Below are 54,926 nucleotides of genomic sequence, written 5' to 3'. Positions count from 1 at the left end.
AACACGGGTACTGACAGGTTGTCGCATGGTGCTCGTATCCCTGGCCGGCGAACCCGGCAACGCGGCCGGTGTCGTATGCTTGAACGGATGAAGACCAAGGATTCTCGCATGAAGCCCCGCCACTGGCTGCGCCCCGCGCTGCTGCTGTTGCTGCTCGCCTTCGGCCTGTTGCTGGGGGGCTGTCAGCACGACCAGCCGCCGTTCCGGCTGACCAACATCAGCGGCCACATGCCCGATCTCGACTTCAGGCTCACCGACGACAACGGCAAGGCGGTCACCGGCGCCGACTATCGCGGCAAGGTGGTGCTGCTGTACTTCGGCTACACCCATTGCCCCGACGTCTGCCCGCTGACCCTGGCCCAGTTGCACGTGGTGATGCAACGGCTGGGACCATTGGCCGGCGACGCGCGCATCCTGTTCGTCAGCGTCGATCCGGCACGCGACACGCCGACGATCATGCACGCCTACGTCAACGCGTTCGACCCGCGCGCGGTGGGCCTGGTCGGCAGCGCCCGCGCCGTCGAAACGCTGAGCAAGCGCTATCGCTCGGCCTTCACCCGCGAACCGGGCGATGCCGACGGCAATTACGAGGTCAGCCACAGTTCGGCGATCTACGTGTTCGACCGCGAGGGCCATGCCCGCGTGCTGGCCACTCCTTCCGCCTCGCACGACGACCTCGTCCACGACCTGCACCTGCTGCTCGACAACGGAGCCGACCGATGAAACTTTCCCGACTGTCGCTGCTGTGCGCCGGCCTGCTGCTGGCCGGCGTCGCCCACGCGGCCGATGCCGACCACATCCATGCCAGCCATGCGTGGATTCGCGTGCTGCCCGGCGCCCTGCCCGCCGGCGCCTATGTCACGCTGGAAAACGACAGCGGCGCGCCGATCGCGTTGCGCGGCGCCAGCAGCACGATCTACGCCGAGGCGATGCTGCACCAGAGTTCGACCGCCGGCGGCGTCAGTCGCATGAGCATGGTCGACTCGCTCGACGTGCCCGCGCACGGCAAGGCCGCGCTGGCGCCGGCGGGCTACCACCTCATGCTGATGCAACCGAGCCAGCCGGTGAAACCGGGCGACACCGTGACGCTGACCCTGAAGTTCGCCGACGGCAGCACCTTGGCCACCGACTTCATCGCACGACCGGCCAATGCGCTGGACGTCGGCGACGCTCATGCCGACCCCGCCATGCCCGGCATGGACCACGGCGCGATATCACACGATCACTGAGCGTCCGTAACCGTTGCCTTGCCGGCCAATGCCCGGGCCGTCCTGCGCGGCGGCTTGCGCGGCAACCGACCGTTGCGTGACAGGCGCAGCCACAGGCGCAGCGCCATCAGCCCGCCGATCGACTCCACCAGAGCCGACGGCACCCAGATGATCACGCCGCCGATCAGCTGGCCGGTGAGCACGTTGAAGGTGAACGCGCGTCCGCAGATCTCGAAGATCGGATAGAGGTCGGTCTTCGAGAACGTGACGATCGCTCCGGCGACGATCTGCGGCGTCATGGTGATCGCCGGCGACAGCACGCGCAGCCCGGCGGTCATCCGTCCCGGCGGATGCGGCCGGTGATCGAGCACCAGCGACCAGTAGGCGAAACCGCTGACCAGCATGCTCCAGTTCATGAAGCGGTAGATGCGCCAGTCCAGCATCGCCAGCGTCTGCAAATCGGGAACCAGCCAGATCAGGATGAAGGCGATGAACAGCAGAGTGGCGACGGTCGGATTCCACAGCACGCCGAATACCAGCCGCCACGGCCACGAGCGCTGCAACGGACGCAGCACGCGTACCCGCCAGGCCAGCGGCAGGCCGGCGCGCAATACGGCGGCCGGATACGCCGCGACGATCAGCAGCGGTGCGATGTGATGCAGCAGCAACTGCTGGATGCGGTGCATGAAGAACTCATGCTCGGCGTAGTAGTCCAGATACGTGTGCAGCGACAAATAGATGATCGCCATGCCCGACCAGAACGCCAGCTTGCTGGCGAATCGCACCGGCCGTCGGCGGCAACCGCGCAGGTACAGCACGCTGGCCACCACGAAGCACGTGAGCAAGACCCACGAAAACTCCCACGGCACGATCCATTTCAACAGGCTTGCAGTCACTGCACCGGTACTTCTGTCTGCACCGGCGGCGGCCGGCGACCGCCCAGCTTAACGCCGCACCGCCATCGCGTCAGCTTTCAAGGGTCCGCGTGCTTGCGGCAGATTGCCGCCGTCACCGGCGGCGGCGGCCGTAGCGCCCCCTGCGCCAGCCGTACAACAGGCCGAACAGCACCACCAGGGCGGGGATCGCCACGATATTGGTGACCTTCACCCGCAGCCCCAGCGCATCGATCTCCGCATTGAGCTGGTGCTGCACGTCGCGCAGTTCCTTGTTGATCGCCAGCTGGCGCTGGCGGAACTGCTCGATCTCGCGCCGCTGCTCGGCCGTGGCGGTGCTGCCGTGGCCGCCCTTGACGGGTTGCAGCTCGTCCAGCCGCCGCCGGGTGTCGGCAAGCTCCTGCTCCAGCTCCTGCTCCTTCTGCAGGAATTTCTGGTCGGCCACGTTGCGCAATGCCTGCACCCGGGTGAAGGGGCGCTGCGAAGTGGAGCGGCCGCGGATCGACAGCAGCGCCGACGAGCCGCTGAGGTTGTCCACCAGATTGGTCACCAGGTCGCCGTTGTTGGCGAAGATCCGCATCATGGTCTGGCCAAGAATGGTCTGCGGCTCGACCCACAGGCGATCGCTGAGCAGGTCGGTGTCGGCAACCAGGATCACCTCGGCATTCGCGGCCGAGCGCGCACGATGGCCCGCGACGCCGGCGCGCTCCGGGAACGCGCTGTCAAAGGTGCCGTGCAGGCGCGCCGCGAGCAGGTAGTGGGCGCCGTCGGGATGGTAGTTCTGCAGCAGCGTAGTGGGATCGTTGCTCGCGTCCAGCACGCGCTGGGTGGACACCACCTCGGCCTCGGCACTGCTCTGCAACAACGGGATCAGCCGGGTGTGCGCATTCGCGGCCAGGTCGAAGAAGCCTGCGGTGGAGACGTTGATGCGCTGCAGGCTGGCGGTCACCGCATCGTTGCGGTTCAGTTCCTGCGCGCCCAGGTCCAGCATCGCCGGATGGTTGAGACTGCTGCCGGCCAGCTCGATCTGCAACGCGCGGGTACGATCGAGCACCACCTTGTGCGGGTCGTAGACCACGCCCCACGCCTTGAATAGCCGCGGCAGGTCCGACGCACGATCGGGAAAGGTGATGCTCTCCGGCCCGTAGGGCGAGGTGTCCAGCTCGGCGTCCGGATCGACGAATACCACCAGGTGCCCGCCGCCCAGCACGTACTGGTCGATCGCATATTGCGCATCGGGAGTCAGGCGCCTGGGCTGGATCAGCAACAGCACACGGATCTTGTCGTCCACTTTTTGCAGCGTGGCCGGATCGATCGTCTTGAGGTCGAACAGCTGGCCCAGTTGCTGCAGGACCGTCCACGGCTGTTCGCTGAGCACCGGGTTGCCCTCGACCGGCAGCGAGCTGATCACGCCGACCTGCGGCTTGCTGGTCTGGTTCAGTTCGTACACCAGCTTGGCGATGTCGTACTCGAGGAACGCCTCGCGCGAGGGATCGAAGAACGCGATCGACAGCGTCTTCTCCGGCACGCGGTCATCGTTGCTGTCGCCGTCGACGCTGCCGGACATGGCACTGCCGGCGAGGCCGAAGAACACCCGCTCGCCGTTGCTGCCGCCATTGGCCGCGGTGAGGCCGCTGCCTTCGGCGCTGGCCTCGTCATCGGAATACGGCACCGGGTCGATGGTCTGCAGGCGGATGCGCCCGTGCGAACGCGCCACCATCTCCTGCAACATCTCGCGCACGCGCTGCTCGTAACTGCGCAGTTGCGGCAGGTCGCGGGTGGCGTGCTCGGAGAAGTACAAGGTCAGCCGCAGCGGCCGCTGCAATGTATCGACGATGTGCAGCGTGCCCGGCGTCAGCGTGTACAGCTGGTCGGTGGTGAGGTCGACCCGCGACGCGTGCAGCCAGCGACTGCTGGCCACGATCAGTGGCACGAACACCAGCACCAGCAGCACCAGCGCCAGGTAGAGCAGACCCCGTCGGGTCAGTCGCAACGGGGTGGAGAACAGGCGACGGATGCGCGACATGGACATGGCTTCAGCGCGTCCGCTTCAGGTCGAGCAGCAGCACGCCGGCGATCAGCCAACCCAGCGTGCTCAGCAGGAAATACAACAGGTCGCGGACGTCCAGCACGCCCCGCGCGATCGCCTCGAAGTGGCGCAGCATCGACAGGTGCGCCACCGCGTTGATCAGCTTGCGCGGCAAGGTACCGGAGAAGAAATCGAGCACCTGCGGCTGGCCGATCAGGATCAGCAACACGCAGACCAGCGCGGTGAGGATGAAGGCCACCACCTGGCTGCGGGTCAGTGCGGACAGGCAGGCACCGATCGCCACGAAGCTGCCGGCCATCAGCCAGCTGCCCAGGTATCCCGCCAGGATGATGCCGTTGTCCGGCGAACCCAGGTAGTTGACGGTGATCCAGATCGGGAAGGTCAGCGCCAGCGCCAGACCGATGAACAGCCAGGCTGCCAGGAATTTGCCCAGCATCGCCTGCCACAGCGTCAGCGGCAGGGTCAGCAGCAACTCCAGCGTGCCGCCCTTGGCCTCCTCCGCCCACATGCGCATGGTGATCGCCGGCACCAGGATCAGGTACAGCCAGGGATGCATCGCGAAGAACGGCTGCAGGTCGGCCTGGCCACGCTCGTAATAATCGCCCGCATAGAACGTGAGGATGCCGGTCAGGACCAGGAAGATCACCAGGAAGACGTAGGCCACCGGGGTCACGAAATAACTGCGCAACTCGCGCCGCAGCACCGCGTTGACCGGGCTCATGCGCGAACCTCGGCGGCGCGATCGTCACTGGTGGTGATCTGGCGGAACACCTCGTCGAGCCGGCCACGCTCGAGCTGGATTTCCGAAACCTCCAGGCCCTGCTCGCGCAGCAGCGTTTCCACCGCTTCCAGAATGCGTTCGCCGGGCTTCGGGAACACCGTGATGCGCCCGTCCAGCGGGTCCACCTCGATCGACGCCACCTGCGGCAGGCGCCCCAGCATCTCCTGCGACATGCCGCTGCCCGGCGCGCTGAACGACACCGCGCCATGATAGCGCGAGCGCGCTTCCAGTTCGGCCGGCGTGGCATCCGCCAGCAGCTTGCCACGGGCGATGATCACCACCCGGTTGCACAGCGCGTGGACCTCTTCCAGCAGGTGGGTGGAGATCAGGATGGTGCGGTCGCGCGCCATCACGTCGATCAGCTGGCGCACCGCGTGCTTCTGGTTCGGATCGAGGCCATCGGTGGGTTCATCCAGCATCAGTACCGGCGGATCGTGCAGGATCGCCTGGGCCAGTCCGACGCGTCGGCGCAAGCCCTTCGACAGCGTGTCGATGCATACCTCCAGCACTTCCTCCAGCTGCAGTTGCTGCACCACCGCGTCGAAACGCCGATAGCCCGTCTCCGCCTTGAGCCCGCGCATGCGCACGATGAAATGGAGGAACTCGCGCACGGTCATTTCGCCGTAACTGGGCGCGCCTTCCGGCAGGTAGCCCAGTGCACGCTTCGCCTTCAACGGCTCGCGGCTGACGTCGTGGCCGCATACCCGTGCCGTGCCCGAGGTGGGCACCAGAAACCCGGCGATCATGCGCATCGCGGTGGACTTGCCGGCACCGTTCGGGCCAAGCAGGCCCAGCACCTGGCCCGGTTCGACACGGATGCTCAGCGCGTCCACGGCGGTGAGGTGGCCATAGCATCGGGTGAGCTGGTCGGTTTCGATCATGTCCGGTGACGGGCTGTGGAGTTCGGCGCGACCAGCTGGCGGAAGAGCTGGCCGGGCGCTGTCGCGGCGCGTCCCGCAATGTACCGCAAGAAGCGCGGGGGGATCCGAAAGAAAAAGGCCCTTCCGGTGGAAGGGCCTTTTTGTACTTCGGCAAGACCGTTCGCGGAGGGTTTACTCGCCCGCGCTGGCGGCCTCTGCCGGAGCCGCGGCCGTGCCGGCCGGGGCGGGAGCGGAACTGGCCGCTGCCGGTGCCTCTTCCAGGCTGGGCGGCTGCAGACCGGCTTCCTGCTCCGGAGTCTTTTCCGGGGCGTCGGTGATCGGCAGGTACACGTTGTACTTGGCATAGGACGTGATGTTGCCACCGGCGTCCTTCACTTCCGGCGTGGCAATCACGTCGTAGGGGCGGTTGACCACTTCGTCGTACTTGTAGCCATGGGTCTGCGCGTAAGCCTTGAGCATGTCGCGGGTCTGCGGCACACCGGCAAACGTGCCGTTCCACACGCCCTTGAGCGCCGCGCCACCGAACGCCAGCGAGGCGCGAACGTTGCCATCCAACACCAGGCGACCGAAGCGGTCGCGACTGCCGACGGCCACGCTGCTGTCGGCTGCGCCAGCGGCGCTGCTCGCCTCGGCGGGAGCCGCATTGTCGATCGACGGCGGGGTGGCGGCGGTGAGCTGCTCGCTCTGGCCATTCACGGTCAGCGTGCTGCTGTCGATCGGGAACGCCACGTCGAAGCTGTAGGTCTGGTCACCGTAGTTGGTGGTGATCAGGATGCGCGAGCCGGTGATGTTCACGCCGAGCTTCTTGGCGGCCGCCTGGATTTCCGTGGTCGCCTTGGCCACCGCGTCGTCCAGACCTTCCAGGCCGTCCTTGCGCTGGATCGAGCTCGACACCAGCAGCACCGGAGTGGGCTGGGTCTGTTCGATGTAGGGGATCAGCTGGCTGTAGTCGATGTTCGGCACGCCGGCCAGCACGTTCTGCAGGTTGTTCAGGCTGAACTGGATGAAGGAGTCCGGATCGCCGTGGATGTAGAGATTGGCAAAGCGGTTGATCAGGTTCCAGCCGTAGGACACGTCATACGACCAGGTCACCTGGGTCAGCTGGCCGCGGTTGCCCTGGCGCTCCAGATCCAGCGTGAAGTGCTTGTCCAGGCCGCGCCAGTCGTTGTCCAGGTTCCAGATGATGCTGGCGCTCTTGGTGTTGCCGTCGATCTGGTCGAACTCGGGCGTGGCGCTGGCGATGGTCAGGCCACCATTGCCCAGCTTGGCATCCGTCGTGGTCCAGCTGATCTCGGCGCCCGGGCCGTAGGCCTTGCCGGAGAACGCGAACTGCACCTTGGGGTCGAGCGAGCGCAGCACCGAGTAGTCCGGCAGCCGGCGGTAGTTGTCGAGCACGTCATAGACCTGACGCATGTCCTTGCCGATGACCAGCTGGCGTTCCACATGACCGCTGCCGGGCATGACCACAGCCGCCAGGACACCGAGCACCGCAACGATGACCAGGGCAACAAGAAATTCAAAGACACGCATCATTCCAGAGTTCTCCGAAGCGTCTTTACGCCATACCTAGATAGTGTTGCCCCGGCCTTCCGCGCGAACCCGCCCTTCGGTGGGGTCCGAGGGCCATGGCAGGGGGTCGGCAAACGCCGAAGCTACGGATGTTACTTGCTCACGGGCTGGAACGCTATCCGCCCGGACGGCCTCCGCGCAGGGTCGAAAAACGCCCGGCCAAAGCCCGTTGAAACGGCGCATCCGGGCGCCCTGCACCCGGGCGGGCATCAGACGATGCCCATTTCCAGCGCCTTCAGCACGGCCCGCGTGCGGTCGCGCACGCCCAGCTTGGAAAGGATGTTGGAAACGTGGTTCTTCACCGTGCCCTCGGCCACCTTCAGCGAATTGGCGATCTCCTTGTTGCTGTAGCCGCCGGACAGCAACCGCAGGATCTCGGTCTCGCGCTCGGTCAGCGGGTCGGGCTGCTCGAGGCTGGTGAAGTTGTTCTGCATACGCGACACCCCGGCCATCAGCCGCTGGGTCACCATCGGCGCCACCAGCGAGCCGCCGGCGGCCACCGTGCGCACGGCCTCGACCAGTTGCTCCAGCGAGACGTCCTTCAACAGGTAACCGCGGGCGCCGGCCTTGAGGCCCTGCAGCACCAGCTGGTCGTCATCGAAGGTGGTCAGGATGATCGTGGGCGGCAGTTCGTTGCGGGCGGACAGCGCCTGCAGCACTTCCAGCCCGCTCATGTTCGGCATGCGCAGGTCCAGCAGCACCACGTCGGGCTTGATCCGCGGAATATCCTGCACGGCCTGGGCGCCGTCGGCGCACTCGGCCACCACACGGATGTCCTCGGCCAGGTCCAGCAGCGAACGGACGCCCTGGCGAACCAGATTCTGGTCGTCGACGAGACAAACGGAAATCATCGCGGATCCTCGGGAAAACTGTGGCTTGACGATGGGATGCTGGCAGCTGGCGCAGGGCCCCGCTGCCAACACCGACGCACTTTCGCACCCCGGCGCAGACGGCAGAGATTACGACACATTGAGCGCTGGTGGCTCAAGCCGGGTCGGCGCATGCGCCAGCGCGGCATGTTCCCCCAGCGGCAGCCGCACGGTCAGCGCAAATCCCTGGCTCGGCGCGCTGTCCAGGGTCAGGCTGCCGCCGAACTCGGCCAGCCGCTCGCGCATGCCGGACAGGCCGTTGCCCGGCGCGACGTTCTCGGCGCCGCGGCCGTCGTCGCGCGCATGCAGGCCGATCAGGTTTTCCCCGGCATAGGCGAAATTCAGCCACAGGTTGCGGGCGCCGGCGTGGCGCGCGGCATTGGTGATGATCTCCTGGGCGCAGCGCAGCAGCACCTGGGCACGGCGCGGGTCCTCCACGCTGAAACGTGGCGGCATCACCACGTGCACGTCGAGGCCGGGCACGCCCTCGGCCAGTCCCCGCAAGGCCTGGGTCAGGTCGATCGCGTCGTCCTGGCGCAGTTCGCTGACCACCTCGCGCACGTCGGCCAGCAGCACCTTGGCGGTGCTCTGCGCCTTGCGCACGTGGGCGCCGGCCGCTTCGTTGGTGAGGTGGCTGGCCACCTCGAGGTTCAGGCTCAACGCGGTCAGGTGGTGGCCGATCAGGTCATGCAGGTCACGCGCGATGCGCATGCGTTCGGCGATGCGGCTGGATTCGGCCAGCAGGGCGCGGGTGGCGCGCAGCTCGGAATTCAGCCGCCGTTGCACGTCGCGCTGCTCGGCCTGCTGGCTGGCGACCGTCGAGGTCACGAACACCAGCACCGAGATGCCCAGGTAGATGCTGGCCTGGAGAAACCCCAAGGCGACGCTGTGATCGTATTCGGGGAAGGTGGCGAAGATCGCCACCAGGCTCAGGTGCTGCAGCACCAGCCAGAACACCGCCAGCGAGAACGGCAGCAGCCACGGCAGCACCAGCGAGGCGACCACCATCAGCATCGCCGACAGGCCGCTGTGGCTGTACCAGCCCACCGCCACGGCGGCGGCTGTCATCAGCGTCAGCCCGAGCAGTTTCAGCACCGGGTAGCGGCGCGAACCGAGGTTGCTGGTCAGCAGCCAGTACATCAAGCCGAAGATCAGGTAACACAGCGTCCACAGCAGCAGCGAAAAATTCGGCCGCTGCAGTTGGGTCAGCCGTTCGGTGGCCCAGTTCGTGACCAGCGGCGTCCCCACCGACAGATAGGTGAAGAAGCCCGCATAGCGAAGCAGGCGGATATGGTTGAAGAAGGGCCAGCGCATCCCCGCATCATTGGCTGCGCGGGGAATTCGCGCAATGCGCGAGAAGTCATGCCCGGCCAGGTCACGGCTGTCGCCGCACAACGGCTTTACAAAGCTTTTACATGTGCCCTTGCGAGATGTAAGGGCCTGCCGCGCATGTCATAATGCGGCATTGCGCGAGGCAGCGGTCGCCTCTCGTCCCCGAATCCACCCTTGCGGAGCAACGAATGGCCCTTGCCATCCGCGACGTGCGCGAGCACGACCTGGATGCCGTACTGGCGCTCAACAACGCTGCCGGTCGCTCCATCCTCGCACTGGATCCTGCCCAGCTGCGCTATTTCCACGAGCACGCCGAATATTTCCGCGTGGCCGAAATCGACGGCCAGCTGGCCGGCTTCCTGATCGCGCTGCGCGAAGGCGGCGATTACGACAGCCCGAACTATCGCTGGTTCGCCGAGCACTATCCGCAGTTCCTGTACATCGACCGCATCGTGATCGCCAACGCCTACCGCCGCCACGGGCTGGGCCGCATCTTCTATTGCGACGTGCACAGCTACGCCGAGGTGCGCGTGCCGCTGCTCACCTGCGAAGTGTTCCTGGAGCCGCGCGACGACGTGGTCGTGCTGTTCCACGGCACCTACGGTTTCCAGGAAGTCGGCCAGCAGCGCATGGGCGAGCACGGCCCGCAGGTCAGCCTGCTGGCCCGCGACCTGCCCAGCTACGCTTATGTGCGCGACACCTGGCTCGAGAAAGGTGGCCTGCCCGACGTGCCGTGGCTGGCCGAACGCGAACGCCCGGACACCGCCCGGCCGCATCCGCTCCGCCTGGCCGGGGAGCGGCACGCATGAACGCAAGCATGGATGCCACCGACGCCTGTGACCTGCGCTTCGGCCAGGTCGGCCTTGCCTGCGTGCGGGTGCGCCGGGTCGATGCCGCCGCCCTGTGCGACGAACTGGAACGCCGCGTGCGCGCCGCGCCGCAGATGTTCGCCCGCGCCGCCGTGGTGCTGGACCTCAGCCACCTGCTCGACCTGCCCGACGACGGCACCGTCGACGCACTGCTCGAAGCGGTGCGCAGCGCCGGCATGTTGCCGGTGGGGCTGGCCTACGGCACCAGCGAGACCGAGGCGCTGGCCAAACGGATGGGGCTGCCGCTGATCGCCAAGTTCCGTGCGGCCTACGAACCGGCCGCGGGGGCGCCGGCCGCCACCGCGCCCCCCAGCGAGCCCACCCCGGCGGCGGCGCGCGAACCGATTCTTTCGGCACCGGCCTCCGGCAACGTGGGCGCCCAGCATCACGCCGGCTCGATCCGTTCCGGCCAGCAGATCTACGCCCGCGACCGCGACCTGATCGTCACCGGCGCGGTGGCCAACGGCGCCGAGGTGATCGCCGACGGCAACATCCACATCTACGGCGGCCTGCGCGGCCGCGCCATGGCCGGTGCGCAGGGCGACGAGAAGGCTCGCATCTACGTTTCCGACTTCCGCGCCGAACTGGTGGCGATCGCCGGCCAGTACCGCGTGTTCGAACAGATTCCCGGCGACCTCGAGGGCCAGTCCGTGCAATGCTGGCTCGACGGCGAAAAACTGATGATCGCCAGGCTGTGATCACCCACAACAAAAACAAACCTGCGGAGATGGGCCCTTGACTGCTGAGATTATCGTTGTCACCTCCGGCAAAGGCGGCGTCGGCAAGACGACGACCAGCGCCTCCCTCGCCACCGGCCTGGCCATGGCCGGCAAGAAAGTCGCCGTGATCGACTTCGACGTCGGCCTGCGCAACCTCGACCTGATCATGGGTTGCGAGCGGCGCGTGGTGTACGACTTCGTCAACGTCGTGCACGGCGAAGCCACGCTGAAACAGTCGCTGATCAAGGACAAGCGCTACGACAACCTGTACGTGCTGGCCGCCAGCCAGACCCGCGACAAGGACGCGCTGACCATGGAAGGCGTCGAGAAGGTGCTCGACGGCCTGTCCGAGGACGGCTTCGACTACGTGGTCTGCGACTCGCCCGCCGGCATCGAGAAAGGCGCCCACCTGGCGATGTACTTCGCCGACCATGCGGTGGTGGTGGTCAACCCGGAAGTCTCCTCGGTGCGCGACTCGGATCGCATCCTGGGCCTGCTGGCCAGCAAGACCCGGCGCGCCGAGAAGGGTGAGCCACCGATCATCCAGCACCTGTTGCTGACCCGCTACAACCCGGCCCGCGTCGCCATCGGCGAAATGCTCAGCGTGAAGGACGTCGAGGAAATCCTCGGCATCCAGGTGGTGGGCGTGATCCCCGAGTCGGAGAACGTGCTGACCGCCTCCAACAACGGCATCCCGGTCATCGTCGACGCCAACTCGCTGGCCGGCCAGGCATACAGCGACACCGTGGCCCGCATCCTCGGCGAAGAGCGCCCGCTGCGCTTCATCGACGTGCCCAAGAAGGGCTTTCTCCAGCGCGTGTTCGGAGGTTGATCACGATGGGCATTCTCGATTTCCTCAAGCGCAAGCCCGAGGCCACCGCCAGCGTGGCGCGCGAGCGCCTGCGCATCATCGTGGCGCAGGAGCGCTCCACCCGTGGTGCGCCGGACTACCTGCCGATGATGCGCAACGAGTTGCTCGAAGTGATCAAGAAGTACGTCCACGTCGATCTCGATGCGATCAACATCAACTTCGAGCGCGACAGCGGCCACGAGATCCTCGAACTCTCGGTGACCCTGCCCGACGGCAAGCTGCCGGCCGGCAGCGAAGCCCAGAGCGGCTGAGCACCCACGCCAAATCCATGCCGGGCCGCCACGCGCGGCCCGGCGCTCTTCATTCCGGATCGTCCGCGCGTCGCGCCCCATGCACCCCGACACCCATTCCACCGCCAGCGATCCGGCCGACAGCGTGCTCTGCGTCGGCCAGATCGGTTTCGCCGATCCGGCCGCGCTGCTCGCGCAGTTCGGATTGACGCTCGAACGGGTGGCCCACGACACGCCGATTCCCGGCAGTTTCTGGGGTGAGCGCGAGGCCGGCATCATCGGCACCACGGTCTACGCGCGCGATGACACGCCGGTGCATTCGCTGTTGCACGAGGCAGGCCACCTGATCGTGCTTCCCGAGGAAAAACGCGCAACGGTGCATACCGACGCGACCGACTCGGTCGAGGAAGAGGACGCCACCTGCTACCTGCAGATCGTGCTGGCCGACCGGCTCCCCGGTGTCGGCCGCGAACGCCTGATGACCGACATGGACGCCTGGGGCTACTCGTTCCGGCTGGGCTCGACCCGCGCCTGGTTCGAAGGCGATGCCACGGAGGCGCGCGAGTTCCTCAGGGCGCGTGACCTGCCCCACGCCTGATGCGCCACGGCCGGCAGGCTACTTCGCATGCCAGTCGCCGTCGCTGCCCTTGTCGTACTTCTTCTTCACCGCCGACCACGCCACCTTGTGCGCCACCTCCTCGCGTGATTCGTCGCCGCGACGCTCGTCGCTGTCGGCGTATTCGTCCCAGGCGCTGTTGAACGCTTCCTTGTAGATCTCCTGGGCGTGCTTCGGCACGTGGTCGCGCACGGACTCGGGCAATTCGCTGACGGTCTTGTAGGGCATGACATGCTCCGGCTGGGAACCGCGGCCAGCCTGGACCCGGCCAGGTCCAGCGCGCGTCAAATGGATGTCCATATCGCGCTAAGCGCCAGCAGCCGCCACGCACGCGCGGCACCATCCCCGGCAACCTCCCCGCGGCACTGGCCACCCGCAGCCATTGCCCTAGAATCGGCCCAGGCATTCCCTTGCGCAGCGCGCCGGAGGACATCATGGCCACGCGCCAGCTGGTGCTGCTGTTCGACGGCACCTGGAACAAGCCCGAATCCAACACCAATGTGGAACGCCTGCGCCAGCTGATCGCACCGCTCGACGCCCACGGCCACCCGCAACTGGTCAACTACATTCCCGGCGTGGGCGTGACGCGCGGCATCAGCCACCTGCTCGGCGGCGCGTTCGGCTACGGCCTGTCCGGCAACGTGCTGGATGGCTACCGCTGGCTGTGCGAGCAATGGCAGCCGGGCGACCGCATCTTCCTGTTCGGCTTCAGTCGCGGCGCCTACACCGCGCGCAGCCTCGCCGGGCTGATCCGCAAATGCGGCCTGCTCCGCTGCGGCAACGACGACAAGGTGGCGAAGTCCGACGTGTCCGCCGCCTACGACCTCTATCGCGACGCCTCCAGCAAACCCGACGGCGACGTCGCGGCCGCCTATCGCGCCGAGCATTCGATCGAGGTGGACATCCACTTCATCGGCGTGTGGGACACGGTCGGCTCGCTGGGCATTCCCGACACCGCCTCATGGTTTCCGTATGCCCGGGCGCGCTACCGGTTCCACGACACCGAGCTGAGCCGTATCGTGAAATACGCCTACCAGGCCCTGGCGCTGGACGAGCATCGGGCCGACTTCGCGCCCGCGGTGTGGACGCGCAATCCGTACACGGTGAAGCCGGGCGAATCGCTTACCTCCAAGAAGAACGAGCAGATCGAGATCGAGCAGCGCTGGTTCATCGGCTCGCATTCGGACGTCGGCGGCGGCAACGACTGCGACGGCGCCGGCCGCAAGCCCGACCCCCTGCCCGACCTGCCGCTGGCCTGGCTGCAGCGCAAGGCCATCGACGCCGGCCTGGCGTGCGGCAGGCTGCTGCTGCCCGCCGCCGACGCGTACACCGGCGTGCCGCGCAATTCGTACCGGGAATTCATGAGCGGCCTGTACAAGGAGTTCAAGCCGCCGATCGATCGCCTGCTCGGCACCGGCGTCAACGAGAAGGTCGACGAGTCGGTGTGGCAGCGATGGCTTGCCGACAGCAGCTATCGTTCGCCGTCGCTGGTTCGCGCGCTGGCCAGCGCCACGGTGCTGATGTCGGTCGAGGCGGTGGTGCCGATCGCGCATGCGCCTGCCGCAAGCCTGCCCGCGGCCTGAGCCTCTTCGTTCAGCGCGGCTCGGCGATCTCCGCGGCCATCACCGCCGCCGCATCGGCACCGCTGACCGGCAACACGGCCTCGCGGGTCACGCCGTGGTACCAGCCCCAGGCCAGCACGCCCAGCACGGTCAGCAGCGACGCACCCAGCGCCAGCTGCAGCATGCTGGCCGACAGCAGCGGCGACACCACGCCGGCCACGAAGCCGCACAACAGCAGGCTGGCAAACGCCTGCACCGAGGAGATGCCGCCGCGATGGTGCGGAAAGCGATCCAGCAACAGCAGGGTCAGCGTGGGGAACGCCAGCTGCACGCCGATGCCGTGCAGGATCAGCGGCAGCATCGACCACGGCAGGCGCGGCTGCGGAAACAGCAGCGCCATCAGCACGTGCAACGCGCAGGCCAGCAGCATCGACGCGTAGCCCAGGCTCACCGTGCGCTTGGCGCTGCAGCGTTCGGCCATCCGCCCGGACAGCCACGCGCCGCTGATCAAGCCGATCACCACCGGCACGAACAGCCATGGAAAACCCTGCGCCGAAAGATGCAGCAGCTCGCGCACGATGCGCGGCGCGGAGGAGATGTAGAGGAACAGCCCGGCGAAATTGACCGAACTGGAAACCAGCAGCGGCCAGAACGAGCGCTCCCGCGCGAACGCCAGGTAGCCGGCCAGCAACGGCCGCGGCGCGAAGCACGAACGCCGCTCCGGCGGATGCGTTTCGTCCAGCAAGGTCAGCAGGGCCACCGCCAGCAGCAGGGTGAAGCCGGCCAGCAGCCAGAAGATGCCGTGCCAGCCGCCCAGCGGCAGCAACAGGGCGCCGATCATCGGCGCGATCACCGGCGCCACGCCGAAGATCATCATCACCTGCGACATCAGCCGCTGCGCCGCCGGCCCTTCCAGGCTGTCGCGGATCACCGCCCGGCCAACCACCAGGCCGGCGCCCGCGCACATGCCCTGCAGGCTGCGACAGGCCAGCAGCATCGCGAACGAGGTGGACGAAGCCGCGCCCACCGACGCCAGCGCGTAGACCAGCATGCCGGTGACGATCACCGGCTTGCGCCCGATCGCATCGGAGATCGCGCCGTGGAACAGGCTCATCACCGCGTAGGTGAGCAGGTACGCACTGACCAGCTGCTGCAGCGCCGTGTCGTCGACCTGGAAACGCGCACCGATCAGCGGGAACGCCGGGAACACCGCGTCGATCGAGAACGGCCCGATCATCGACAGCCCGGCCAGCAGCCATGGCAGGCTGCGTCGCACGGTGCGCTGGGCTGGAGTCATGACGGCATGCTGGTCGCGGCGGGTCGCGCATTATAGGGCCACCCTTGACGTCGGGGCGGCCGGATCGACTAGGATGTTCGCCATGGGAGATGGCATGCCTCCCGTTCCGGAATGCTCGCTCCCCCCGGGACAAACCGCTTCTCGCGCTCCTTGTGTTGAAGTTGATGATGCCTGCTCCCCCGGCTTCCGGCGGTGCAGGCGTGCCTGCCACCGCGGAACCGGACACATTCCCGTCAGGAGGCGCGCTCGTGGGCTTTACCGGATTCGTGGCAATCGGCATCGGCGGCGCCATCGGCTGCTGGCTGCGCTGGGGACTGGGCATCCTGCTCAACCCGATGTTCCCCACCCTGCCGCTGGGCACCCTGGCGGCGAACCTCGCCGGCGGACTGCTGATGGGCTGCGTGATGGGCCTGTTCGATCACTTCCAGGCGCTGCCGCCCGCACTGCGGCTGTTCGTGTTCACCGGCTTCCTCGGCGGCCTCACCACCTTTTCCACCTTCTCCGCCGAATCCGCCACCCTGCTGCTGCGCCAGCAGTACCTGTGGTTCAGCGGCCATGTCGCGGTGCACGTGATCGGCTCGCTGGCGATGACCGTGCTCGGCATCGCGCTCACCCGCAGCCTGCTGCGCCACTGACCGGGCATCCGCATGAACCCGCAAAACCTGCAACGAGGCGTGCACCTGACCTTCTACTGCCACTCCCGCGCCAGACACGACGGCGTGCTGCTGTCCGAATGGCTGCTGGAGCAGGCGAAGCAGCGCGGCATCGGCGGCGGCTCGGTGTTCCGCGCCATCGCGGGCTTCGGCCGGCATGGCGTGCTGCACGAGGAGCAGTTCTTCGAACTGGCCGACGACCTGCCGGTGAAGATCGAGTTCCTGCTGCGCGACGAACAGGCCGCGACACTGCTGCAACTGGTGCGCGACGCGGGCGTCGACGCCACGTATGCGCGCTGGCCGGCAGACTTCGAAATGCTCGGCAAGCACTGATCACCGGAACCATTCGAACCATCCGCCGCGAGGCACTCCATGAGTCAGGACGATCTGAAAGACCGCGCCAGCCAGTTGCTCGAACAGGCCGGCATCCACATCGACGGCAACGCGCCGATCGACCTGCGCGTGCACGACGACCGCCTGTATCCGCGGGTGTTCGCGCATGGCTCGCTGGGTCTGGGCGAAGCCTACATGGACGGCTGGTGGGACGCGGACGACCTGCCCGGCCTGTGCACGCGCCTCCTCACCGCGGGGCTCGACCAGGAGCTGAAGACGCTGGACACCCTGCTCGCCCACCTCAAGGCGCGCTTCATCAACCTGCAGCGCGGCGAGCGCGCGTTCGAGATCGGCAAGGCCCACTACGACCTCGGCAACGACCTGTTCCAGGCCATGCTGGGCAAGCGACTGGTGTACTCCTGCGGCTACTGGGCCAGGGCCGACAACCTCGACGACGCGCAGGCGGCCAAGCTCGACCTGGTCTGCCGCAAGCTGCAGCTGAAAACCGGCCAGCGCGTGCTGGACATCGGCTGCGGCTGGGGCGAGGCGCTGAAATATGCCGCCGAGCGTTACGGCGTCGAAGGCGTCGGCATCACCGTCTCGCAGCAGCAAGCCGACTACGCGCGCGAACTGTGCGCCGGCCTGCCGATCGAAATCCGCCTGCAGGACTATCACGACATCAACGAGCAGTTCGACGCGGTGTTCTCCATCGGCATGTTCGAGCACGTCGGCGGCAAGAACTACCGCGCCTACTTCGAGACCGTGCGCCGCTGCCTCAAGGACGACGGACTGTCGCTGCTGCACTGCATCGGCAGCAACCGCGCGCCGGCACAGACCGACCCGTGGATCGAGAAATACATCTTCCCCAACTCGATGATCCCCGCCGCCAGCCAGGTCACCACAGCGCTGGAAGACCTGTTCGTGATCGAGGACTGGCACAACTTCGGCGCCGACTACGACCGCACCCTGACCGCGTGGCGCGCCAACATCGAAGCGGCGTGGCCGAGCCTGCCGGCCAGCTACGACGAACGCTTCCGCCGCATGTGGCGCTACTACCTCGCGGTCTCCTCCGCGGTGTTCCGCAGCCGCCGCGACCAGCTGTGGCAAATCACCCTGAGCCCGAACGGCGTGCCCGGCGGCTATCGCGTGCCGCGTTGATCGATAGCCGGCAGCCTCCGGGCAAAAGACGGCCCGATCGAGCCATCACCAGCGCAATATGCTAAACATCGGGGCTCATGGCGGGGATCCCTGACCGGCTTCACGCCATCAGGAAGCGAGCGGAGGGGGCATGCAGGATAATGCTGGCGTTTATCGATGCGGGATGCACACCATCGCGCCGGCCACGCGACGGCTGCATCGCAACGGCTGCAAGGTCGACATCGAAGCCAAGGTGTTCGACCTGATCCTGCTGCTGCTCGAAAACCGCGAGCGCGCGCTGGGCAAGCAGGAAGTCATCACCGCGTTGTGGGGCCACCGGCCGATCACCGACGCCGCGCTCAGCCAGTTGCTGCACAAGGCGCGCCGCGCGCTCGACGATGATGGCGAACGCCAGGCGGTGATCCGCACCGTGTACGGCCGCGGCCTGCAATGGGTGGCGCCGGTCGAGCTGACCACGGAAGAGACGCCCGCCGCGGAGGACGACATCGCGGACGAAGCGCCCGCGCTCGCACCATCATCGCCGCGGCGATATCGCCAGTGGCTAGGGTTCGCCGCGCTGGCCGTGCTGGGTGCGCTGTCGTTGTGGCTCATCCCGCGCGGCATGGCGCCGCCAGTGCCACCGCCACCACGCGTGGCCCTGCTGCCGATCGACAACGACACCGGCGACGCCACGCTGGACTGGACCGCGCGGGGCCTGCCCGGCCTGATGGCCAACCTGCTCGCCGCTGCGCCGGGGATCGACGTCGTCGACCCGCTGCAGGTCGGCCGGATCGTCGACTATGTTCCGCCGAAGGGCCGGTCGGAAACCGAGCACCTGCGTTTCGTCACCGGCGCCAGCATCCTGGTCAGCGGCGACTTGCACCGGCTTGCCGATCATCTCTACGAACTCTCCCTGCACGTCGACACCGGCGCCGGCCAGACCGGAACCACCCTCACCTTGCGCGGCAGCGATCCCGGAACGCTGGGCGTCAACGCAGTGCCGCGCATGCGCCGTGCGCTGAAGCTCGACGGCAGCACGCCAGCGGCACCGGCCGCCACGCCGCGCGATGCCTACCTGGCCCAGACCTACGCCCGCGGCATCGACCTTGCGATGCATGGCGACTGGGCGAACGCGAAACCCTATTTCCTGCTGGTGGCGAAAGGCGACCCCGACTTTCCGTCCGCGCGCCTGCGCCTGGGCCAGGCGCAGATCAACACGAATCAACTTAACGAGGGTGGCGCGACCTTGCGCGCGCTGCTGGCGCAGGCACGCGCCGGCAAGGACGCCTCGATGATCGCGCAGGCACTGCTGCAACTGGGCAACCTCGCATTCAACCAGCACCATCACGCCGAGGCCCTGGCTGATCTGCAGGAAGCCGCATCATTCGCCGCACAAGCCGGCACGCCCGATCTGCAAGCCGCGATCGCCCTGAAAACCGTCAACACCGCGGGCCGGCTGGAACGCACGCCGCTGGCGCAGAGCGAGCTGCAGCATGCGCGCGAGCTGGTCGCGCAGCATGGCCTGCATCGGCTGGAGGCCGACCTGCACAACAGCGAAGCGTTCCTCGCCGGCGCCCGCGGCGACCTCGCCGGCAGGGAGCGGGCTGACCGCGCCGCGCTCGCCGCCAGCGAAGCGATCGGCAACGAGCGCAACGCGCTGGGCGATACCTACAACGTCGCGCTCGACCTGATGCAGCAGGATCGCGCAATCGAAGCCCTGCCGCTGTTCACCTCGCTCTACCAGCGTGCGCAACAGCAAGGCGACAGCTTGCTGGCCTTCGCCAGCGGCGACCAGCAAGCCCGCATCCTGCTCGACGCCGGCCTTGTTGAACGCGTAGCGCCCATCGCCCAACAACTGCGCAACCTGGGCAGCAGCCAGCACAACGCCGTCTGGCAGTCGCTGGCGCTGATGCTGAGCGCCGGCCAGACGTGGTACGACGGCAATGCCGACGCCGCCCTCGACTATTGCCGCCAGGCCGCGGCGCTGGTCGATGGCAAGCAGGACCCCGCGTTGCTGCTCGCCATCTGGGAAAGCCAGGCCGCCGCGGCGCTGCAGGCGGACCCCAAATCGGTCGCCGCGCTGTCGACACAGGCCGATGCGCTGGCGGCCGCGCAGAAGAACCCGGCCACGTTCGACTACACCCGGCAACTCATCCGCGCCATCGCCGCAGCCGCGGTCAACCGATCCGAGGAAGCCGTGAACGCACTGCAGGCAGCCGCCGCCACGCCCACGGCGGATGATCCGCAGCACAACGACCTGCGCTTCGTGGGCCTGGTCGTCGCCGGACATCTGCATTCCGCCGCGGCGGCGGAGACCGCCCTGGCCGGCTTCGATCCCGCCCGCGACAACCACGCGGACCTGCTGCGCATGTATCGCGATTGGGCAGCGGGCCGCGACGCCGCCGGCCATGCCCGTGCCGCCGCGCGTCTCGAACAACTGCGCAGCGCCACACTCGCCGCCTTGGCCAACCCCGCCCGCTGAACACCCGCGCGACCTTTCCCCGCCCAAGCCACTGATTGTCCGGGCAGTAAGATTTCGTAAGCGGTTCGTCAGCTCGTCCTCAAGATTCGCTCCGGCCGATCGTCGTCAATGCAGACGGCGATTCCCGCCGACGTTCATCCGGAGCGAACCATGTCCAGCCGCAACCCGTTTCCTCCATCCCGCGCACGTCGGTCGTCGGCGGCGCTGTGCCTGCTGGCCCTCGTCGTCACCTTCGGCGCCAGCGCCGCCGACGTCGACCGCAAGGTTCCCGATGGCACGCTGACCTACCGCATCGTGCTGAGCGGACACGCCGAAACGAGCGCCGGCCAAGCCCACGGCCAGGTGACGATCGCGCGCCAGTTCGAGGCCACCGTGCGCATGCATGGCAGCGTCACCAATGACCCGAATGCAATGGCCGGCGGCGCACAGATGATGTCGCTGCAGAAAGCCGCCGAAGCCTGCGGCGAAGACCAGGCCTGCCTGATGCGCGCCGTCAGCGCGATGTCGCCCGACCAGCGGCAGGCATTGAATCGCGAAGCGCAAGACACGATTGCAGCCATCGGCGGCGACACCGCCTGGACCCATCGCTTCCAGACGCCTTGCCAGGGAAGCGCCAGCGTCGACGACAGTTCGGCACATACCGGCCGTGCCGACGACGGCGAAGGCGTTTCGGTCATGGTCAGCGGCCATGCCACGCGCATCGGCAAGCGCAAGGTCGACTGCAGCGACGAGGACGGCAACTTCACCCTGATCACCCACGACGGCGGGAAGACCTACGACGTGCAGATGCCTTCAGTCGAAGTCGAAGTGACCATCAACGAATTCAACCCGCACATCCCGCCCTACCAGCGGCGGGTGACCATTCCAGAGATCCACCTCAAGGATCTCGTGGCGGCCCGGCTCGATGGTCCCCAGGGCGGCCACAAGATCTTCCCGAAGCTGCAGACCGTGAGCGGCCCGGTCAGCTACATCAGCCTGCCCAACGTGCCGCTGAAAGCGGAAGTGAGCTGGACCTTCAACCCCGACGGCCAGCGACGCTGACCCGACCATTCACCACCGGGAATCCGCCCATGCGCCGACTGACCAGCGGCATCGCCTTTCTTCTCATCGGCATCGGCAGTGCCCAGGCAGCGCCCGGGAGCTGCGCAGCGCGGGCCGCCACCATGCTCGACGCGCTCGGCCGCAACGACTACGCCGCCGCCAAGGCCGAGATGGGCCCGTCACTGCAGGACGAGCAGCAACAGAAGATGCTGATCTCGATGTGGGAAGCACTGGTCCGCAACAACTGGGGCCCGTACCGCTCGCATGGCGATGCCACCACCCTCGTCGACGACGGCACCGTCACCCGGATCAGGCTGCCGCTGCAGTTCAACCACGGCGACACCAACGCGACGATCAGCTGCCACGCGAAGAATGGCGGCGCGATCGATGAACTCGTCCTGCTGTAGCTCGCCTCCGACAGCGGTCGGCTCGGAGCCGGTGAAGCAAAACACTTCCAGCGGGACCACGCGCCCGTTGCACGGCTGCACCTGCCAAAAGGACATGACCGTGATCAAGGCGAAATATCTGGACGGCTGAACGCGCCGGAAGACTTCCTCGGGCATCGGCCCCACGGTTGCCCCCGCGTCGGTGGCGTCGCATAGTGCGATCAGCCACCCAGGGGAAACAACGATGAAACGCTGCATCACCGTCCTGATGTCCGGGCTGCTGCTCGTCATGGCCGCCGCCGTCAACGCGGGCACGCCCGCCACCACACCGGGCTCCGCCTACTTCGACAACAGCGGTCGCGACGACGTGCTTGCCGGCGGCGTGAAGATGATCCCGATCACCACGCCCAGGGGCACGTTCCACGTCTGGACCAAGCGCGTGGGCAACAACCCGAAACTGAAAGTCCTGCTGCTGCACGGCGGCCCCGGCGCCACCCACGAATACTTCGAGGCGTTCGACAGCTATTTCCCGGGCGCCGGCATCGAGTATTACTACTACGACCAACTCGGCTCGGCCTACAGCGACCAGCCGAAAGACACATCCCTGTGGACCATTGACCGCTACGTCGACGAAGTCGAACAGGTACGCCAGGCGCTGCACCTGGACAAGGACAACTTCTGCCTGCTCGGCCAGTCCTGGGGCGGCATCCTGGCCATGGAGTACGCACTGAAATACCAGCAGCACCTGAAGTGCCTGGTGATCTCCAACATGGTCGACTCCATCCCGCGGTACAACGAATACGCGAACAACGTATTGATGCCGGCGATGGACCAGGAAAAGCTCGCCGTAGTGAAAAAGCTCGAAGCCGAACACCACACCAGCGACCCCCGTTACATGGCCATCCTCGGCCCGATGCACTACGAGCAGCACGTGTTGCGCATGCCACAGGCGCAATGGCCCGAACCCGTCACCCGTTCGTTCGGCCACATCAACGAGCAGATCTACACCCTGATGCAGGGCCCCAGCGAACTGGGCGCCAGCGGCCGCCTGCTGAACTGGGACCGCAGCAAGGACCTGCACCGCATCACCGTCCCCACCCTGGTGATCGGCGCGCAGTACGACACGATGGATCCGAAATACATGGCCAGCATGGCGAAGAAACTCCCGCACGGACAGTTTCTGCTATGCCCGAAGGGAAGCCACATGGCGATGTACGACGACCAGCAGGTTTACTTCGATGGGCTGATCGGATTCCTGAAGAAGGTGGAAGCCGAGTGACGCGAAGCAAGGCGTCCAAAACACTGCGGGATTAGGCTGCTGGATTAGGCTGTTCGGGACTGCCCAAGGTGTTGATTTGCAACACCACAGCCGAGAACTGTTGCATCAGGGACACGCGATAGGCTGCTGGATTAGACTTCAGTTTGAAATCTACTTAGCGTTAGGCTTCATATGGATGTTCTGTCGGTAAGCATAAGTTTTCTGATCGGCGCCGCCACTGGTGCTGCGGGCAACTATTTCGCGGACAAGTACACCGACGCACGTCGGGATAAGAAACTTGCCAAAGAACAAACGAAGCTCTGGCAAGACATTGAGGCGCGCTTCCCCGCAGTCATCGCAGACATGCGCGGGTCGTTCTGTAGCGCCGAAGGAAAGAATGTTAGAGCCTTCTTCGTCAAGCCAAGCAATACCACTATCGCGTTAATTTCCGAGCCATGTTTCGAGTTCCACACAGACGAGCTTCCGGATCTTCACCCAGCGGTTCTCCACTTGGCGCGGCACGAATTCATCACCGATATCACGCCGGGCAACTGCCCTATGTACCGCGTGCACGAGAAACTGATTGACTGGCTCGTGAAGCCTAACCCGTCGTCCAAGCAGACGCGCGAAAAGCCGCGCGCCGCTTAACTCCAGCGTTAGGATCAATCATGGAAGCTCCTCGCAAATGCGCTCTTCTAGTTCTTATTTTCCTCTTGAATGCGTGCGCCCCTGCGACAATGCAGGGAGTACGCGAGAAGCACAGTGGTGAATACACATTCAAGGCCTCCGAGCCATATCAAGCTGTTTACAGGACCGTCCTGCATCAAGCTAGAGAATGCTTCGCGACCGGCATGATTACGGCGCAAATGGTCGTTGATGGCGACTTATACACAGATATTAAATCCGGCAACGTTTCAGTTGCGCTTCATGGCGGGGCCGGGGTTGATACCTACCTAGTCATAGACATTAAGGAAAGCACTTCTACTTCATCGAGCGTAACGGTCTATAACTCATTGAGCACATGGGAGCGGCCTGCGAGGGCCGTAGAGAGCTGGGTTCTCCATGGCGCCACGGAATGTAAGGCCGCAAAATCCTAACAGTACCTTAGGAGACTTCCCGTCAACCCCGGGTGCATGATGCTTTTGCCCTGAGCTTGCCTCGGCCGCGCTTCATGGCTTGCAACTCGTTCGAGGCGGACGGCTACGCCGCCGCTCAATTCCAGAGATAGGCCTCATGCGACCCACGCACGAGCAATCCAATGCCTTTCTAGCTCACCAGCCTGTGGCGGGTGTGTCTTTTGGACACAACTCGTATGTTCGGGTAGTAGGTGGCGAACATGCCGGTGACTCGGGATCTCTCGTAAGTGTCGAGGAGCTAGGAGATGACCCCATCTACTTGGTCGAGTTGGAGTCCAATCAAGATGCTCTTGTCCCGCAATCGTGCTTGCGTATGGTTGCGGGACAATGCGGCTGACCCGCCGCTATCCACTTTTGCATATGAACTCTCCGGCTACGCCGCCGCCCAATTCAAACGTTGGACCTCAATGACTCAGCACAAGGCAAAAGGCTTCCTGGTCGCTCTCCTTTCGGCGGGATGGTTGTTTCCGTTGTGGCTCGCCGTACATGCGTACTCGTCATTCTGGCAGGCCGAGGCATGGCCGCTTCTGCAAGGCGGGCACCCTATGAATTCCTTTCCCTTTATCCATTTCGCGGAGCAATGCTTCAGCATTGCATGTGTTTGGCTGGCGACCGTAGTGTCTGCTTGGTCATACGCGGGGTATGTTGCCTGCACAGGTCGTCACCGGATGCCCTGAGCCATCACTCAAAGCGGACGGCTCCGCCACCACCCAATTCCAGCACCAGAGTCCGCATGGACAGACCTCAACACTTCCCGTTTTCCAAACTGGCGCTCCCCGCAGGCGAGGAGATCCTTTGGTACGCCAACAACGCGACTTTTCATCGCAGCTGGGACTAGGCATCATGATCTCTGACGAGGCTATCTACTTGTTCTCGCCGTTCTGGCTCTGGCTTTCCCGATGGCGGCGTTACCCGATCCCGGACATCGACCAAGCGAGCTTCATCGACTCTTATTGGCTTCCAAAACTCATCCTGCGGATGGGTCCGCGCAAGGTCATCTTCCGCGCGCCTTTCGATGGATATCAGGACGAGATGAATTTCGACCGCAAGCATCTCGCAAAGGCCGCCGACCTCCTTGCGCAACACGATGCAGCACTTGGCACATCATCCAAGCCGACGCGCGACCAGTTGCGCATCGGCTGATTGGATCACGACGACCATGTTCGACCCCCTATCCGATGCCGCTGTCGCCGCCCTGGCCCATGCCATCTTCGCCAAGGGAGAACCGATGGTCGTGGAGGCTTACTCCGAGTTTGAGGTCGAACCGCGCAATTTCACCTCAGCCGCCGACCTTTGCGCGTATGTGGCGCATCAACGAAAGCAACCAAGTGGCAGCGCGCACTTCGCGATCCACTATCCCGATACGGGTGGGCGATTGGTACGAAGGCGAATCACTCTTGATCCATCCAGATGCGGTGGCTTCTCGCACCGTTTCGCACATGAGGGCTGGGGGATTGTCTGGGTCTATCTTCATCTGGTCGGCCCCAGTCCCTCGGGGTCGTTCATTTCCGCAAACTCGCAAAAGCGCGCCGAAAAATGGGCCACCACGTACGCCGAACTTGATCCGCCCGCAACCTGGACATGGCCCGCCGTGGCAAGCCATGCCCGACGGCTGTCCCGTGTGCTCAAGCAGTCGTCGCCCATTCCGTCCGTAGCCACTGGTTCCACTGCCGAGCAACTCAAGCGTCAACCATCAAAGGAGCTGCATTCATGAAGAAGGTCGTCCTGTTTCTCGCATTGATTTTCATTGGCATGGGCAGCGCAAGCGCGGCGAACAAAAGTCCGAACGGGGTCTACCGTCCGACTCTCGCCACCAGGGCAAAGCCATACCTGAAGAAGTTTCCACTCAAGAAGGTCGCCGTGACCGAGATCATTCAGTACGTCGGTACGCCCGACAAATCGGTGAGCATTGCCGGCTCAGACTACCTTACGTATGACATCGAGCCGAAGAGCGGAAGCGGCGTTATTGAATACACCTACATCGTCAAGGACGGCGTCGTGGTCGATGTTACGTACCTGAATTCGGGCAACTTCTTTGGGGTCACTCAAAGGGAGTCAGCAGTAAAGCTGCAGACTCCATGACCGACAGCTCCGCCCCAGGCTCACCGCTCAAGACAACGACATGAAATACGAAGAACTGCAGGAATCCGCCCTCAGGCTCAACGCGCTCTACGAGCAGCTCGAAACCAAATTGTATGGGCGCGCCTGGAGCACGGAGGAACTGGCGCTGGGGTTCATGGGGGACGTGGGTGACTTGGCGAAGCTGATCCAGGCGAATGCGGGCATCCGCAATATCGATGACTACAAGTCCAAGCTGGGACATGAGCTGTCGGACTGCCTGTGGTCGATCATCGTGCTTGCAGACAAGTGCGGCATCGATCTGCAGGCGGAGTTCACCAGCAACGTCGAGGGGCTGATGGCCCATGTGTCCAGGGAGATCAACGCATGAGCATCCGCCCGGGCCGCCGCGTCGCGGCGCCTGGTTCACCCGAGGGGGCCGCATGAACATCCTTCTCCGCATCGCATTCGTTGCCGCCAGCCTTGGTGCCGCTTCGGCGGCGCCTTGCAGTGAGCTGCCGGGCAAGTGGATGCTGTCCATCGAGAATCCCGGGCATCACGCCGTGGCGACGGTTGCCGTGGAGTTCACCGATGAAGTCGCCCCCTCCTGTATGGGCGGCGAATGGAAGGTCGTGAAGGTGGTTTCGGCGACAACCCGTGACAAGACCTTCTTCCCGGTGTCGGACCCGCTGTCGTATCGGATCGAGAACGGGCAGCTGACCATCGGCCGCAACGAAGTATGCGATGCCTACCTCTGGCTGCAGGGTTCGCTCGTCGGTGCCTCGGTGCAGGGCAACTATTTCAGTCTCGGGCTCGGGGGAAGCTCTCCGCTCGGCTACTTCACGTTGCGCCAGGCCAGGTGACCCTCGTCAGGATGTCGAGGTTCCGAACCCGGACGGGACGTTCGCAAGCCCGGCGTCAAGGCTCCAAACCCCGACAGGGGCGTTCGCCGGCTCGACGTCGAAGTTCCGAACCCCGGCGGAGACGTTCGCAACCCCGGCATCGAGGTTCCGGACCTCGGCGGGGACGTTCGCAACCCCGACGTCGAGGTTCTGAACCTCGACAGGGACGTTCGCAACCCCGACGCCAAGTTTTCAAACCCCGACGGGGACGTTCGCAAGCCCGGCCTCCAGCATGAAGAAAGCCCCCGCACGGAAATCCCGCGTCCAACCGGTCGTTCGAAGCCACAATGAAACGCCGGCGCCATGCCGATCCAGCGAGAACGAAGCATGAGCAACTCCAACTCGTTGTCCGAATATCTCGTCCTCTCCCGCGGTCGGTGGAATCGCGACGTCTCGCGCGAGGACATTCAATAGAAAGGTGTCCGAGACAATGACTACCAGTGCGACCGACTGAACGATCACCGATACGTTCAAATTGTCGCCGTTCAAATTGCCTTTGGCACCGTTCTTCATGACCACGTGTTGAGCTTGGCGCTTGGCGCTTGGCGCTTGGCGCCTGAGCCGTCCCGCCAGCGACTTCCGTTCAACGGGCGTGCGGGGCTTCCGCCGGTGACGGCGCGTAGTCCGGCGCGCCACTTCTGTCCACCAAGCCGTAGTCGCGCACAACGTGTGCGACGCGGATTCTGTAGTCGACGAAGATGGACTGCCTGCCCTCCCTCTGCGCAGCGCGATGAACGCCCAGATCCCGCCACTGGCGCACCGCCTCTTCATCGCGCCAGAACGATAGCGAAAGAATCTTGCCGGGATGCGCAAGACTCTCGAACCGCTCGATGGAGAGAAACCCATCCACCTGTTCAAGATGCCGCGCCAGGTTTGCGGCCGTGTCCAGATAGGCTTGCCGACGATCCAGGTGGGGCTGCACTTCAAAAATCACCGCGATCATCAGCGCAAGCTCCCTTGCCACGGGGCGATGCCCAGTGTGCCGTCCACCACCTCCACGAAGCTGCGCTCTTCCTTCAGGATGAAGCGTTGCTGTTGGGCCATGGCGAAGTTTGCACGTCCGTCCTCGTCCGATTTCAGGCGGGCGCGATAGGCCTCGTACGCGGCGAGGCTTTCAAACGCAATCAATCCCCACGCAATATGGTTTGCCCCTTCGTGGGGCAGGAAGTAGCCGATGAGGTGACCGCCACAGCGTGGAATGATGCGACCCCAGTTCTCGGCATACTTGGCGAAGGCTTCTCTTTGGAACGGGTCGATCTCGTAGCGAATCACGCAGGTGATGGTCATGCCCGGGTCTCCCATATTTGAATGTCGCGAACCGTAGCGGAGTTTCTGATCATCCTGATTCGACCGGGATCGAAGCATGGCTGGTGGCGTTTCTGATCAACTTGATTCGACGGGGAGCGAAGCATGGCTGAAGGACCGAACATCACGCGGATTGCGGCGCTCATGGGTGACAACGCCCGGGCCGAGGTGCTGTCAGCCCTCATGAGTGGCTGCGCGTACACCGCGACCGAACTGGCGGACATGGCAGGAGTCACCCGGCAGACCATCAGCTTTCATTTGGGGAAGCTGATGGAGGCTGACCTGGTTGCGGTTGATCAACAGGGCCGTCACCGGTACTTCCGTCTTGCGGGCGGTGAAGTGGCTCATCTGCTTGAGTCGCTGATGGGGCTTGCCGCCAGATCGGCGCCATCACGCCTGCGGTTCGGGCCGCGGGAGCCTGCGCTGCGCAAAGCCCGCGTCTGCTACGACCACCTTGCCGGAGAGCTGGGGGTGCTGGTGTACGAAGAGATGCTGCGGCACGGTCTGCTGCGGCGTGCCGATGGCGGCTTGATGCTCATGGAGCAAGGACGCCGGTGGTTCGAGGGCATCGGGATTGACCCGCAGGAGGTTGCCGCACGAAAGCGAACGTTTTGCCGGGAGTGTCTGGACTGGAGCGAACGTCGCCACCATCTGGCGGGCGCGCTTGGCGCCGCCCTGCTCCACCGGATTCAGGAGATGGGCTGGGCGCAGCGCGAGAAGGAGTCGCGCGCCATCGTATTCACATCGGACGGGGAAAAATCTCTGCGCGCCCTGTTTCATCTTGCGGCCACGAAAAACCCGATACGGGTGGCGCAAACAGGTGACAAAACAAGATGACGGACCATGGCATCCTGCGTGACGGCTGCGACGCAGCCGCGCCGCATGCCAGAGCGTCGAGATTTGGAGAGACCATGTCGTTGCATGACTATCTGCAAAAGCACTTCGTGGACAAACCCACCTTCGCCTCATTGACGGGCATTTCGCCAGAACGCCTTGACCGGCTTCTCGCCGATGAAGCGATACCGCACGCCACGTACATCTGCGATGGAAACTCGGTTCGTTCCGCGGCATTTGGCGTGACCGATATCCGCGAGCCCCTGACCGGCGAGTACTTCCGCCCCGAATGCGTGCGCTGGGCCAAAATTGCCGCTCAAGCAGCTCCAGGATCGGAACGCGCCACTGTTCTTGCGGAGCTGACCGGCGAACTCCACAGGGCGCTGCAGAATCACATCGAAGACTCGGCAGCCATAGATGCGGAGATTCAACGCTATCTGCCCCACTTCTGGAATGGCACGTTCGGCCTGTGTGTCGCCGACCCATCCTCTGGAGTTGGCATCGTGAACAAGGAAATGCTTCAGGAGAAGCTGACGGCACTCACCGCCAACGGCAGCGACGCCTGCCCTGCCGACATCTCCCCGAAGGATCTGCTCCAACTCATCGACGACTACGCTGATTCCGCCATGCCCTTCTCGCCTGCCGAGTATGAACGCAGCAGCAGAAAGCGACTTGTTGACGACTTGCGACCCACCGTGGCCAAGGCCTGACGATTCCGCAAGAGCAACTGCCCGATCATATTTCTTGAGCGGCATCTTTCCGCGCTTCGCGCATGAGGTTGCAAGAAAATCGGGCAAGTCGCTGGCGCGCGCATTTCGGACGTCCATACGGGCCGGCGCCGGTTCCGCCGGCAGATTCATCTGCAACAGCCGCGAATTCACACCGAAGCGTCGCAGCGCACCCTGCCGATCTCCCTTGTTCACGCCGCGGTATTGACGCAAGATCGACCGTGGTTTTCCGCAACCTCGTCAGGCGACACCGAAAAATCGCCGCGCCGCAACCAGGCCGGCATCGCGCACGGGAGAGCTCCGAAATGATCAAGCCCATGTTCGTCGCGGCGTGGTTCGCGTGTTGCGCGCTGCTGGTGATCGCGCCCGAACGCGCCGTTGCGTCGGCCGTGGGCGTCCAGCCCCAGAAGCCGGCGGTCCGTGACACGGATGGCGCGCCCGCCCGGCACGTTCCGCCCGCGCCGGACACCATCACGGTCGTGCTGCTCGGCACCGGCGTGGGACCGCCGGTGAACTTGCAGCAGTATGGGCCGAGCACGCTGGTCGAGGCGGGCGGGCAGCGCCTCCTTTTCGATTGTGGCCGGGGGGCCACGTTCCGACTCAAGCAGGCGGGGGTTCCGCTGGGATCGATCAGCCGGGTATTCCTGACGCACCTCCATTCCGACCACATCATCCAGCTTCCCGATCTTCTGCTGGCCGGCTGGGTGGCCGGACGGCACGCGGTTCCGCTTGAGGTCTGGGGGCCGGCGGGCACGCGCGCGATGATGGACCACCTGCAGCAGGCGTTCGCGTTCGACATCCACATGCGTCGGGACGTCGACGAGCACTTCCCGGCCGCGGGCATCAGGGTGGTGAGCCACGAGGTGCACGAGGGCGTCGTCTTCGACGAACACGGTGTGACGGTGACCGCGTTCCTCGTCGATCACGGCCCGGTGCGGCCGGCGTTTGGCTATCGCATCGACTACCACGGCCACTCGGTCGTGTTGTCCGGCGACACGCGCGTGTCGGAGAACCTGATCCGCCACGCACGGGGCGTCGATGTGCTCATCCACGAGGTCATCGATCCGGAGGCGCTTCGCGCGCGGCCGGATCGCCCCAGCGCCAAGGTGATCGCCGCGGTCATCGCGCACCACACCACACCGGAGCAGGCGGGCGAGGTGTTCACCCGCGTCCACCCCCGGCTTGCCGTTTACTCGCACGCGCCCGACCACGAGCGCGTGCTGATCCAGACGCGCAAGACGTACGCGGGGCCACTGCAAGGCCCGGAGGACCTGCTGACCATCGTGATCGGTGACCAGATCACGGTGCGCCACCCGCCGCGACTTTGACACCACGAACCTGCCTCCCGAGGCGAGAACGAAGCCGGCACCATGCCACTTCAACGGAAGCAAACCATGAGCGAGCCAGCCGCACTCTTCGAATACCTCGTCCTCTCCCGCGGCCAGTGGGACAAGGACGCCTCGCATGAAGACATCCAGGCGGCGATCGACCGCTTCTACGCGTGGCACGACCGGCTGGTCGGCGAAGGCCGGATGCGCGCCGGGCAGCGGCTGGCGCGGGAAGGCAAGGTGGTGTCGCGGCAAGGGACGCTGGACGGTCCGTTTGCCGAGGCCAAGGAGGTGGTCGGCGGCTACTGGCTGATCCTGGCCGGCAGTCTCGACGAGGCGGCGGCCATTGCCGCGGAGAATCCGTGCCTGGACTATGGCTTGATGTTCGAAATCCGGCCGATCGACCCGGTGCGCGCCAGCGCCTTCGCGCTGACCAACGAGACGCCCACGTAGCGAGCCACGCACACCCGCATCGTGGCCCTGCCCGGCGTCGACCTGACACTTCTTCCCTGCAGGAACGGAGTATGTTGTCGCGGGCAGCAGCGTTGACATCCTCGACATGTCTCACGCAGGGGAACCACGATGAATACGACGGCTATCGCGGGCAACGGCGTACGGGCCGAAGGCCGGCACTTCTATGTGTGGATGGCCGGCGCCTTCATCCTGGTCGCCTTTGGCGGCTTCGTGCCGACCTTCTGGGCACCGGTGGTGGCCGGCACCTTCCATGCGCCGCCGGTCATCCACATCCACGGCATCCTGATGTTCGTCTGGGTCTGCTTCTACTTCGTGCAGACGACCCTGGTCGCCACCGGACGCACGCTCGATCATCGCTCGTGGGGACTGGCCGGCATCGCACTGTTCAGCGTGATCGCCTGCGCCATCCTGGTCGGCGAGATGGCTGTGATCAAACGCGACGAAGCCGCCGGCATGGGCGATGCGGCGCGCCGGTTTGCCGCGGTCACGCTGTGTGCGTGGCCGCTGATGATCGGCCTGTTTGCCACCGCCATCGCCAACACCCGGCGGCCGCAGGTGCACAAGCGCGTGATGACGCTGCTGATGGCCGCGATGATGACGCCGGCGATTGCGCGCGTGTTCCTGACTCTTCTGGCGCCGGCCGGTGCCGCGGCAGGTGGACCGCCGCCACCGTTCGTATCGATACCGCCGAGCCTGGTGGCGGACCTCTTCATCGTGGTCGCCATGGTGCATGACTGGCGCACCCGCGGGCGGCCGCATCCGGTGTATGTCTACGGCGGCGCGATCCTGCTGGCGCAGCAGGTGCTCACGGTCCTGTTTGCGTCGACGGCGACGTGGATGGCCATTGCCAGGGCATTCGAGAGTCTCGCCGGATAACTCCCGCTGCGCCGATGCGGCATGCCCCCGAACGGATACATAGGCAAGGCCGGGAGTGCTCCCGCGACGAATCCGGAGGAAGATGCCGGATATCGCACGCAGGTCCGCCAGGGCACGCCATGACCATCGAACACAAATACTGGTTTCCCGCCAAACGGTTCGGCTGGGGCTGGGGCCTTCCGGTCCGCTGGCAAGGCTGGGCCTGCCTGGCCGTCTACGTGGCCGGGATTACGCTGGTGCTGCATTTCTTCGGGCCGGGCCGGGAGCCCGGCCTGCGCATGGCCGGCCTGGGCCTGCTGACGCTGGCGCTGTTCGTCATGTTCTGGCTCAAGGGCGAGCGACCCGGGTGGCGTTGGGGCAAGAAATAAGAACGTGGCGAGCGGACGAACACCGGCAGCCCGATTGAACCCGTCCGCACTTGCCGCGACACTGGCCCGATGAAACGTTTGCTCGTCCGCTGCGCCATCGCCCTGCTCCTGCTGCCCGCGCCCGCGATCGCCGATCCGGCCCTGTGGGTGGTGAAGGATGCCGACACCACGATCTACCTGTTCGGCACCGTGCACCTGATGCCGAAGGATGCCGACTGGCGCTACCCGGCGCTGGAACGCGCGCTGGCCGACAGCCAGACGCTGTACATCGAGCTGACCGACGACAGCCCGGCCAATATCGCCGGCCTGGTGCTGCGACTGGGCATGGATACCGCGCACCCGTTGACCAGCCAGCTCGACGAGTCCGAAGCGAAGCGCCTGCGCATCCTCGCCGACAGGGCGGGCGTGCCCGGCGGCATGCGTACCCTGAACATCATGCGGCCATGGCTGGCCGCGTTGACGCTGTCATTGATGCCGCTGAAGAACGCGGGGCTGGACCCGGAACAGGGCGTGGACAAGCAGCTCAAGGCGCAGATGCTCGCCGCCCACAAGCCGGTGATCGGCCTGGAAACCGCGGAGCAGCAGATCCGCCTGCTGGCGGACATGCCGCGCGCGGTGGAACTGGGCCTGCTGCGTTCGAGCATGCGCGACGCCGACCAGGGCACGGCGAAGCTGCAGCAGATGATCGCGGCATGGAAGGCCGGCGATCCGGACACGATCGATCGCGTCGGCACCGCCGAGATGCGCGCGAAGGAACCGAAGCTGTACCAGTCGATGCTGGTCCAGCGCAACGAAGCGTGGGCGAAGAAGATCGCCACCCTGCTGCAGCAACCCGGCACCGTCTTCATCGCCGTCGGCGCCGCCCACCTGGCCGGGCCGGACAGCGTGCAGGTACAGCTGCGGCAGATGAACCTGCCGACCGAACAGGTGCACTGATCAGTCGATGCCGGCAACGACATGCGGCAGGTACGGCGCTTCGAGCGCCGCCAGCTCCGCCTCCGGCAACTCGACCGTCAGCGCCGCCACCGCCTCTTCCAGGTGATGCTGCTTGGTCGCGCCGACAATCGGCGCGGTGACCACCGGCTGGTGCAACAGCCACGCCAGCGCCACCTGGGGCCGCGGCACACCGAGGCGCTCGGCCACTTCGCCGACGCGATCCACCACCGCCTTGTCCGCCGCCTTGCTCGCGGCGTACACGCCATCGCCCCAGGGATCGGAGCCGCCACGCACCGTGCTGGGCTTCTCCTCCCACGGCCGCGCCAGGCGGCCGCGCGCCAGCGGGCTCCACGGCACCACGCCGATGCCCTGGTCCGCGCACAACCCCAGCATCTCGCGCTCCTCCTCGCGGTACAGCAGGTTGTAGTGCGGCTGCATCGAGACGAAGCGGGTCCAGCCATGCAGGTCGGCGGTGTACAGCGCCTTGGCGAACTCCCAGGCCATCATCGACGAGGCGCCGATATAACGCGCCTTGCCCGACTTCACCACGTCATGCAGCGCCTCCAGCGTTTCCTCGATCGGCGTGGCATGGTCCCAGCGATGGATCTGGTAGAGGTCGACGTAGTCGGTGCCGAGCCGTCGCAGGCTGGCGTCGATCTCGGTCATGATCGACTTGCGCGACAGGCCGCCGCCGTTGGCATCCTCGCGCATCGGGTAGAACACCTTGGTCGCGATCACGACCTCCTCGCGCCGAGCGAAATCGCGCAGCGCACGCCCCAGCACCAGTTCGCTGCCGCCGCCCGAGTACATGTTCGCGGTGTCGAAATAGTTGATGCCCAGTTCGAGCGCGCGCCGGATGAACGGCCGGCTGTGCTCCTCGTCCAGCGTCCATGGCCTCGCCCTGGTGGGTGCTTCCGAATAGCTCATGCAGCCCAGGCAGATGCGCGAGACCTTGAGGCCGGTCTTGCCGAGTCGTACGTAGTCCATGGGGATCACCTCTCTCTCGTTGCGTGAAATCGGCCCGACCCTATCGCCGCGCCTCGCGATGGATGGCGATGCCGGCGGCAACCAGTGCGATGCCGGTCGTCTCTGCCCGGCCGGGCAGCTGGTGCAGCACGACGGCGCCAACCAGGCAGGCCGTGGCGGGCAGCAAGGCCAGCAGCATGGCAAAGGTGGCCCGCGGCAACCGCGCCATCGCCAGCTGGTCGCACACGTAAGGGATGACCGATGATGTCACGCCCACGCCAATGCCTGCGGCGAGCAGCGGCAGGCTGAGCAGCGCCGGCGCGGCCGGGCGAATTCCGATCAGGCTCACCACCACCAGCGCCACCAGCATCGCGGCCGCCAGGCCATCGATGGCGTTGCCGCCGCCGTCGTTCGCCACCCGATCGCCGAGCACGATGTACAGCGTGAACAACGCGCAGTTGGCGAACGCGAACGCGAAGCCGAGCGGCGCGCCGGCCAGGCGCAAGTGAGTCAGGAACCACACGCCGGCAATCACCAGGGCCAACGCCACGGTATTGCGCTGCGTGCGCAGACCGGCCAGCGCCAGCGCGATCGGACCGAGGAATTCGATCGCGCCGACCGTCGCCAGCGGCAGTCGATCGATCGCCAGATAGAAGCAGGCATTCATGCCGCCGAGCACCACGCCCAGCCCCACGATGTTCCATCGCGCCGCGGCATCCATCTGCCGGAAGCGGCGCCACGGCCGCCGCCACGCGGCAAAGATCAACGCCGCGCTGGCGATCCGCAACCAGGCGACGCCGAGTGGCTCGACCCGGGCGAACAACAGCACGGCGAAGGCCGGGCCGAGGTAGTGGAAGATCGCACTGGCCACGAAATACAGCTGTGGCGGCGGCGCGAACCGCGGCATCGGAGAGGTGGAAGGCTGCTCGTTCATGGCTTCCCATTTTCCAGGGAATCGGCGCATGATCCATCCACAATCCAAGGATACGTCCGTCAATTTTTCAACTATCGCAGTAAAAGTGAACGATATGCCTCAGATTTCCAGCCTCGTCTCCGACCCCCGCAACATCGAATTGCTGAAGGCGCTGCAGGAAGACCCGCGCCAGCCGGTCAGCAAGCTCGCCAGTCGCATAGGCATGTCCGCGCCGGCAGTGAAGGAGCGCCTCACCCGGCTGGAGGAAACCGGCGTGATCCGCGGCTACCGGATCGAGCTGGAACCCAAGGCGCTGGGCTGGCCGATCACCGCGTATGTGCGCGTGCGCCCGATACCCGGGCAGCTGTCGAAGATCGCCGAACTCGCGCAGAAGATGCCGCAGGTGGTCGAGTGCCACCGCGTCACCGGCGAGGACTGCTTCATCATCAAGGTGTACCTGGACGCGCTGGAAAATCTCGACCTGATCCTCGACCGCTTCCTGCGCTACGGCCAGACCACCACCTCGATCGTGCAGTCCACCCCGGTGCCGCTGCGCGCGCCGCCGCTGCCGGGCAATGGCGGCAGCAATCCGTAGACGCGCTACAAGAGGTTGCCACTTTCTGGCACCATCGACCGGTTATCCGCGCCGCGCGCGCCACTTTCCAAGATGTAACCCATGAACCTGCAAGCCAATTACGAACAGATCCCGCTCAAGGAATACGCCGAGCGGGCCTATCTCGATTACTCGATGTACGTGGTGCTGGACCGCGCCCTGCCCTTCGTGGGCGACGGGCTGAAGCCGGTGCAGCGGCGCATCATCTATGCGATGAGCGAGCTGGGCCTGAGCGCCACCGCCAAGCCGAAGAAATCCGCCCGCACCATCGGCGACGTGATCGGCAAGTTCCATCCGCACGGCGACAGCTCCAGCTACGAAGCGATGGTGCTGATGGCGCAACCGTTCTCGTACCGCTACCCGCTGGTCGATGGCCAGGGCAACTTCGGCTCGCCGGACGACCCGAAGAGCTTCGCGGCGATGCGCTACACCGAATCCAAACTCAGCCCGATCGCCGAGGCCTTGCTGGGCGAACTGGGCCACGGCACGGTCGACTGGGTGCCGAACTTCGACGGCACCCTGGAAGAGCCGGGCTGGCTGCCGGCGCGCGTGCCGCACGTGCTGCTGAACGGCTCGATGGGCATCGCGGTGGGCATGGCCACCGACATCCCGCCGCACAACCTGCGCGAGCTGGTCACCGCCTGCATCCGCCTGCTGGACGAGCCGGACGCCACCGTCGCCCAGCTGTGCGAACACGTGCTGGGCCCGGACTACCCGACCGAGGCCGAGATCATCACCCCACGCGCGGACCTGCTGTCGATCTACCAGACTGGCGGCGGCTCGGTGCGCGCCCGCGCGGTGTACCAGCGCGAGGAAGGCAACATCGTGATCACCGCGCTGCCGCACCAGGTCAGCCCGTCGAAGATCCTCGAACAGATCGCCGCGCAGATGCGCGCGAAGAAGCTGCCGATGATCGAGGACCTGCGCGACGAGTCCGATCACGAAAATCCGATCCGCCTGGTGATCGTGCCGCGCTCGAATCGCGTCGACGCCGACGAGACGATGCAGCACCTGTTCGCCACCACGGACATGGAAAAGAGCTTCCGCGTCAACCTCAACATGATCGGCCTCGATGGCCGCCCGCAGGTGAAGGATCTCAAGCGTATCCTCACCGAGTGGCTGAGCTTCCGCACCAGCACGGTCACCCGCCGGCTGGAGCACCGCCTGGCCAAGGTCGACCGCCGCCTGCACCTGCTCGAAGGCCTGCACACCGCCTACCTCAACCTCGATGAAGTGATCCGCATCGTGCGCACGGAGGACGAGCCCAAGCCCGTGCTGATGGCGCGCTTCCGGCTCAGCGAGGAGCAGACCGACTACATCCTCGAAACCCGCCTGCGCCAGCTGGCTCGCCTCGAGGAAATGAAGATCAACGCCGAGCGCGACCAGCTCGAAGAGGAGCGCGCCCGCATCAACGTGCTGCTGAAATCGCCGGCCAAATTGAAGGGCCTGATCAAGGACGAGCTGCGCGCCGACGCCGAGAAATTCGGCGACGCGCGCCGTTCGCCGCTGGTCGAACGCGAAGTGGCCCAGGCGCTGGACGAAAGCGCACTGGTAGCCAGCGAACCGGTTACCGTGGTGCTCTCGCAGAAGGGCTGGGCCCGCGCGGCGAAGGGCCACGACATCGACGCCGAGGCGCTGAACTACCGCGAAGGCGACGGCCTGCTCGCCGCGGTGAAAGCGCGCACCACCCAGCAGGTCGCCTTCATCGACTCCACCGGCCGCGCCTACTCCACGCCCGCGCACACGCTGCCCTCGGCGCGCGGCAACGGCGAGCCGCTCACCGGCCGCTTCAGTCCCGCCGGCGGCGCCAGTTTCGACGCGGTGATCGCCGGCGACAACGACACCCGGCTGATCCTCGCCACCGACTTCGGCTACGGCTTCGTCAACCGCTTCGAATCGCTCACCGGCCGCAACAAGGCCGGCAAGCAGATCATCTCGCTCAGCGACGGCGCGAAAGTGCTGGCGCCGCAGGTCAGCGCCGACCCGGCGCGGGACCGCATCGTGGTGGTCACCAGCGAAGGCCACCTGCTGATGTTCTCGGTGGCCGAGCTGCCGGAACTGGACAAGGGCAAGGGCAACAAGCTGATCGAGATCCCGAAGAAGCAGCTGGCCGAAGGCGAACGCGTGGCCGGCGTGGCCGTGGTCGCCGAAGGAAAGGGCGAAGTCACCATGTACGCCGGTGCGCGCAAGCTCACCCTGAAGTGGGCCGACCTGGTCGAATACGGCGGCAACCGCGCCACCCGGGGCAACCTGCTGCCGCGCGGTTTGCGCCGCGTCGAACGGATCGAAACCACCGGTTGAGCACGGCAGGGCGCAGGGCGGGCAGTGCCCGCCCTGCGGAGCGAGTCCAGGAACTTGTCGCCGCACAACCGTTCCAACAGGGATGTGCACGCCAACGCGGCCCCGCGCGTTGAACACGTGACCACCGGAGTAAGCATGACCATGCAACGCATCCTCCCTGCCCTGTTCGCCGCCCTGCTGACCACCACGGCCTGGGCGCAGACGCCGGCCAGGCCGCTGAACCTCAAGCTGGCGCCCGCCGACATTCCCGCAGCCAGCAGCACCGTCGCCAGGCCGGCCTCCGCCACCAGCGCGCCCGGCGTCTACTACGGCGACACCAGCGGACGCATGGGCAACACCGAAGTCACCAGCGCCAGCGACACCGATTCCGATTCCGATTGCGACGATTACAGCTACAACCGGCCGCAAGTGCACGGCAGCGTCGGCATGGGCGTGGTCGGCGGCAACCACGTCAGCGGCAATTACCAGACCGGCACGGTGAACCTCAGCAAGGCCTTCGGCAGCTGCGACCATCCCAGCGGCGGCGTCAGCATCTCGGTCGGCGGGGGCACCGGCAACTTCCACGGGCGCGGGCATTGATGCGTTGAGGGTCGGCGCCGCGATCGCGCAGCCACCTCACTCCACCCCCGGCCCCCAGCAGAAATCCACCTTCAACCCGCCCAGCGCCGATCGCGACATCGCGATCGTGCCGCCGGTCGCCTCGGCCAGTTCGCGGGCGATCGCCAGGCCCAGGCCACTGCCCTCGTTCGCCTCGTCCAGCCGCCCGCCGCGCGCCAGCGCATCGCGCGCGTGTTCGGCGGCGATGCCGGGACCGTCGTCCTCGATGCTCACGCGCGCCCATTCCGGTCCGGCCGCCGCGCCGACGCGCACCTGGCGGCGGGCGTAACGCACCGCGTTTTCCAGCACCGCGCCGAGGATCTCGGACAAGTCATCGGGCTGGATCGCCAAACGCAGGCTGGCGGGGATGTCCAGGGTGAAGGCCAGCTCGCCGCCGCGATCGGTCTGCTCCAGCACGGTAAGCAGGCGCTCGACCGTGTCGCGCACGGCGGCATCGCCACCGGGCTGGCGACGGATCACCGCGATGCGCGCCCGCGCCAGCTCGGCCTCGACCGCCCGGCGCATCGCGGCGATCGCGCGATCCAGTCCTTCGGCGGCCTGCTCCGCGCCCGCCTCGCGCGCGCGCCGGCTCTGCGCCGCCATCGCCGACAGCGGCGTCTTCAGCCCGTGCGCCAGGTCGGCCGCGCGCTGGCGCGCCACCACCAGGTCGTGTTCGCGCGCGTCGGCCAGGGCGTTGATCGAGTCCAGCAGCGGCTGCACCTCGCGCAGGTGGGATTCGGGCAGGCGCGCGCTGGCACTGTCGCGCAACGCGGCCAATGCATGTCGCACGCGGCCCAGCGGCCGCAGGCCCAGCTGCACCTGCAGCCACGCGGCGGCGGACAGCACCAGCCACAACAGGCCGAGAAAGATCGCCAGCTCGCGCCCGAACTCGGCGCGCGCGGACAGCAGCGGCGCACTGTCCTGGGCCAGCTGGATCAGCACCGGGGCAGCGTGGTCGGCCAGCTCGATGCGCCGTTCGAGCAGCGCCACCGGCTGTCCGTAGGGGCCATCGACGCGTTGCATGCGCCAGTTCGCGGTGGCCGGAACCGGGCGACGCAGGTCCGCGTCCCACAGCGAGCGCGAGCGCAGCGTGCCGCCCGCCGCGGTGATCTCCCAGTAATAGCCGCCGGCCGGCGTCTCCAGCCGCGAATCCACCGGCGGCCGCTCGATCCGTGGCGCGCCATCGCGCTCGATCAACAGTCCCGCGACCAGGCGCAGGCCGTCGCGTGTCATCTCCGCCTGCAGTCGACGTTCCAGGTGGCGCTCGAACAGCAGCGTCATGAACAGCCAGGCCACCGCCAGCGCCAGCAGGATCGCCGCCATCGCACCGGCCAACAGGCGCCAGTGCAGCGAGCGGGTGATCACGCGCTGGTCTCCAGCAGATAACCGAAGCCGCGGCGGGTGGCGATGAGGTCGGCGCCGAACTTGCGCCGCAGCCGCGCCACGATCGCCTCGATCGCGTTGGTGTCGCCGTCCTCGGCTGCGCCGTACAGATGCTCGGCCAGTTCGCCGGCGGACACCGCGCGGCCGTCCTGGTGCGAGAGGTAATCCAGCAGGCGGAATTCCAGCGGCGACAACCGCGCCGGCGCACCGTCGAAGGTGGCGCTCATCCGCGTGGTGTCCAGCCGCAGCCGGCCGATCACGATGACGCTGGAAAGCCGACCCGCCCCGCGTCGCACCAGCGCGCGCACCCGCGCGATCAGCTCGCCCATCTCGAACGGCTTGGCCATGTAGTCGTCGGCGCCGGCCTCGATGCCCTCGACCTTCTCGGTCCAGTCGCCGCGGGCGGACACCACAATCACCGGGAACGCGCGGCCGGCCGCGCGCCAGCGCCGCAGCACCGACAGGCCATCCAGTTGCGGCAGGCCCAGATCCAGCACCGCCGCGTCGTAATCCTCCACGTCGCCCCGATACCACGCGCTCTCGCCATCGCCGGCGCGGTCGACGGTGAAGCCGGCCGCCTCGAGTGCACGCGCCAGGTCGGTCTGGATGTCGGGATCGTCCTCGACGACGAGACAGCGCATCAGTCGTCCTCGATCTCGCGAACCGTGCCGTTGCCCGCGTTCAACTTCACCTCGCGCACGCGGCCGTCGGCGGTGAGCACCTTCACCTCGTACTCCCAGCCGTGCTTGCCGTTGTCCAGCTCCACCTCGATCACGTCGCCCGCCACCTGCTGCTGCACGATGACCAGGATGCGGCTGAGCGGCAGGATCTCGCCCCGCTGCAGCAGCGCGCGGGCCTCGATGTGATCGTCGTGGTCGTGGTGATCGGCCATCGCGCGCGGCGACACGACCAGCGCCGACACCGCGAACAGCGCGATGGCCAGCGAGAAGGGAAGCGCGAGGCGGCGGTAGGTGCGGAGATTTTTCATGGGCAGATCCTGCGACAACCGCGCTGACAACAAGCTGACATCGGGCGTGGCGCGGATGTCAGCGACGCCGGCACAGACTGCGGGAAACTCCTGCGGATTGAAGTCTCCATGTCCATCGCTTCGCGTGCAAGCTGGTTCGTCCTGGCCGCCATCGCCGGGCTGTCGATCGCCGCCCGCGCCCAGGCGCAGCAATCGCCGGCCACGCGCGGCGGCGACGTCAGCGTCTATTCGCCCGCCGACTTCGCCGACAACGCGCCGGCCAATGCGTGGGACATGCTCTCGCGCCTGCCCGGCTTCGTCACCGTGGATGCCGACGAGGACGTGCGCGGCTATGCCGGCGCCCGCGGCAACGTGCTGATCGACGGCGCGCGCCCCACCAGCAAGCACGAGGACGCCAAGACCCTGCTCAAGCGCATCCCGGCCAGCGCGGTGGCGCGCATCGAACTGATCCGCGGCGGCGTGCCCGGCATCGACATGGCCGGCTACGCCCTGCTCGCCAACGTGGTGCGCCGGCACGAAGCCACCAGCCAGTCCGCCATCGAGGCCGGCATGATGGCCGCCACCGACGGCTGGCTCGCCCCGAAAGGCCAGTGGGAATACGGCCGCCGCTGGGACGGCCACGCGCTGGAGCTGGCCGCGAAGCTCGATCCCGAACTGGACGACGACAGCGGCCGCGGCCACATCGACACCTTCTCGCCCGACGGCACGCGGCAGCAGCGCGAGCGGCTGGACACCCGCACCATCAAGAACAAGGCCGAAGCCAGCGCCAGCTGGCGCCAACCGCTGGCCGGCGGCCAACTCACCCTCACCGGCGCCGCCCGCGGCGAACGCGCGCGCACCGACACCCGCATCGACGCGCTGGCGCCTGACGATGGCAGCGAGCGCGTGCACGAAGACGAGAACACCGACGAAGCCGAAGCCGGCGCCCGCTACGTGCGCGAGTTCGGCGAACGCACGCGGCTGGAACTGATGGCCACCCGCCACCAGGCCTGGCTGGACGATCGCGAGCGCTCGCACGAAGACGACGAAGACGAAACCTTCGACGAGCACACCCGCACCGGTGAAAGCATCGGCCGCATCGACCTCACCCACGCCTGGTCCGATGCGCTCAGCTTCAACGGCTCGTTCGAAGGCGCGCGCAACACCCTGCGCAGCAGCACCCACCTGCAGCAGGACGGCGTCGACATCGCCCTGCCCGGCTCCGACGTGCAGATCGAGGAGCGCCGCAGCGAAGCCGCCGCCGGCGCCACCTGGAAACCCGCGCCGGGCTGGATGCTCGACGCCGACCTGCGGCTGGAGCAATCCACCATCGCACAAACCGGCGACTCGCCGCGCCAGCGCCACTTCAGCTACCCCAAGCCGCGCCTGTCCGTGCAATGGGACGTGGACGCCAACGACCAGCTGCGCCTGGCGCTGTCGCGCGAAGTCGGCCAGCTCGACTTCGAGGACTTCGTCGCCTCCGCCTCGCTGGAAACCGACCGCATCAGCGCCGGCAACGCCGAACTGAAACCCGACCGCACCTGGCGCAGCGCCCTCACCTGGGAACACCAGCTCTGGCGCGACGCCGCCTTCACCGCGAGCTGGACCCACGAGCGCATCAGCGACGTGGTCGACCGCGTACTGGTGATCACCGACGACGACATCTTCGACGCCCCCGGCAACATCGGCGACGGCCGTCGCGACACCCTGGCGCTGGACGTCTCGCTGCCGCTCGACGGCATCGGCTTCCAAGGCGGCCGCCTCACCTCATCGATGCAATGGCGCCGCAGCCGCGTCACCGACCCCACCACCGGCCGCCCCCGCCCCATCTCCGAAGAAAAGCCCGTCGAAGGCAGCATCGAACTCACCCAGGACCTGCCCACTCTGCGCACCCACTGGGGCATCGAACTCGAACACATCGCCGAACGCAAGACCGAATACCGCTACGACGAGATCAAGCGCGAATCCGAAGGCATGGGTTGGACCGTGTTCGTCGAACGCGAACTGGGCACGCAGTGGCGCGTGCGCGCCGAGGCGACCGATCTGTTCGGGCGCGGGTTCAGGGAGACGCGGGAAAAGTACGACGGGCCGCGCTCGATCGAACCGCTGGAGGAGATCGAGCGGAGGCGGAGGCGATCACCGGGGTTTGTGAGTTTGACGTTTCGGCGGAGTGTGGGGGGTTAGGGGCACGCGATTCCGGGGGCCTGTTTTCAACCCACTGGGAAGTGCACTCGCCCATCCTTCTCGTTGACCGAGTGAAAACCACAGTTTACACTTGAGCCATGTTCGAACTGGTCAAGTCCGCCACCTTCGACACTTGGCTTCGGGGCCTACGCGATGCTCGGGCCAGGGCTCGCATCGCGGCGCGACTGGATCGCGTGGCTTATGGGAACTTCGGTGATGTCAAACCGGTTGGCCATGGCATCAGCGAATTGCGGATCGACTACGGACCCGGCTATCGGGTGTACTTCATCCAGCGCGGCTCGGTACTTGTCGTGGTCCTGGCAGGTGGTGACAAGCGCACCCAGCACGCGGACATCCAGACGGCCCGACGCATTGCATCCGATTGGGAGCGCGAATCATGAAAGGTGTACGAGAGAATTTTTCCCGTTACGACACCGCCGATTACCTGAAGACCGAGGCCGACATCGCGGCCTATCTCGAAGCCTGCGCAGAGGAAGCGCCCAACGATGCGGCCTTCATGCTCAAAGCCCTGGGTACGGTGGCACGTGCACGGAACATGAGCCAGCTGGCCGAAGCCACCGGCATGACCCGTGCGGGTCTCTACAAGGCGTTGTCGGGCGAGGGCAACCCCAGTCTGGCCAATACGATGAAAGTCGCCAAGGCGCTGGGGTATCGGCTGGCCTTGGTGCCGGATCACGATTGATCCCGGACAATCGGTAGCCCGGGCCCAGTCGATGGCGGTATTCGCCGATGCCGTCGAACCACTCACGCTGGAGATCTTGCCCATCTCCATCCGCAACACCGCGATGGCCACCTTGGCCGCAGCCTGCACGTGCAGGCTGTCGAACCGCGGGTGTTCGTGATTGACATGGCGATATCCGTCAGCGCCGGAAGACGCGGTGTCGCCATTCGATCGTGCCGTCGTCGGGATGGCAGGTGACCGGCTCCGCCGGCTCCAGCGTCCCGTCGGTCGCCGCGAAGAGCCCGGGCCGGGCCGGCTTCAGAACGAGGTGCCGTGCGCCGATGTCGGCCGTCACTTCGCCGGACGCCGTGCCCACGATCATCGGGCCGAACAAGGCGTTGCGGAAGGTTCCACTGCAGGCTTCCAGTTCTTCCTTGCCGGGCGTCCACGACCAGCCTCCCCAGGACGGATCGGCACGCGATCCGGCCATGGCGCGTGCGCGTTTATCGACGGTCTTGGCCAGACGTGACGGAAAAGCCGCCACCACCGCATCGAGCCGCGCGGCTTCTCCATCCTGCCCCGTGGCCAGGCCGATGAACGCCTTCATGACCTCGAGCTCAAAGCCTTCCATCGCGCTATCGCTGTTCACCACCAGCGCAAGGCCGGCATGCGCGGATGGCACCAGTACCGTGACGGAAACCGTGCCCACGTAGCTGCCCGGGTGCATCAACGCCTGCTGGCCCTTGTAGCTGCAGCTGTACCAGCCCAGGCTGTAACCGTCGCAGTTGATCTGGCCATCGGACATGTGCGCGACGGCGACGGGTTGCTGGGCGCGCGCGAAATCGGAGGGCTCAAGCGCCCCACCGGCGCCGGCGGACCCCAGGTTCGCCTGCATCCAGGTCGCCATGGCTTTTCCGGACGCGAACAGGCCACCCGCGGCGTGCATCAACGCGTCCGGCTTGGGCGCAAGCGCGTGCCACGCCTTTCCATCCCACTGATGGTTCCATGCGAAGCGTCCGGGCGACATGCGCGATGGTCGCGAGGTGATGCCGTGGTCCAGCCGCAGTGGCTGCAACACTTCCGCGTCCAGCCAATCGTGCCAGTTGCGGCCGGTACGCGTTTCGAGTGCCGCGCCATAGATCAGGTCACCCAGATTGGCGTAACGGAAGCCCGGGTCGCGTGTACTGGTTTCGGTTTCCAGCCAGTGCGGATACTCCGCGGCCGGAATATCGCGCACGTAGGCCGTGACGTTGTTGAGCGTGTCGGTGGTCAGCCCCTCCTGGTGCGACAGAAGATCGGCCATGGTGATGCGGTGCGGGTCTGCCGGTGCCGGCAGACGCAGCTGCGGCCAGATCCCGGACAGCGTGGTGTCGAGTGGCAGTACGCCCTTCCGGTCGAGCACCGCTCCGAGCAGGCCCATGAACGACTTGGTCTGCGAGGCCATGTAGAACAGCGTGTCGGCGTCGGCCTCGGCAGCCTGATCCGCCTTCAGCCGGCCACGGATATGTATCCAGGGCGCCGCGTTGCCCTGCACGATCACCGCGGAAACCGCAGGGTATGCGCCAGGCACGGCCTGCAACTTGTCGACGGCCTGCTGGATGGGGTCGGTCAACTCGGTCGAGACCTTGACCGGCGCAACGGTCCCCTGCGTTGCCAGAACGGGATGGGCAAGCGCAGATCCCAAAACGATCATGAAGGCTGTGACTGGACGAAGCATGGCAGGAACCTGTGTGAGCGAAGTCAATGCCATGGATACGTCTTGCGACAAGGCAGTTGCATTTTCCTGGCGGCACGCTGCTTGAATCCGACCTTGCATGGCTGTCGGCAAGAGCGGGGTCAGGTTCCTCCAGGTTCGGCTGGCAGTGAACCCTGCTCCGTTTTGCAACGGAGTAGCTTGTACGTCCGTGTGCAGTGCGTAGCGTTGCGCTGTCCAGCGAGGCAAACGCTCAGGAGTACAGGCAATGACCGCATCGACGCCCGCCCCCTCACCTCTCGTCCGTCCATTCACCGTCGCGATCCCGGATGCCGAGATCAGCGACTTGAAGCAACGACTGGCCAGAACGCGTTGGCCGGCTCCGGAAACCGTCGCCGACTGGTCGCAAGGTGTCCGCCTGGACCATGCAAAATCCCTCATCGACTACTGGGAGCACGAGTACGACTGGCGCCGATTCGAATCCGAGCTCAATCGTTTCCCCCAATTCCTGACCGCGATCGACGGGCTGGATATTCACTTCATCCACGTCAAGTCGAAAAGCCCGAATGCGATGCCGCTCATCCTGACGCACGGGTGGCCCGGCTCGATCGTCGAGTTCCTGAAAGTGATTGGTCCACTGACCGATCCGGAGGCGTTCGGCGGAAGCGTCGACGATGCATTCGACGTCGTCATCCCGTCACTGCCCGGCTTCGGGTTTTCCCAAAAGCCGGCCGAAGCGGGCTGGACGGTCTCGCGTATCGCCGCCGCGTGGGTGGAACTCATGAAGCGTCTTGGCTATGCGAAATGGGCCGCGCAAGGCGGTGATTGGGGTGCCGTCGTCACCTCTGCCCTAGGGGCCATGCGGCCCGACGGGCTGCTCGGCATCCACTTGAACAGCCAGTACGCCTTTCCCGCGCAGATACCCGACACGCTGTCACCCGAAGAGCAATACGCCGTGGACAGCCTGGCCCTGTACAACGGCGACATGGGTGGCGCAAATCACCTTCAGGGCACGAAGCCGGCGACCATCGGATTCGCCCTGGCGGACTCGCCGGCGGGCCAGGCGGCCTGGATCTACGACAAGTTCCAAGCCAAGACCGACAACCACGGATTCGCCGAGGACGCCCTCGGCATCGATGAGATCCTGGACGCGATATCGCTCTACTGGTTCACGAACACGGCCGCGTCGTCCGCGCGCATCTACTGGGAGAACAAGGCCGGCAGCATGGCCGGCCCCAAACTGACGCTGCCGGTCGCGGTGACCGTGTTCCCCCGCGACATCCCGCGCCTGCCCCGAAGCTGGATCGAAGACACCTACACCCACTTGATCCACTACGGCGAGGCCGACAAGGGCGGACACTACGCCGCCTTCGAACAGCCCGAGATCCTGGTCAGCGAAATCCGTACCGGCCTGAGAAGCCTCCGCTGGAATGCCGATCGATGGCTGCGTAAAGTGACATGGCTGCCTCCTGTCGCTGGGCGACGTTGAAACCGTGGTAGTTCCAACGTACCGCCAAGCACGGGGGGCGGCAGCATGACTATTCAGGTTCATTTTTCTGCGCTGGTAAATGAACCCGACCCCTTTATTTTGGTTCGTGCCCCTATTGATCTGCTGCTAATCTTTCGCGTCGGATCATGGCAACAGGGGAAGCGACTTGAACGGAATGCGATTCGTGGCACTGGCGTGCCTGTTGTGTGCCACCACGGCCTGCCAGCGGTTCGCTGCACCCGAAGATCGCATCAACTCCGCCGTGCCAGTGGCCATGGAATCGGTCGACGCCAAGCAGGCCTTCGACGAATTTGCCCATGCCCAATCCTTCGATGCCGGACGCATCGACGACGCATTCCATGCCCGGCTCAAGATGCGCGCGCTTGAGTGCGCGCACGGCTATTCGCCTTCGTGGCTGCAGAGCGAAAAGCACGTTCGCGCCCAGTTGACCGATACGACCTGCTTCGAGAAGTTCGACCGTTCGCTGACCCAGTGGATCGGCCTGCGTCACGCCGGCCTGTTGCTGGCCGCACCGCCGCTGCGCCCGATCCCGGCGCAGCCCGCACCCTACCTGGTCGCCAGTGAGCGGATTTCCGAAGGCAGCTTCGCCCGCCACGCCGGCATCGCAATCCTGCACACCAGCACGCAGCACGAGGTGTTCGACCTCGGCAGCGGCGAGCGCCTGCAGAAGATCGCGCGCAAAGGTCGCACCTTCGTGGTCGACATTTCCGACAATGGGCGCCTGCTCAGCCTCAACCAGGACCAATCCGTCGTCGTGGTGGATCTGGAGCGCGGCAAGCCGCTGCTGCGTCTTGAGCACGTGCGCAGCCAACACTTGTTCTGGGTCGGTCAGGCCGGTGCGGTATACGTTCCCGAGGGCGAGCGCGCACCGTTGTTTGTGGACCTGCTCAATGGCCGCGAAAGTCGAATCCCCACGAGCATGAACCAAGTAAACGCGCTTGCTCCCACGCCCGTGCCCGGTCGCTATGCGCTGCTCGGCTTCACCCGTCACGCGGCGCTGGACATACACCGGGACGCACAGGGCTGGAAGGCCACGCTGGCCACGGAGGTCGAACCTGCGCAGATTGTCGGCCATTGGTCGCGCAACAACCTCAATGCCGATACCAGCACCTACCTGGGCCAACAAAACGGTCTGGCTCTGCTGGACCTGCGCACTCTGGAAGTACGCAAGCCCGATCTCAAGCCGCTCATGATCGGCATGGTCGTGCCTACGCCCGATCCCGACACGACCTACCTGTTCGGCCACTACCGCTCAGCCACCGGGATCGAGTACCAGGCGCTGCTGTATTCGGCGAGCAGGGATACCTTGGCGCCCGTACAGATCAGCAAGCGGTTGTCCTCCACTCTGACCTACATTCCCTCCATCAAGCGCAACGCGTTGCGTGATGACTTCAAGCTCACGCTGCTGGATGCGCTGCAGACCAGCCAGGCCCCGATCAATGCAGATCTCTATCTGCGGCAGCTGCCGGCAGTCGACACGGGTTCATAGGCAGGTTGGCCACGCCCCTATCAAGGCGTTGCCTTGACCCATTAATCCCGTTCTGCCTGCTTTAGTCAGGCGGCGCGAACCTTGATGGTTCCGGCGCAGCACATCGAAGATGGCGGCCTGGTTGTCCATGCTCGGGTTACCCGCGGCGGACAGCATGCGATGCAGGCTCTTGCCGGGGCGCTCGGTGGCCGCGGCCAGCCCTTCGAAGCCCACGGTGGCATTGACCAGGTCACGTAGAATCACGCGAGCCATCGCCGGATCGCCATTGAGAAACAACGACCCAGCCTCGTCCAACAAGGCCCGCGCAAACGCCGGCTCGCGCCGCACGCGCTCCACCACGGTTGGCTGGAAGTCTCTCGTCAGTGGCATGCTGAAAAGTCGACTCTGACCCGGGTTTCTGACCCGGGTTTCCCCCATTAATCAATTTCTACAGCACCGTGTTCAGACGCTCGAAAAGCCGTTCAAAGCGCGCCATTTCATCAGGCTTCAGCGAGGCCGCCGAAAGCGACGACAAGATGGCTTGCGCGACACGGTAGTGGTTGAAACCGCCGTCCTTCAGGAGTGTGATCCCGTTAGCCTTGAGCCATTGGTTGATGCGTTCGATCATGCGCGGATGTGTGCCGAGATCACTAATCTTCACCGTCTTGCCATTCAGTTCCTTGGCATAGGCTTGATTAAACGCGGTGATATAGGCGTTCGCTGGCAGTAAGTCTTCCATGTCAGCCTCGCTCGGAAGCGGGTCAAGAAACATGGAGAAATCGAGGACTCGTTTGCGCTCGATGAGTTTTTGCCGAATCAAGTCTTCCAGCTTTTGGGGCGGCGCGCCTGCGCGGTCGTGCAGCACCACGAGCTTAAGCTTGTTCGAGCCGAGTAGTGCGACGAAAGTGGCCAGCTTGTCTAAACCGCCGACCGGCACCAAGATCGCGTCGCCTAGGCCTTGCTTGCCTTCAGCTTCCAGTATCGCGCTCATGTGATGCAGCAGAATCAGGTCGGCCGGGCCTTCGACCAGGATGTTCTTCTTGGCAATGAATAGGTTCTGCGCTATGGAGTAGCCGAGTGCGGCTTGCAGTGGGAACAAACTTTCGTCAGAAGAACCGGCTAGGTCGCCTGTAATCTTCGTCCCTTCCTTGACGCGATCCTCGACCACGCGCACGTCCTCAAGGCGTGCGCTGTCCACCATGAAAGGCGAATGTGTAGTGAAGATGATCTGGTGATGGTCTGACAGATCACGGATGTAGGCCAAAAAGTCGGCCTGAGCTAGTGCGTGCAGGCTCAGACCGGGCTCGTCCAGCAACAGGATTAGGTCATCCTTCGTCTCCGCCCGCGACTGTACTGCGTCGAACCAGACAAGGAAGCTGAAGAACCAGATGAAGCCTTTGCTACGCTGGTCGAACGGCACTGTGACCCCGTGTCGGCGATTCTTGATACGAATGTAGAGGTTGACGCCGTTGTTGTAGGGTGCCGCGTCCTTGGCATCACTCTTGAGATCGAACTCCACATCCAAATCTTGGTTCTGTTTCCAGAACTCAAAAACCTTCTGCGTGATGTTCAGTCCGATGGCTTCGAGCTTGGCCTTCCCTGTCTCATAGCCTTCGTCGCTCATCAGCTCCGGCAGTGTTGTGCCGGCAAGTTGCAGCAGCCCTTGCGCCGTCTCGTCGGCATCCGTCAGTTGCTTCTGCGTTTCTCGCGCTTGTAATGACGGTAGGTTGATCTTGCCCTCTAAAAGCTTGTAGTCGTCGAAGTAGAGAAAATTTGGAAGCACCGGTTGCAGGAAGGTAGTCCAGATGTGGCCTTTGACCAGGTCCCAGCTTGTGTCCTTGATTGCCCGAGCGCGCCATTGCGATGCGAACGTGGCCAGCCTGCTATCGGCACCCAAGTCCAACCCTTCGATCTTCGTCAGCACGTCCGCCAGTGACGCTGCACCAGCGAAGACCTCGTCTTTGTGTTCCAAGTTGCCGAAAGGCTTTTGTAGAGCTGCAAGGGCCGCCTTCTGATCGATCTGAAACCCGATGCTGTTCGTGTTACCAACCGTAGTCACACGCGTAAATGTGTCACCAGCGGAGACGACTTCTGCACCACCGAAGACCTCTTTGTTGATCCTGTCGGCCAGCATCTTTTCGATACGAAAGGTCAGTTCAACCGTCTTTTGATAGGTCTTGGCTTCGTGCTGCGGGCGATATCGGATCAGATCTTTGCGTGGGTAGTCGGAGATGTAATCAAATTCAATATCGTCTAGCGGCTTGGCCTTGTGTAGTGCTTCCAGAAACGCCGTCTTGCCGGACTCGTTCTTGCCGACCAGAACCGTAACGGCGTCGGCCACCGCTACCGGCGTCGAATCTTCAATGGACTTGTATTTCCAGACCTGTGCTTTGACGAGGGTAAGCATTGTCGTTTCCTTTCCTTGTCGTTGTCGACGTTTTAACTTGTCACGGGTGAGTCTAATGACAATCCAACTGGGCAACACCAGCTTGTGCGAAAGCATTTCCGGAAACGCTGTTCAATATGGCCCGAATCCGCAGTTAGCTTTGCCTGCCCAAGTAGACACGCATCACGCGAAACATTCGCGACGTCTCAGAATAAAGCATCGCCAAGTCTGCGTTGCCAATGGCTATGGGGCGCGCGTGCATGGTGGCAATGCGGAGTGGCCCCAACCGTCGGAGTGACTCCAAGACATCCTCCTTGCGATGAAATAGGGATTTGAACACCTTGTTCCAGTTGTCACGCATGTCGATGATTTTCAAGTAGTCACTGAAGTCAGCGAAATCAATGAGCGGCAAGTCCGACTGTTCGTCGACGTCGCCTTGTGCCCTCTTTTTTCCCCATGCTTCATAGGTCTCGGAAGGTAGCCGCTGACGGGGCCAGTCCTCGCCGAACTCTCTGACCATGACCGCATGTATGAACCGACGTAGGCAAAGCTCGAACCGCAGCAGTGCTCCATAGGCAACCTGAGCCCGACCAAGGGCGAACTCGTCACCTACCGCGGGAAGCATCTCGGAAGGCATGTCAAACAACGTGAACAGAGCTTTCGTTTCAATCGTGAGGCCAGTGGCCTCTGTCAACTGGTCAAAAACCGGTTCCGGAAAGCCAATAATCTCAGGATCAAGGCCGCGATCAACATACAAATCGGCGCGATCACCTGCATCCTGATATGCAGCTTCGGGTGGTTCGATCTCCTCCCGCCAATCTCCTAATATCTCGCGAATGCGTTCGGAAGTTGAGCGATCGAATGGGTTGAGGATGCTTGCTGCGTGCCCCAAGCGCTGCAGCTCGAAGAGTCCGGCGATCGAGCTATTCGCATTATTGAGGTCCAGCCACGGCGTGCGCAGATCCTTGGCGAGGTGTTGAACGCTGGCCAAGGCTGTAGAGAGGGCATTGACGCGGGACAACGGGTCCGATCGTTGATCTTGAAAATCAGAGATGTAGGCCGCGAGCGCACTGGACGCTGGGATTGCAAAGTTGGCCGTTTGCGCCAGAGCTTCGCGAGCCATGCGTAATGGCTCGAGCCGGCGGTAAGTGGCCATCAGGTCTTCCGCCATCGCGGCATTGGCGCTCGTGCCCAGCATGTCCTGCAATCGCGACACGCTGCGTAATGCCGCGTGTTGACGGAGCACGTCACGAGGCGCCGTTGTTTGTCCGTTGATCAAATCCAGTTGCTTAAGGAGGTCATGTTGGGGCATCGCCAACTGACGACGCATCTTGGCGAATTCAAGTGCAGCCTGGGCGCCGGGAGACATTTCGTGACGCAGGCCCGCCAACCCATAGCTGGCCTGAAGTTCCTTTATGAGGTCGGGATTCATGATGACGACAGGTGGAGGGGCATGGCTATATACCGTAGACCAATCTCAGAGCCCGCGTCAGAGTGCACTTTCAAGTGAGATGAAGCATCCATCCGACGCCGAGAGCCGTTAGCTCTCGCAACTGCGAAGCGGTTGCGCACCGAGTGCGGGCCAGGATGGCCCGTTGCTCTACCCGGAGCCCCTGTGCGGCGGTGAGTCGGGGTCGACAGGCCGCGTAGCGGGAGTCGACAGGAGGTCGACTCCTTTTCGCCAGCACAGGGATGTGCTGTCGAAAAGCCCGGCCCCGACTCACGGACTTGCCGCCCATGGATGGGCGGCAAGCGCCAAGCGGGGTGGCCTTTCTCTTTGGTTATCTTTCTCTTTGGCCACGCAAAGAGAAAGTAACTCGGCTGCCGCAGGCAGACGAAAGCTCTTGCTCTGGGGCCGCACATAAGAGCAAAAGCGTCGCGACTGAAGCCGCTCCTACAAATGCTCAGGGCAAGAGCAAAGGCATCGCGCACAGGGTGCGCTCCTACAAGTGCGCGACGCATCGAGTTGCCTCGATGCTGCTGAAGTGCGCTTCGCACGAAGCTAGGCTTCGCCCAGCAGCTCCACCAGCCGCGCCTCACACGCCGACAAATCATGCCCCCGCCGCTGTGAAACCACGAACGTCAGCGAGCGGATATGCCACGCGCGCCGCTCGAGTTCGACGAGCTCCCCGCTCACCAGATCCTCAGCCACAAGATGCCGCGGCAAGTGCCCCCACCCCAGGCCGGCTTTCAGCAAATCCCGCTTGGCACCGAGATCATTGACCAGCCACTGGCGCTTGCCGGCAACGCCCTCCTGGGTCTTGTCCGCGCCGGGCTGGTTGTCGGTGACGATGATCTGGGTGTAGCGGCCGAACTCGTCCACGGGGATGGGTTTGGGAGTTGAGGCGAGCGGATAGGTCGGCGCGCAGACCGTCACCATCTCTTCCTCGCGCAACCAGTGGCGTTCGATGGCTTGCGGGTTCACTTCCGGCACGTCGTTGATGGTGACGGCCAGGGCGCACACTTTTTCCAGCACCAGCTTTTCGCCGCCCTGCATGGTGGTGATGCGCAGGTTGATCGCGGCGGTGGGGCATTCTTCCTGCAGTGTGCGCAGGCAGTCGATCAGGTGGACGCGCGAAAAGTAGGCATCGACCGCCACCGACACCTGCGGCACGCCGGCCTTGGCGATGGAGCCGGCGCGGTTCTTCATTTCCTCCGTGCGCGAGATCACCGCCCGCGCGTCCGGCAAGAGGCTGCGCCCCGCCGCGGTGAGCTGCGCCTTGCGCGTGTTGCGCTCGAACAGCTCGACGTCGAATGCGCTTTCCAGCGCCTTGATCGCGTGGCTGATGGCCGACTGCGCCCGCGCGAGCTTGCGCGCCGCGCCCGAGAAGCTGCCCTGGTCGCACACCGCCACGAACGCGCGCAGCTGGTTGATGGTCACGTTGTCGAGCATCAGCTATCCAGAAAATAGATCGTATTGAGCGATGTTTCGTCAATTGTGTTGATGCGTCAAGCGACCCAGATTGGTTGGGCAACCGGTTCGAATCGCTCGGCACGCTCAAGTCACTGGATCCACGCCTTCGCGGGGATGACGGCGACAAGGCAAGCGCCATTCGGGCCAGACCACTCCATCTCCATACTGAAAAGGACAATGTCATGAGCTACGCCATCATCGGTTTCGGTTCCATCGGCCAGGCCCTCGCCCGCGCGTTCGCCCGCAACGACATCGAAGTCACGGTTGCCAGTCGGCGGCCGCCCGAAGCCCTGTTGCCGCAGGCGCAGGCGATCGGGCCCAAGGTCATCCCCAGGACATTGCAGGAAGCGGTCAAGGCGGACGTGAT

General features: G+C 65.2%; 60 protein-coding genes and 1 riboswitch (2 of these 61 cut by a window edge). Of the genes, 37 read left to right on the top strand and 23 right to left on the bottom strand.

Going from position 1 to position 54,926, the window contains the following annotated elements; translation table 11 throughout:
* Positions 1-27, bottom strand: partial view of a DUF423 domain-containing protein gene (locus AC3A56_RS11135; protein WP_487770371.1) — the 5' portion only. 351 nt of this gene lie to the left of the window's left edge; 27 of the gene's 378 nt are visible here — the first part of the coding sequence; the start codon lies at positions 25-27; the stop codon falls past the left edge of the window.
* A gap of 81 nt (positions 28-108) precedes the next feature.
* Between AC3A56_RS11135 and AC3A56_RS11130 the strand changes: the two genes are divergently transcribed.
* Together AC3A56_RS11130 and AC3A56_RS11125 are read left to right on the top strand one after the other, a co-directional pair.
* Positions 109-723, top strand: a complete 615-nt coding sequence (locus AC3A56_RS11130) for an SCO family protein (protein WP_487770370.1) — start codon at positions 109-111, stop codon at positions 721-723.
* Positions 720-1,229, top strand: coding sequence for a copper chaperone PCu(A)C (locus AC3A56_RS11125; RefSeq protein ID WP_487770369.1), 510 nt, complete (start codon positions 720-722; stop codon positions 1,227-1,229). Before AC3A56_RS11130 ends, AC3A56_RS11125 begins: the two co-directional genes overlap by 4 nt.
* Here the strand turns inward: AC3A56_RS11125 and AC3A56_RS11120 are convergent.
* From AC3A56_RS11120 to AC3A56_RS11090, 7 genes are all read right to left on the bottom strand, one after another.
* A complete protein-coding gene (locus tag AC3A56_RS11120) occupies positions 1,223-2,104 on the bottom strand; it encodes a cytochrome c oxidase assembly protein (protein ID WP_056717744.1) in 882 nt (293 codons plus the stop codon). The two genes, AC3A56_RS11125 and AC3A56_RS11120, sit on opposite strands and share 7 nt — an antisense overlap.
* A 112-nt stretch (positions 2,105-2,216) precedes the next feature.
* Positions 2,217-4,133: a GldG family protein gene (locus AC3A56_RS11115; protein ID WP_056717745.1), complete on the bottom strand. Its 1,917-nt coding sequence runs from the start codon at positions 4,131-4,133 to the stop codon at positions 2,217-2,219.
* Positions 4,134-4,137: 4 nt separating this feature from the next.
* The gene (locus AC3A56_RS11110) at positions 4,138-4,872 is read right to left on the bottom strand and encodes an ABC transporter permease subunit (RefSeq protein WP_056717746.1); all 735 of its coding nucleotides are present in this window, start codon (positions 4,870-4,872) and stop codon (positions 4,138-4,140) included.
* The gene (locus tag AC3A56_RS11105) at positions 4,869-5,813 is read right to left on the bottom strand and encodes an ABC transporter ATP-binding protein (RefSeq protein WP_056717747.1); all 945 of its coding nucleotides are present in this window, start codon (positions 5,811-5,813) and stop codon (positions 4,869-4,871) included. The genes AC3A56_RS11110 and AC3A56_RS11105 overlap by 4 nt, the downstream gene beginning before the upstream one ends.
* Before the next feature lie 171 nt (positions 5,814-5,984).
* On the bottom strand, positions 5,985-7,346 hold the full coding sequence (locus AC3A56_RS11100) for an SRPBCC family protein (protein WP_056717748.1): 1,362 nt from the start codon (positions 7,344-7,346) through the stop codon (positions 5,985-5,987).
* A 245-nt stretch (positions 7,347-7,591) separates the two neighbouring features.
* Positions 7,592-8,233: a response regulator gene (locus tag AC3A56_RS11095; RefSeq protein ID WP_007806385.1), complete on the bottom strand. Its 642-nt coding sequence runs from the start codon at positions 8,231-8,233 to the stop codon at positions 7,592-7,594.
* Positions 8,234-8,341: 108 nt separating this feature from the next.
* Positions 8,342-9,565 (bottom strand): sensor histidine kinase, encoded by a 1,224-nt coding sequence (locus tag AC3A56_RS11090; RefSeq protein WP_056767597.1) that lies wholly within the window; start codon positions 9,563-9,565, stop codon positions 8,342-8,344.
* Positions 9,566-9,771: 206 nt separating this feature from the next.
* Between AC3A56_RS11090 and AC3A56_RS11085 the strand changes: the two genes are divergently transcribed.
* From AC3A56_RS11085 to AC3A56_RS11065, 5 genes are all read left to right on the top strand, one after another.
* The gene (locus AC3A56_RS11085; RefSeq protein ID WP_056717750.1) at positions 9,772-10,392 is read left to right on the top strand and encodes a GNAT family N-acetyltransferase; all 621 of its coding nucleotides are present in this window, start codon (positions 9,772-9,774) and stop codon (positions 10,390-10,392) included.
* Positions 10,389-11,150, top strand: a complete 762-nt coding sequence (minC, locus tag AC3A56_RS11080; RefSeq protein ID WP_487770368.1) for a septum site-determining protein MinC — start codon at positions 10,389-10,391, stop codon at positions 11,148-11,150. The genes AC3A56_RS11085 and minC overlap by 4 nt, the downstream gene beginning before the upstream one ends.
* A gap of 37 nt (positions 11,151-11,187) precedes the next feature.
* Positions 11,188-12,003, top strand: coding sequence for a septum site-determining protein MinD (minD, locus tag AC3A56_RS11075; protein ID WP_056717752.1), 816 nt, complete (start codon positions 11,188-11,190; stop codon positions 12,001-12,003).
* 5 nt (positions 12,004-12,008) lie between these two features.
* A complete protein-coding gene (minE, locus tag AC3A56_RS11070; protein ID WP_056717753.1) occupies positions 12,009-12,293 on the top strand; it encodes a cell division topological specificity factor MinE in 285 nt (94 codons plus the stop codon).
* Positions 12,294-12,372: 79 nt separating this feature from the next.
* On the top strand, positions 12,373-12,870 hold the full coding sequence (locus AC3A56_RS11065; RefSeq protein WP_487770367.1) for a hypothetical protein: 498 nt from the start codon (positions 12,373-12,375) through the stop codon (positions 12,868-12,870).
* An 18-nt stretch (positions 12,871-12,888) separates the two neighbouring features.
* On the opposite strand, the gene chaB is transcribed toward AC3A56_RS11065, so the two are convergent.
* Positions 12,889-13,116 carry a putative cation transport regulator ChaB gene (gene chaB / locus AC3A56_RS11060; RefSeq protein WP_056717755.1) on the bottom strand — a complete coding sequence of 76 codons (228 nt, stop codon included), beginning with the start codon at positions 13,114-13,116 and terminating at the stop codon, positions 12,889-12,891.
* Positions 13,117-13,322: 206 nt separating this feature from the next.
* Here chaB and AC3A56_RS11055 point away from each other — a divergent pair, with 206 nt between their 5' ends.
* A complete protein-coding gene (locus tag AC3A56_RS11055; protein ID WP_056767865.1) occupies positions 13,323-14,471 on the top strand; it encodes a T6SS phospholipase effector Tle1-like catalytic domain-containing protein in 1,149 nt (382 codons plus the stop codon).
* A gap of 10 nt (positions 14,472-14,481) precedes the next feature.
* Here AC3A56_RS11055 and AC3A56_RS11050 read toward each other — a convergent pair whose 3' ends face one another.
* Positions 14,482-15,747: a multidrug effflux MFS transporter gene (locus tag AC3A56_RS11050; RefSeq protein WP_487770366.1), complete on the bottom strand. Its 1,266-nt coding sequence runs from the start codon at positions 15,745-15,747 to the stop codon at positions 14,482-14,484.
* A 76-nt stretch (positions 15,748-15,823) separates the two neighbouring features.
* Positions 15,824-15,928: riboswitch (Fluoride riboswitch) on the top strand.
* A gap of 67 nt (positions 15,929-15,995) precedes the next feature.
* On the opposite strand from AC3A56_RS11050, the gene crcB reads away from it, so the two are divergent.
* The 13 genes from crcB to AC3A56_RS10985 all read left to right on the top strand — a co-directional run bounded on the left by crcB (position 15,996) and on the right by AC3A56_RS10985 (position 27,094).
* Positions 15,996-16,382 (top strand): fluoride efflux transporter CrcB, encoded by a 387-nt coding sequence (crcB, locus tag AC3A56_RS11045; protein WP_056717757.1) that lies wholly within the window; start codon positions 15,996-15,998, stop codon positions 16,380-16,382.
* A gap of 12 nt (positions 16,383-16,394) precedes the next feature.
* A complete protein-coding gene (locus tag AC3A56_RS11040; protein ID WP_487770365.1) occupies positions 16,395-16,733 on the top strand; it encodes a DUF190 domain-containing protein in 339 nt (112 codons plus the stop codon).
* 39 nt (positions 16,734-16,772) lie between these two features.
* On the top strand, positions 16,773-17,891 hold the full coding sequence (gene cfa, locus AC3A56_RS11035; RefSeq protein WP_487770364.1) for a cyclopropane fatty acyl phospholipid synthase: 1,119 nt from the start codon (positions 16,773-16,775) through the stop codon (positions 17,889-17,891).
* 163 nt (positions 17,892-18,054) lie between these two features.
* Positions 18,055-20,352: a winged helix-turn-helix domain-containing protein gene (locus AC3A56_RS11030; RefSeq protein WP_487770363.1), complete on the top strand. Its 2,298-nt coding sequence runs from the start codon at positions 18,055-18,057 to the stop codon at positions 20,350-20,352.
* A gap of 150 nt (positions 20,353-20,502) precedes the next feature.
* On the top strand, positions 20,503-21,393 hold the full coding sequence (locus tag AC3A56_RS11025; RefSeq protein ID WP_487770362.1) for a hypothetical protein: 891 nt from the start codon (positions 20,503-20,505) through the stop codon (positions 21,391-21,393).
* A gap of 29 nt (positions 21,394-21,422) precedes the next feature.
* Positions 21,423-21,800, top strand: coding sequence for a hypothetical protein (locus AC3A56_RS11020; RefSeq protein WP_056767619.1), 378 nt, complete (start codon positions 21,423-21,425; stop codon positions 21,798-21,800).
* 223 nt (positions 21,801-22,023) lie between these two features.
* Positions 22,024-23,058, top strand: a complete 1,035-nt coding sequence (locus AC3A56_RS11015) for a proline iminopeptidase-family hydrolase (RefSeq protein WP_487770361.1) — start codon at positions 22,024-22,026, stop codon at positions 23,056-23,058.
* Positions 23,059-23,229: 171 nt separating this feature from the next.
* On the top strand, positions 23,230-23,685 hold the full coding sequence (locus AC3A56_RS11010; RefSeq protein WP_487770360.1) for a hypothetical protein: 456 nt from the start codon (positions 23,230-23,232) through the stop codon (positions 23,683-23,685).
* Positions 23,686-25,016: 1,331 nt separating this feature from the next.
* Positions 25,017-25,316 (top strand): hypothetical protein, encoded by a 300-nt coding sequence (locus AC3A56_RS11005; RefSeq protein ID WP_487770359.1) that lies wholly within the window; start codon positions 25,017-25,019, stop codon positions 25,314-25,316.
* A gap of 16 nt (positions 25,317-25,332) precedes the next feature.
* The gene (locus AC3A56_RS11000) at positions 25,333-25,887 is read left to right on the top strand and encodes a hypothetical protein (protein WP_487770358.1); all 555 of its coding nucleotides are present in this window, start codon (positions 25,333-25,335) and stop codon (positions 25,885-25,887) included.
* Entirely contained in the window at positions 25,884-26,255 is a 372-nt protein-coding gene (locus AC3A56_RS10995) for a hypothetical protein (protein ID WP_487770357.1), read from the top strand. Before AC3A56_RS11000 ends, AC3A56_RS10995 begins: the two co-directional genes overlap by 4 nt.
* 40 nt (positions 26,256-26,295) lie before the next feature.
* Positions 26,296-26,622 carry a nucleotide pyrophosphohydrolase gene (locus tag AC3A56_RS10990; RefSeq protein WP_487770356.1) on the top strand — a complete coding sequence of 109 codons (327 nt, stop codon included), beginning with the start codon at positions 26,296-26,298 and terminating at the stop codon, positions 26,620-26,622.
* A gap of 52 nt (positions 26,623-26,674) precedes the next feature.
* A complete protein-coding gene (locus tag AC3A56_RS10985) occupies positions 26,675-27,094 on the top strand; it encodes a hypothetical protein (protein ID WP_487770355.1) in 420 nt (139 codons plus the stop codon).
* 231 nt (positions 27,095-27,325) lie between these two features.
* Here the strand turns inward: AC3A56_RS10985 and AC3A56_RS10980 are convergent, their stop codons facing one another.
* From AC3A56_RS10980 to AC3A56_RS10970, 3 genes are all read right to left on the bottom strand, one after another.
* Complete coding sequence (locus AC3A56_RS10980; RefSeq protein WP_487770354.1) at positions 27,326-27,646, bottom strand: hypothetical protein; 321 nt, start codon at positions 27,644-27,646, stop codon at positions 27,326-27,328.
* 70 nt (positions 27,647-27,716) lie between these two features.
* Positions 27,717-28,076 (bottom strand): antibiotic biosynthesis monooxygenase family protein, encoded by a 360-nt coding sequence (locus AC3A56_RS10975; protein ID WP_487770353.1) that lies wholly within the window; start codon positions 28,074-28,076, stop codon positions 27,717-27,719.
* Entirely contained in the window at positions 28,076-28,420 is a 345-nt protein-coding gene (locus tag AC3A56_RS10970; protein ID WP_056717805.1) for an NIPSNAP family protein, read from the bottom strand. Before AC3A56_RS10970 ends, AC3A56_RS10975 begins: the two co-directional genes overlap by 1 nt.
* A 123-nt stretch (positions 28,421-28,543) precedes the next feature.
* Between AC3A56_RS10970 and AC3A56_RS10965 the strand changes: the two genes are divergently transcribed.
* The 7 genes from AC3A56_RS10965 (at position 28,544) to AC3A56_RS10935 (ending at position 33,982) form a co-directional block, all read left to right on the top strand.
* The gene (locus AC3A56_RS10965; protein WP_487770352.1) at positions 28,544-29,275 is read left to right on the top strand and encodes an ArsR/SmtB family transcription factor; all 732 of its coding nucleotides are present in this window, start codon (positions 28,544-28,546) and stop codon (positions 29,273-29,275) included.
* A 74-nt stretch (positions 29,276-29,349) separates the two neighbouring features.
* Positions 29,350-29,982, top strand: a complete 633-nt coding sequence (locus tag AC3A56_RS10960; protein WP_056717770.1) for a DUF6058 family natural product biosynthesis protein — start codon at positions 29,350-29,352, stop codon at positions 29,980-29,982.
* A gap of 323 nt (positions 29,983-30,305) precedes the next feature.
* On the top strand, positions 30,306-31,328 hold the full coding sequence (locus tag AC3A56_RS10955; RefSeq protein WP_056717771.1) for an MBL fold metallo-hydrolase: 1,023 nt from the start codon (positions 30,306-30,308) through the stop codon (positions 31,326-31,328).
* A 66-nt stretch (positions 31,329-31,394) separates the two neighbouring features.
* On the top strand, positions 31,395-31,781 hold the full coding sequence (locus AC3A56_RS10950; RefSeq protein ID WP_056767638.1) for a YciI family protein: 387 nt from the start codon (positions 31,395-31,397) through the stop codon (positions 31,779-31,781).
* Positions 31,782-31,910: 129 nt separating this feature from the next.
* Positions 31,911-32,678 carry a hypothetical protein gene (locus AC3A56_RS10945; protein ID WP_056717773.1) on the top strand — a complete coding sequence of 256 codons (768 nt, stop codon included), beginning with the start codon at positions 31,911-31,913 and terminating at the stop codon, positions 32,676-32,678.
* 119 nt (positions 32,679-32,797) lie between these two features.
* Positions 32,798-33,046, top strand: coding sequence for a hypothetical protein (locus AC3A56_RS10940; RefSeq protein WP_056717774.1), 249 nt, complete (start codon positions 32,798-32,800; stop codon positions 33,044-33,046).
* Positions 33,047-33,115: 69 nt separating this feature from the next.
* Positions 33,116-33,982, top strand: coding sequence for a TraB/GumN family protein (locus tag AC3A56_RS10935; RefSeq protein ID WP_487770351.1), 867 nt, complete (start codon positions 33,116-33,118; stop codon positions 33,980-33,982).
* On the opposite strand, the gene AC3A56_RS10930 is transcribed toward AC3A56_RS10935, so the two are convergent.
* Together AC3A56_RS10930 and AC3A56_RS10925 are read right to left on the bottom strand one after the other, a co-directional pair.
* Positions 33,983-34,969 (bottom strand): aldo/keto reductase, encoded by a 987-nt coding sequence (locus tag AC3A56_RS10930; protein WP_487770350.1) that lies wholly within the window; start codon positions 34,967-34,969, stop codon positions 33,983-33,985.
* 40 nt (positions 34,970-35,009) lie between these two features.
* The gene (locus tag AC3A56_RS10925) at positions 35,010-35,882 is read right to left on the bottom strand and encodes an EamA family transporter (RefSeq protein WP_487770349.1); all 873 of its coding nucleotides are present in this window, start codon (positions 35,880-35,882) and stop codon (positions 35,010-35,012) included.
* 94 nt (positions 35,883-35,976) lie between these two features.
* Between AC3A56_RS10925 and AC3A56_RS10920 the strand changes: the two genes are divergently transcribed.
* The 3 genes from AC3A56_RS10920 to AC3A56_RS10910 all read left to right on the top strand — a co-directional run bounded on the left by AC3A56_RS10920 (position 35,977) and on the right by AC3A56_RS10910 (position 39,354).
* On the top strand, positions 35,977-36,456 hold the full coding sequence (locus AC3A56_RS10920) for an Lrp/AsnC family transcriptional regulator (protein WP_056717778.1): 480 nt from the start codon (positions 35,977-35,979) through the stop codon (positions 36,454-36,456).
* Positions 36,457-36,537: 81 nt separating this feature from the next.
* On the top strand, positions 36,538-38,775 hold the full coding sequence (gene parC, locus AC3A56_RS10915) for a DNA topoisomerase IV subunit A (protein WP_487770348.1): 2,238 nt from the start codon (positions 36,538-36,540) through the stop codon (positions 38,773-38,775).
* Positions 38,776-38,910: 135 nt separating this feature from the next.
* The gene (locus AC3A56_RS10910; protein ID WP_487770347.1) at positions 38,911-39,354 is read left to right on the top strand and encodes a hypothetical protein; all 444 of its coding nucleotides are present in this window, start codon (positions 38,911-38,913) and stop codon (positions 39,352-39,354) included.
* Between the two features lie 36 nt (positions 39,355-39,390).
* Here AC3A56_RS10910 and AC3A56_RS10905 read toward each other — a convergent pair whose 3' ends face one another.
* From AC3A56_RS10905 to AC3A56_RS10895, 3 genes are read right to left on the bottom strand one after another with little or no spacing between them, the layout of a single operon-like run.
* Positions 39,391-40,737, bottom strand: coding sequence for a sensor histidine kinase (locus AC3A56_RS10905; protein WP_487770346.1), 1,347 nt, complete (start codon positions 40,735-40,737; stop codon positions 39,391-39,393).
* The gene (locus AC3A56_RS10900) at positions 40,734-41,396 is read right to left on the bottom strand and encodes a response regulator transcription factor (RefSeq protein WP_056717781.1); all 663 of its coding nucleotides are present in this window, start codon (positions 41,394-41,396) and stop codon (positions 40,734-40,736) included. The genes AC3A56_RS10905 and AC3A56_RS10900 overlap by 4 nt, the downstream gene beginning before the upstream one ends.
* Positions 41,396-41,743: a PepSY domain-containing protein gene (locus tag AC3A56_RS10895; RefSeq protein WP_056717782.1), complete on the bottom strand. Its 348-nt coding sequence runs from the start codon at positions 41,741-41,743 to the stop codon at positions 41,396-41,398. The genes AC3A56_RS10900 and AC3A56_RS10895 overlap by 1 nt, the downstream gene beginning before the upstream one ends.
* A gap of 108 nt (positions 41,744-41,851) precedes the next feature.
* On the opposite strand from AC3A56_RS10895, the gene AC3A56_RS10890 reads away from it, so the two are divergent.
* The 3 genes from AC3A56_RS10890 (at position 41,852) to AC3A56_RS10880 (ending at position 44,609) form a co-directional block, all read left to right on the top strand.
* Positions 41,852-43,906: a TonB-dependent receptor plug domain-containing protein gene (locus AC3A56_RS10890; protein WP_487770345.1), complete on the top strand. Its 2,055-nt coding sequence runs from the start codon at positions 41,852-41,854 to the stop codon at positions 43,904-43,906.
* Between the two features lie 98 nt (positions 43,907-44,004).
* The gene (locus AC3A56_RS10885) at positions 44,005-44,307 is read left to right on the top strand and encodes a type II toxin-antitoxin system RelE/ParE family toxin (RefSeq protein ID WP_056717784.1); all 303 of its coding nucleotides are present in this window, start codon (positions 44,005-44,007) and stop codon (positions 44,305-44,307) included.
* Positions 44,304-44,609 carry an addiction module antidote protein gene (locus AC3A56_RS10880; RefSeq protein ID WP_056717785.1) on the top strand — a complete coding sequence of 102 codons (306 nt, stop codon included), beginning with the start codon at positions 44,304-44,306 and terminating at the stop codon, positions 44,607-44,609. Before AC3A56_RS10885 ends, AC3A56_RS10880 begins: the two co-directional genes overlap by 4 nt.
* Positions 44,610-44,787: 178 nt before the next feature.
* Here the strand turns inward: AC3A56_RS10880 and AC3A56_RS10875 are convergent, their stop codons facing one another.
* Positions 44,788-46,305 (bottom strand): serine hydrolase domain-containing protein, encoded by a 1,518-nt coding sequence (locus tag AC3A56_RS10875; RefSeq protein ID WP_487770344.1) that lies wholly within the window; start codon positions 46,303-46,305, stop codon positions 44,788-44,790.
* 244 nt (positions 46,306-46,549) lie between these two features.
* On the opposite strand from AC3A56_RS10875, the gene AC3A56_RS10870 reads away from it, so the two are divergent.
* The gene (locus tag AC3A56_RS10870; RefSeq protein WP_487770343.1) at positions 46,550-47,770 is read left to right on the top strand and encodes an epoxide hydrolase family protein; all 1,221 of its coding nucleotides are present in this window, start codon (positions 46,550-46,552) and stop codon (positions 47,768-47,770) included.
* A 166-nt stretch (positions 47,771-47,936) separates the two neighbouring features.
* Positions 47,937-49,280, top strand: a complete 1,344-nt coding sequence (locus tag AC3A56_RS10865) for a hypothetical protein (protein ID WP_487770342.1) — start codon at positions 47,937-47,939, stop codon at positions 49,278-49,280.
* Here the strand turns inward: AC3A56_RS10865 and AC3A56_RS10860 are convergent.
* From AC3A56_RS10860 to AC3A56_RS10845, 4 genes are all read right to left on the bottom strand, one after another.
* Positions 49,275-49,649: a helix-turn-helix domain-containing transcriptional regulator gene (locus tag AC3A56_RS10860; protein WP_487770341.1), complete on the bottom strand. Its 375-nt coding sequence runs from the start codon at positions 49,647-49,649 to the stop codon at positions 49,275-49,277. The two genes, AC3A56_RS10865 and AC3A56_RS10860, sit on opposite strands and share 6 nt — an antisense overlap.
* 58 nt (positions 49,650-49,707) lie before the next feature.
* Positions 49,708-51,666: an AAA family ATPase gene (locus AC3A56_RS10855; RefSeq protein WP_487770340.1), complete on the bottom strand. Its 1,959-nt coding sequence runs from the start codon at positions 51,664-51,666 to the stop codon at positions 49,708-49,710.
* Positions 51,667-51,799: 133 nt separating this feature from the next.
* Complete coding sequence (locus AC3A56_RS10850; protein ID WP_487770339.1) at positions 51,800-53,077, bottom strand: hypothetical protein; 1,278 nt, start codon at positions 53,075-53,077, stop codon at positions 51,800-51,802.
* A 570-nt stretch (positions 53,078-53,647) separates the two neighbouring features.
* Positions 53,648-54,538 (bottom strand): LysR family transcriptional regulator, encoded by an 891-nt coding sequence (locus AC3A56_RS10845; protein ID WP_487770338.1) that lies wholly within the window; start codon positions 54,536-54,538, stop codon positions 53,648-53,650.
* Between the two features lie 74 nt (positions 54,539-54,612).
* Here AC3A56_RS10845 and AC3A56_RS10840 point away from each other — a divergent pair, with 74 nt between their 5' ends.
* On the top strand, positions 54,613-54,926 hold the 5' end (the start) of the coding sequence (locus AC3A56_RS10840) for an NADPH-dependent F420 reductase (protein WP_487770337.1). 415 nt of this gene lie beyond the right edge of the window; 314 of the gene's 729 nt are visible here — the first part of the coding sequence; it begins with the start codon at positions 54,613-54,615; its stop codon lies beyond the right edge, outside the window.

Source organism: Rhodanobacter sp. Soil_C_14 (genome assembly GCF_057657335.1).
Note: the sequence above shows the minus strand (reverse complement) of the source record. Positions and strands in the feature narration are given on the sequence as shown.

Coding starts and splice junctions, on each gene's coding strand:
- AC3A56_RS11130 (WP_487770370.1), top strand. CDS start 109: ATGAAGCCCCGCCACTGGCTGCGCCCCGCGCTGCTGCTGTTGCTGCTC.
- AC3A56_RS11125 (WP_487770369.1), top strand. CDS start 720: ATGAAACTTTCCCGACTGTCGCTGCTGTGCGCCGGCCTGCTGCTGGCC.
- AC3A56_RS11115 (WP_056717745.1), bottom strand. CDS start 4,133: ATGTCCATGTCGCGCATCCGTCGCCTGTTCTCCACCCCGTTGCGACTG.
- AC3A56_RS11110 (WP_056717746.1), bottom strand. CDS start 4,872: ATGAGCCCGGTCAACGCGGTGCTGCGGCGCGAGTTGCGCAGTTATTTC.
- AC3A56_RS11105 (WP_056717747.1), bottom strand. CDS start 5,813: ATGATCGAAACCGACCAGCTCACCCGATGCTATGGCCACCTCACCGCC.
- AC3A56_RS11100 (WP_056717748.1), bottom strand. CDS start 7,346: ATGATGCGTGTCTTTGAATTTCTTGTTGCCCTGGTCATCGTTGCGGTG.
- AC3A56_RS11095 (WP_007806385.1), bottom strand. CDS start 8,233: ATGATTTCCGTTTGTCTCGTCGACGACCAGAATCTGGTTCGCCAGGGC.
- AC3A56_RS11090 (WP_056767597.1), bottom strand. CDS start 9,565: ATGCGCTGGCCCTTCTTCAACCATATCCGCCTGCTTCGCTATGCGGGC.
- AC3A56_RS11085 (WP_056717750.1), top strand. CDS start 9,772: ATGGCCCTTGCCATCCGCGACGTGCGCGAGCACGACCTGGATGCCGTA.
- minC (WP_487770368.1), top strand. CDS start 10,389: ATGAACGCAAGCATGGATGCCACCGACGCCTGTGACCTGCGCTTCGGC.
- minE (WP_056717753.1), top strand. CDS start 12,009: ATGGGCATTCTCGATTTCCTCAAGCGCAAGCCCGAGGCCACCGCCAGC.
- AC3A56_RS11065 (WP_487770367.1), top strand. CDS start 12,373: ATGCACCCCGACACCCATTCCACCGCCAGCGATCCGGCCGACAGCGTG.
- chaB (WP_056717755.1), bottom strand. CDS start 13,116: ATGCCCTACAAGACCGTCAGCGAATTGCCCGAGTCCGTGCGCGACCAC.
- AC3A56_RS11055 (WP_056767865.1), top strand. CDS start 13,323: ATGGCCACGCGCCAGCTGGTGCTGCTGTTCGACGGCACCTGGAACAAG.
- AC3A56_RS11050 (WP_487770366.1), bottom strand. CDS start 15,747: ATGACTCCAGCCCAGCGCACCGTGCGACGCAGCCTGCCATGGCTGCTG.
- AC3A56_RS11040 (WP_487770365.1), top strand. CDS start 16,395: ATGAACCCGCAAAACCTGCAACGAGGCGTGCACCTGACCTTCTACTGC.
- cfa (WP_487770364.1), top strand. CDS start 16,773: ATGAGTCAGGACGATCTGAAAGACCGCGCCAGCCAGTTGCTCGAACAG.
- AC3A56_RS11030 (WP_487770363.1), top strand. CDS start 18,055: ATGCACACCATCGCGCCGGCCACGCGACGGCTGCATCGCAACGGCTGC.
- AC3A56_RS11025 (WP_487770362.1), top strand. CDS start 20,503: ATGTCCAGCCGCAACCCGTTTCCTCCATCCCGCGCACGTCGGTCGTCG.
- AC3A56_RS11020 (WP_056767619.1), top strand. CDS start 21,423: ATGCGCCGACTGACCAGCGGCATCGCCTTTCTTCTCATCGGCATCGGC.
- AC3A56_RS11015 (WP_487770361.1), top strand. CDS start 22,024: ATGAAACGCTGCATCACCGTCCTGATGTCCGGGCTGCTGCTCGTCATG.
- AC3A56_RS11010 (WP_487770360.1), top strand. CDS start 23,230: ATGGATGTTCTGTCGGTAAGCATAAGTTTTCTGATCGGCGCCGCCACT.
- AC3A56_RS11005 (WP_487770359.1), top strand. CDS start 25,017: ATGATCTCTGACGAGGCTATCTACTTGTTCTCGCCGTTCTGGCTCTGG.
- AC3A56_RS11000 (WP_487770358.1), top strand. CDS start 25,333: ATGTTCGACCCCCTATCCGATGCCGCTGTCGCCGCCCTGGCCCATGCC.
- AC3A56_RS10995 (WP_487770357.1), top strand. CDS start 25,884: ATGAAGAAGGTCGTCCTGTTTCTCGCATTGATTTTCATTGGCATGGGC.
- AC3A56_RS10990 (WP_487770356.1), top strand. CDS start 26,296: ATGAAATACGAAGAACTGCAGGAATCCGCCCTCAGGCTCAACGCGCTC.
- AC3A56_RS10985 (WP_487770355.1), top strand. CDS start 26,675: ATGAACATCCTTCTCCGCATCGCATTCGTTGCCGCCAGCCTTGGTGCC.
- AC3A56_RS10980 (WP_487770354.1), bottom strand. CDS start 27,646: ATGAAGAACGGTGCCAAAGGCAATTTGAACGGCGACAATTTGAACGTA.
- AC3A56_RS10975 (WP_487770353.1), bottom strand. CDS start 28,076: ATGATCGCGGTGATTTTTGAAGTGCAGCCCCACCTGGATCGTCGGCAA.
- AC3A56_RS10970 (WP_056717805.1), bottom strand. CDS start 28,420: ATGACCATCACCTGCGTGATTCGCTACGAGATCGACCCGTTCCAAAGA.
- AC3A56_RS10965 (WP_487770352.1), top strand. CDS start 28,544: ATGGCTGAAGGACCGAACATCACGCGGATTGCGGCGCTCATGGGTGAC.
- AC3A56_RS10960 (WP_056717770.1), top strand. CDS start 29,350: ATGTCGTTGCATGACTATCTGCAAAAGCACTTCGTGGACAAACCCACC.
- AC3A56_RS10955 (WP_056717771.1), top strand. CDS start 30,306: ATGATCAAGCCCATGTTCGTCGCGGCGTGGTTCGCGTGTTGCGCGCTG.
- AC3A56_RS10950 (WP_056767638.1), top strand. CDS start 31,395: ATGAGCGAGCCAGCCGCACTCTTCGAATACCTCGTCCTCTCCCGCGGC.
- AC3A56_RS10945 (WP_056717773.1), top strand. CDS start 31,911: ATGAATACGACGGCTATCGCGGGCAACGGCGTACGGGCCGAAGGCCGG.
- AC3A56_RS10940 (WP_056717774.1), top strand. CDS start 32,798: ATGACCATCGAACACAAATACTGGTTTCCCGCCAAACGGTTCGGCTGG.
- AC3A56_RS10935 (WP_487770351.1), top strand. CDS start 33,116: ATGAAACGTTTGCTCGTCCGCTGCGCCATCGCCCTGCTCCTGCTGCCC.
- AC3A56_RS10930 (WP_487770350.1), bottom strand. CDS start 34,969: ATGGACTACGTACGACTCGGCAAGACCGGCCTCAAGGTCTCGCGCATC.
- AC3A56_RS10925 (WP_487770349.1), bottom strand. CDS start 35,882: ATGAACGAGCAGCCTTCCACCTCTCCGATGCCGCGGTTCGCGCCGCCG.
- AC3A56_RS10920 (WP_056717778.1), top strand. CDS start 35,977: ATGCCTCAGATTTCCAGCCTCGTCTCCGACCCCCGCAACATCGAATTG.
- parC (WP_487770348.1), top strand. CDS start 36,538: ATGAACCTGCAAGCCAATTACGAACAGATCCCGCTCAAGGAATACGCC.
- AC3A56_RS10910 (WP_487770347.1), top strand. CDS start 38,911: ATGACCATGCAACGCATCCTCCCTGCCCTGTTCGCCGCCCTGCTGACC.
- AC3A56_RS10900 (WP_056717781.1), bottom strand. CDS start 41,396: ATGCGCTGTCTCGTCGTCGAGGACGATCCCGACATCCAGACCGACCTG.
- AC3A56_RS10895 (WP_056717782.1), bottom strand. CDS start 41,743: ATGAAAAATCTCCGCACCTACCGCCGCCTCGCGCTTCCCTTCTCGCTG.
- AC3A56_RS10890 (WP_487770345.1), top strand. CDS start 41,852: ATGTCCATCGCTTCGCGTGCAAGCTGGTTCGTCCTGGCCGCCATCGCC.
- AC3A56_RS10885 (WP_056717784.1), top strand. CDS start 44,005: ATGTTCGAACTGGTCAAGTCCGCCACCTTCGACACTTGGCTTCGGGGC.
- AC3A56_RS10880 (WP_056717785.1), top strand. CDS start 44,304: ATGAAAGGTGTACGAGAGAATTTTTCCCGTTACGACACCGCCGATTAC.
- AC3A56_RS10875 (WP_487770344.1), bottom strand. CDS start 46,305: ATGCTTCGTCCAGTCACAGCCTTCATGATCGTTTTGGGATCTGCGCTT.
- AC3A56_RS10870 (WP_487770343.1), top strand. CDS start 46,550: ATGACCGCATCGACGCCCGCCCCCTCACCTCTCGTCCGTCCATTCACC.
- AC3A56_RS10860 (WP_487770341.1), bottom strand. CDS start 49,649: ATGCCACTGACGAGAGACTTCCAGCCAACCGTGGTGGAGCGCGTGCGG.
- AC3A56_RS10855 (WP_487770340.1), bottom strand. CDS start 51,666: ATGCTTACCCTCGTCAAAGCACAGGTCTGGAAATACAAGTCCATTGAA.
- AC3A56_RS10850 (WP_487770339.1), bottom strand. CDS start 53,077: ATGAATCCCGACCTCATAAAGGAACTTCAGGCCAGCTATGGGTTGGCG.
- AC3A56_RS10845 (WP_487770338.1), bottom strand. CDS start 54,538: ATGCTCGACAACGTGACCATCAACCAGCTGCGCGCGTTCGTGGCGGTG.